This window comes from Cytobacillus sp. IB215316, from assembly GCF_033963865.1.
GTDB classification, from domain to species: Bacteria; Bacillota; Bacilli; order Bacillales; family SM2101; genus Nanhaiella; species Nanhaiella sioensis.
In genome coordinates, this window is sequence record NZ_JAXBMC010000006.1 from 57,672 (window position 1) to 115,342 (window position 57,671).

Consider the following 57,671-nt stretch of genomic DNA (forward strand, 5'->3'; position numbering starts at 1 on the left):
TTATCACTTTCATTTAATTGGTTCAACAAATACGCTGAAGAGCCTGAAACTGCAGCCCCAAATCCATCCATTTCTTGGTATTCAATATTTTCATCAATATGAATATTTGCGGATGAGCTATCTCGTGAAAACGTAATATCTTCTTGTTGCTCAAGTAATTTAGTTTCATCAGGGGTTGTAAGCCAAACTTGAACGGATTCACCTGCTGCTATACCTTTATCTATCCCAATAAAACTTGTAAAAGTTAAACAGAATATAAGAAAAAACACCGCTATTGAACGAAGAGTTTTACTATTTCTTTTAAACATGTGCTATCTCCCCCACCTTATTTATATTTATTTAACAAAATATTGTAAACGTTAACATTATTAAGCCTACAAGTAGAGTTGTCTTATTTGTTTTTTGCTACATTTACTCACCTACCCTTTTATCTCTTTATGTAAACGTTATCATTTTATAATATTATCTTATAACAAACTTTATTTATATTCTATATTTTTTTACTCACAATGTTTTCCAATTCATCTATTAAAATGAGCAATATTAGGTCATTATGTTGACTTAATATTGCTCACATTTAGTTTATTTATACCCTCTAGTAGAATTCAACTCAAAGTATGATAGTATACGACCATTGTAGTCTTTATTTATGAGGAACGTAAATCCAAGTTTTTCTAATACATTCATCGACCTCTCATTCCTTGTTCTAACTCTAGCAAACAATTTTTCAATCCTTAAATACTTAAAAGCAAAACCTATTGCTACATTAGCTGCCTCTGTTGCATAACCATTACCCCAATACTGTTGATTAATGAGGTAGAGTATTTCAACATCTTCTGTATCGTCTATATATCTTAAACCACAATGGCCGATAAGCTTGTCGGTTTCTTTATGTATAACTGCCCATACACCAAAGCCATGTAGATTCCAATGGCTTACTATATTTTCCACGTAGTTTTTTGTCTCTTCACGGGACATCCCCTCTCCCCTGGCTAACCACATTCCAACTTCGTTTTGCTTGACGATTTTATACAGTGATTCAATATCGTTATGAGTTATTTTCCTCAAGTATAGGCGAGAGGTTTCTATGTTATCATTATTTACCTCGTTATCACTTAAGCTTTGCATCATATCATCCCTTACCCTTCGTTTATCAATTTTCTTGCAAGCCTATATTTTTTAGCCAATATGTAAGTTGAAATCTATGAATGGTATATCGTGTTCAATATTGTATTTCATTCTTTTAAGAACCTTGTTTACTTTCTCATTCGAATGATCGATGTTCATATATTTTGAAGTATATACATATGAATAAATTTGTCTGTAATCGAGAAAGTAAGGTATTTTTGCAAGCCAATATTTATCAAGCAAATTTTCATTCGTATACCCTGACATAAACGTATCATAAAAACGCAAAGTAAAATCTCTTCTTCTTATTTGTTCAGATGAAGGAATAGTTTTTACTGCGTGATATAACGAAATTGCGATATCATATGCAAACCAATTTTTCTCAATATCTCCAAAATCAAATAAGATAATCTCACCAGCATGCACATGAAAGTTATGATGATGAAAATCATTATGTATCGTTCCATAGCTATTGATATCTTTATCTAACAATTGTAACTCAGCTATATATGTTTGCCACTTATCCAATACTTTGTTCTCAATTGGTGGGTATTCCGTAAAAATACTGTTATTGTTCCATTCTTTATTAATAACAAGGCTATTTCTAGAGGTAGGATATAATTTAGCAACATGATGCATCCTCCCCATAGCTTCTCCCCATTTCTTTACGGTCAATAAATCAGCTAAATGAAGATCAGCAAGAACTGAACCATGCGCCTTCTCGAAAGCCACGACGATATAATACTCACTTTCCCATTTCATTTCTTCAATGAACTTACCTTTTACAGACCGAACAGGTAATGATATGTTTAATCCATGTTCAGATAAATAATTCATCCATGCTAACTCTTGCTTTACTGAAGAAATATCATATTTAGTTCCTGATAGAATTTTTAATATAAAATTGCTACCTTTAGCCTTACATTCATAAACATTTTGATCAAATCCTCCTAATAACTTCAATGAAGTAGGCTTGACCCCGTATTTTGCTGAAACCTTTTCTAATAGTGAGTTTTGTATTGTTGGTCACCAACCTCTTAACATTGATTTCTTTCCGTTTGTTAACTTTCATTTTATAAAACTACCATACCTTAATTATTCGTATAGCGATTAGATAGTTTCTTTTTATGTTCATGAAAAATTTTTTCCAAAGAGATATCATACTTGTTAGCGATAACAATTAAGTTTCCTAATACGTCACCCAATTCTTCCGTTAACTCTTGTTTATTTTCCTCAAATGTCCCACTTACTTCATCTGGTCTATCTCTTCCTATTTCAAGGGACCTGATCGCTCGTGCAACCTCACCCGTTTCCTCTGCTAGAAAACCAATTCGAATAAATATATCTAACTCTGACCACCCTCTTGTTTTATAATATTCCTTAACCCATTGTTGAAACTCAGTTACATCCATCATCTAGCTCCGCCTTTCATCAACCGTCCTGCCTCTTGGTTTTTTATGCTATTATTTAATTGTTTTGATCGAAATCGCTAAAACACCCCATCGTTCTTCTTGCTCAAGCGTCTATATTTCGTATGTTCCTTCAAGTAAATCTTTCATCGTCCAACCTTCACAGTCGATATCCTTTAAAGGAATATCCTCGTACATGTCTTTAAAAGTATAATAATTTTTTAGTCCTGTTACATTTACCCTTAGTGTTTCATCTGCTTCAGGAACAGTGATAAATTCAATAGTATCTCCAATTTTTATTTTCCTTCTTTTTTGATCATTTAAGCGTACTTCAACAGTTTTTTTGCCATCTTTAATCGCTTGTAGGTACGTTTTATATAACCCCATTCTGTGTAACATAAACTGCACCACCCCCATACACATAAACTATTTATATTATACGTCATTTGAAGAGTTCAGTTTTAAAAAAAGAAGAATTAAATAAGCACCAAATATAAGATAGAAACTATTGTACAAGAATGTTTATATGGTCCCATATAATAGAAAAATAGTATAATATTATCTATACATTTATTTATCAAAATGAACTTTTGGAACGTACTTAACTAAGAGGAGGGTTTGAAAAATGATATTACATATCATTGAAAAAGAAGCCTGGTTCAAGGCACAAAGAGAGGGAATCTATACTCCATCCAGCATAGAAACTGATGGCTTTATTCACTGCTCTACTAGTGAACAAGTTGTAGATGTTGCAAATTTTTTGTATAAGGGTCATACAGATCTAGTACTTTTATGTATAGACCCTAATAAAGTCGAAGCAAAGATTGTATATGAAGACTTGTATGAAGCGGGAAAATTATTCCCACATATTTATGGTTCATTAAACATAGCTGCTGTATTTAAAGTTATACGCTTTATACCAGATCGTAATGAAGGTTTTAGCTTACCTAAAGAATTAACAGATCTTAATAGTTAATGAGCTTTGCTGTTTTTTATCTTCTAATGTTGACCACAAGTTTCTAATAAGAAGGGGATCGAAGTTATGTCTACCCTTCTTACTGATCTATTACTTCGTAAATGCGATTTAAATTTGATTAAACTACCTCTAACACTAATTTTTCTATACCTAATAACTAATTAAAACACTCTTGCTATAATGCACTCATACCACCCTTTACATTTGTCACTTGTTTAAAGCCGTTTTTCTTTAATAGTTTACTCGCTTGATTACTCCTCATTCCACTTTGGCAAATTACAACTACCTCTTTATCCTTTGAAAGCTGACTCATTTTTTTACTCAGTTGCTGCAAAGGTATATTTTTAAACCCTCGAATGTTGTTTGTTTTAAACTCACCAACTGTTCTAACATCGATAAATTGTTTGTTAGGTGCGCTCATTTGATTTTTTAATTCTGTTACTGAAATTTGTCGTACACCTTTAGTCGGAACAAGTTTTTGAAAAAGAACTACAATAAATAAACCAATCATGATATAACCGATAAATTCCACCTATCTAACCTCCATTTTCTGAATTACCCACATGGGTATATTACGAAAATTATATAAGAAAGTCAACTAATAGAATTCTATTATCGTAGCCATCAAATTGTAACAATTTGTTTTTAACTTAAAGCTTCCTTATATGCGTATCTTTATATGAAACATTTCCTGCAACAAAAAATTCTTCCCTCTTGAAAACTAGTTTTTAACTCGTTAGAATAGTGTTCAATTACCCACATGGGTATATAAATGTGCGAAGGAGGATCTATATGCGTAAAAATTTAAAAGAACAATATAACCCAATGTATTTTTTATCATCACTCGGCAATGGAGGCTTAGCTGTAGCATTTTACATGTACCTCATGTTTATGGTCGAACACCCTGGCAAGCCGATGGCAAACTTTGAACATGTACTCAATGGCTTTAAATCAGGTAATTTTTTGCTAATATTAACGATTGCAATTGCTCTACTAGGCATTATTTACTTTGGATTTAAGCATTACAAACTACTATTTTGGAATATTGCAGAATATAGCAAGTTTAAGAAAACAACAGCTTACAATAATTTAAGAGAATCTAACAATGAAGTTACATTAATGGCAATCCCGTTAACACTCGCTATGAGCGTAAACGTTGTTTTTATTATTTTCGGTACTTTTATACCAAATCTCTGGAATTACGTTGAATATTTATTCCCTATCTCGTTAATTTCATTTATCGTGATAGGAGTATATAGCTTATACATTTTTAAGAATTACGTTACTCGACTCATGCTAAATGGAGATTTTGACTTTGTCATGAATAATAATCTCAGTCAAATGCTAATCACTTTTACCTTTAGCATGGTAGCCGTAGGTTTTGCTGCTCCTGCTGCGATGAGTCATACAAAAGTTGTTTCGACGATGGGTCTATTATTATCAATATTTTTCATTAGCATTGCCATAGTCTTCATAACTATCCATTTAGTCCTAGGATTTAAGTCAATCTTCAAACAAGGGATTGACGTACAAGGCAGTCCTAGCTTATGGATGATGATTCCTATACTAACACTTATCGGCATTTCCATCGTGCGTAATTATATGGGCTTTAGTCATCATTTGTTACATGAGCCTAACCCAAGTGAGCTACCGCTTTTAATTATTTTAACTATACTTGTATCGATTCAACTAATATTTGGTTTAATTGGTTTTTCAGTTCTTAAACGTACTAGCTATTTTAATGAATATATTCATGGATCAAAGAAAAGCCCTGGAAGTTTCGCACTTATTTGTCCTGGTGTTGCTTTTATGGTGCTAGGATTTTTCTTTATTCATTGGGGTTTTGTAAAAAACGGGCTAGTTACTCAATTTTCTACCGTTTATTTCTTGTTAATCATCCCTTATATTTATGTCCAAATGAAAACTGTACGTACAGTTTCAATACTTGAGAAAAAATTACTTCGTATATAAAAGTGATATGCCAGTAGAAGGATTTCAAAAATCAGGCTACTGGCTTTATTAACTTAACAAACACCTAACATTTTTTAGCATCTAAAAAGGTTTTGCTTTATAATTAATTGTGAAAAAGTTATAAAGAGTGGTGATTCGGTGTTTAAACTGTTATTGATAGAAGATGATAAGACTCTCTTTCAAGAGATGAAAGATAGGTTGACTCAATGGTCTTATGAAGTATATGGTATTGCAGATTTTAATCATGTCATTCATGAATTTACAACGATTAGACCACACCTAGTCATCATCGATATCCAATTACCTAAATTTGATGGGTTCCATTGGTGTAGAATGATTAGAGACCTTTCAAATGTTCCTATTATATTTCTATCATCACGTGACCATCCTACTGATATTGTTATGTCGATGCAGCTTGGAGCAGATGACTATATACAAAAGCCTTTTCATTTCGATGTACTAATCGCCAAAATTCAAGCTACTCTTCGGCGTGTATATAATTATAACTCTGAACAAGGTAATCTCCAATCATGGTGCGGTGCCACAGTAGATTATGAGAAAAATATAGTAACAAACGATGTAGGAACGATAGAGCTAACAAAGAATGAAATATTTATATTAAAACAATTGATTAAGGACAAGAATAAAATCGTAAGTCGGGATAAACTAATGAATAGTTTATGGGACGATAAACGTTTTGTAAGTGATAATACATTAACTGTTAATGTAAATCGCTTACGACGACGGTTAGATGAACTAACATTAGGACAATTTATAGAAACAAAAGTTGGACAAGGATATATGGCTATCGAACAGGATAAAAACTATGATTAGAAGATTTTTGAAAGAAAGGCGAAGCTGGATATTGCTAGTTTTATCATTACAACTATTATTCATTTTTGTCGCTTATATTGATTCACTGATTCCGTTAAAGCCAACCATTTATATCGTTTTTTTATCAGCCATCATTTTCAGTCTTTTTCTAATCATTCGTTATATTAAAGAAACAGCCTTTTATCATAGTTTGGAAGAACGTGAAAACAACCTTGACTTTGCAAGTATACCTGAGCCTGAGAGTCCTTTTGAAAATATTGTTCAACAACAAATGCTTAACCAGATTGATTGGTTAAAACAAGTGAATTCTGAAAATTTAATTGCATTGGAGCAAGAAAAGGATGATATGTTATCTTGGATTCATGAAGTAAAAACTCCTTTAACGGCAATGCATTTAATGATTGAACGCATTGAAGATAAAGAATTGAAAGCTAGCTTAACTTATGAATGGTTACGCATTCATCTGCTTCTCGATCAACAGCTGCACCAAAAACGAATATCGTCTATTGAAAACGATTTATTTATAGAACAAGTTGATGTCGAATCAATTGTGATCAAAGAGATTAAAACACTACAAACTTGGTGTATTCAACAGAGGATTGGCTTTGATATACATATCGACGAGACAGGAGTACTTTGTGATGCAAAATGGCTTGCATTTATTATAAGGCAACTGTTAACAAATGCAGTGAAGTATAGTAGTCAATCAGATATAAGTATTACAAGCTATCAACAAGATGGGCAAACCTTCCTTGAGGTGAGAGATTTTGGGAGAGGGATTGACCCAAAAGATTTACCTCGAATTTTCGATAAAGGGTTTACATCAACAACAAATCATGACGACCAAAATGCAACTGGCATGGGATTATATTTGGTCAAAAAAGCCGCAAAATCTTTAAAAATTACCATTTCAGTACAATCAATACTCGGAGAGGGTACTACTATTACTTTGACATTTCCAAAACGTAATGACTTCGTCAATATGATAGGCGTGTGACAAAAGTGTCACATGCCTTTATCATTTTGTTCGGACAATCGAAGGAAATGAAATCTCACTATTTTTATAATTAAACTATAAGAGAAAAGGAAGTGATGGTATGTATATTTTAGAAGCTAATAAAATTAACAAAAGCTTTGGTAATAAGTTTCATAGACAAGAAGTTTTAAAAGGAATTGATCTAAACATTGAAGAGGGCGAGTTTGTTAGTATTATGGGACCGTCTGGTTCAGGGAAAACAACATTACTTAATGTGCTATCTTCAATTGATAAAGTAAGTAACGGAACAATCACCATTGAGCAAAATGAACTTACAAAAATGAAGGATAAACAACTTGCTAATTTCAGAAAAAAGCATTTAGGTTTTATCTTTCAAGAATATAATTTGTTAGACACACTAACAGTCAAAGAAAATATACTATTACCGCTATCTATTACAAAAGTATCGAAGAAAGAAGCTAAACAAAAATTTCATGATGTAGCAACCGAACTAGGTATCCTAGACGTAAAAGATAAGTATCCTAATGAAATTTCTGGTGGACAAAAGCAGCGGACTTCAGCAGCTAGAGCATTTATCCATGAGCCTAGCATTATTTTTGCTGATGAACCCACAGGTGCGCTCGATTCAAAATCTGCATCAGATTTATTACACAAGTTAAGCGATTTAAACATAAAACGAAAAGCAACAATCGTTATGGTCACTCACGATCCAGTTGCAGCAGGGTATAGTAATAGAGTTATTTTCATCAAGGATGGATTAGTATATACACAGTTAAATAGAGGTGAACAAAATAGACAGCTCTTTTTTAAAGACATAATGAAAACACAGGGTGTTCTAGGTGGTGTGCAATATGAGCATTAATCAGCTCATCATAAGAAACTTGAGAAAAAATCTAAAAAATTATTATCTATATGTATTCGCATTAATTTTTAGTGTGTCCCTTTATTTTTCATTTGTCACTTTACAATATGACCCTTCAATGGATCCAGTAAAAGGATCAATAAAAGGAGCTGCCTCTATTCGAACGGCATCTATTTTACTCGTAGCTATAGTAGCTATTTTCCTTTTATATGCTAATAAAATATTCATAAGACGTCGGGGTAAGGAAATAGGCTTATTTCAGCTCATAGGAATGACAAAAAGAAGGATTTTCTGCATTCTTTCTGTTGAGAACTTCATACTATATTTTAGTTCATTAATGGTTGGAATATTTCTTGGGTTTTCAGTGTCAAAATTAATTGTGATGATTTTATTTAAGGCGACAAAGGTTGAAACAATCGCAACCCTACATTTCTCATCCGAAGCATTTACCCAAACCATTATAGTTTTTTCTATTATATATCTTTTTATTATGTTCATGAATTTTCTTTTCATCAATAGACAGAGCATTTTATCTTTATTTCAGGTGACTTCAAAGACAGAAGGCAAAATGAAAAAATTATCTATAGTTGAAATCATAATTGGAATACTAGGAATCATTTTAATCGTTATTGGCTATTATGTATCATCTGTACTATTTAATGGTTATTTTACCTCATTTAATGATTTATTTTTTGCGATGATAGGTATTTTAGCATCCGTTATTTTGGGAACATACCTTTTATACAAAGGTTCTGTTAGTGTAATTTCTCAAATCACCAGGAAAAGAAAGGAAGGTTATTTAAACATTAATGAGGTGTTATCACTTTCAACGATTATGTTCCGAATGAAATCTAATGCCTTGCTATTAACAGTCATTACGACCGTATCTGCCCTTGCAATCGGCTTATTATCATTAAGTTATATTTCTTATTACTCAGCAGAAAAATCTGCTAGGAATAGTGTAGCGGCTGATTTTGCTTTCACCAATGTACAAGATGCAAAACAATTCACACAGGCATTGAAGTCACAAAATATTAACTTTTTAGAAAGAAAAGTAGATGTGATTCAAGCACATGCCAATCTGGAGGATATATTAGATGTAAACATAGAGGAAATAAACACTGATCCAAGCTTAACGACTGTAGCAGTTATAGGTGATCATGCCTTGCAAGAAATTGACCTAGATCCAAATGAAATCCTTCTTGCAGGTTATGAGAATTCTAAACAAACAATGATGCCGATTAACAATAGTGGAGAAATTGAATTGATGGGGCAAAATATTGTCTTAAAGCAAAATTATATAGGGATTAATCGTAATGACTTCTACATCTCAAGTTACTTTACCTTTGGAGGATTAGCAGTTGCAATTGTAGATGCCATAACATTCAATAAATTAATGACTGATTTAAATCCAGACATACAAAAAGAATCCTCAGTCTATATCGGAATTGATATTATTAACAACGAAAATATTTTAACAGCAAATGATATATACCAAACACTTGATAGTGAGAATGCTCATTCATCAAGCCTACAAATGAGTAATAGCCATAAAAGAAATATAGGGTTGCTTATGTTTATCGTTGGCTTTTTAGGATTAACCTTTTTGATTACATCAGGATGCATCCTGTATTTTAAGCAATTGGATGAAAGTGAAGAGGAAAAGGGAAGCTTTACAATTTTACGTAAACTCGGCTTCACACAAGAGGACTTATTAAAAGGAATTCAAGTAAAGCAAATGTATAATTTTGGAATACCACTGCTTTTTGGGCTACTTCATAGCTATTTTGCAGTTCAATCAGGATGGTTTTGGTTTGGAACAGAGCTTTGGACACCAATGATTATCGTTATGATATTATATACTGCCCTGTATTCGAGCTTTGGCGTGTTATCTGTTCTTTATTACAAAAAAGTCATAAAAGAAGCATTATAGTAGTTGAAAGGTCAGATTTAAGTTGGTAGAAAAAATAGAGAGCCTGTTATCATGATAGAATTAAACAGGCTCTTATTCTGGTACTTTTATCCTTAGCTTAATAATAAGAATGGTTATACCTTAAGCTCAGAAAAAGTTAATAGAGATTATGATAGTTATATCACACCACTATTTCATATTTACAATGCTCACCATAAATATTCGCAATGCCTTTTAATTCATATTTTCTTTGATAATAAGTATTTAATCCTTTATTACTTCGAAGACAATCAAAACGGATGTATTGTTTTCCTTGACCTTTTACTAATTGTACTGCCCATTCGATTAATTTTTCACCTATTTGTTTACCAGCATATTCTCTGTGAACGACTATTCGATGCAAATAAACAATATTATTGTTGTTTCGTGCTTGTCCCCAAATATCAGTATCCCATTCAGTTGGTTGATCCTCCAATGTAATCGTAGCAATTGCTTTATTTTCTTTCAATAAAATATAAGTATTCCCTTTTAAAATAGAATCTAATATCTCTTGTGTATTTTCCTCTAAATGAGTAAGATAATAATCCCATTGCGTTGTACCTTTTGTTTGTAACCATGTAGCTGCTTGAATTAATAGTTGTAAAACGACTTGTAAGTCTTTTTCTTTTGCACTCTTTAAATGAAATGTTCCGCCATCCGCATAAAGCTCCATTTAATCCCCCTCTTTTCATACGGCTCTTGTCGATCTCGTTAAGCTTCACCAACAGCTAAAATGACATCTCCATATGCTTCACCATCTAAACGAACTTCATATCGCCATAGTCCACTTAAAGGCAGCATAAAGCTCACTGTAAAGCGGTTTAAACTGTCGTAACCAGAGCTAGGTTCTGTAATCGTTTGTGGGGGTATGGCATTTATACGTTTCCCCGTTTCCTTATGGTAGGCTTCTATTTCTATTGTTTTCCCATTAAAGGTTTCAAATGGTGCTGTGAAGCTAATCATATAACCATACGACCTACCAGCAGCAAGCGTAGGATCAGGATAAACAGTAAATAACGTCTTACCATTGTCACTATATTCTTGTCGGACAGTCCAATCATTCTGGATCTTTTCGTTATCACTATCTACCTTTGCAGTTTCAGCTTTGCAACCAGTGAAAACAAGCGATACTAAAAATAAGAAACTTAAACTAAAATAAATCATTCTATTCATCACACCACTCCAGTCAATTAAGGAAATTATTACTAAATATGACGCAAATGACTGGAAATTTGTTTCATGTTTTTAAAGGTTATTTTCAATACTTAGTTGCAGTTGTATTCTTACTAAATAAGCTCAACTTATGAGTTTTTATATAGAGCTGTTTTCACATTAATTGGTCCTTTATGCATAAGAACTAAACACGTTCGGCATCTTTTCACCAATAAAGACTATTAAAGTCATTAATACATCAGTTGCTAACATTTAAGTGAAAAAAGCAATAAAATTTAAGAAAAGGGCTTATATAATAAGCATTTGTTCTAAGGTATAAGCACGTATACATCTACCGTTCGTGGTATCTTTTCTACTTTTACAATTATTGAGCCCCTTCAAAAAGATCACTCTGTCCATTTCTAAGTAAAAATAACATCAAAGTTTATGAACAGAGCCATCCCTTTTTACGAAAACAATAGCATAATCACTGTATATTAACCTCAACTAGTGAAATTGGATTTACTTCGCCTACATCTAAAAGAACTTCATCTTTGTATAACAGTTGAACCCGTTGTAAAAACCATTCTACAGTTGATGGATGATCGATATCTTCGCTATGCATATACATAATTGGGGCAAAGTTTTTTGCATAATACATACCTCGATTATAATCAGCCACGACGACATCGTTTGCTACAGAACTACCTGTTCTATCTTTAAACCATCCACTTCCTATTCCAAAGCTAGGACTCTTCGTACCAATTAAATCATCCTCAAACGTATTTCCCCATAAGCCATCATAGGCTACCCATCTGTACAAATCATTCGTTGTGTAATCACTACCGATCAATGAGAAATTTTCTTGAATATCCCATATTGGACCTCTATTTGTCACATCATTTGGCAGTGGAAATCTAGAATATGTGGCTACCCTTGGATAACTTGCATGAGAAATCTTTGAAGAAAAACCTACAGGTCTATAATCATCTAATAACGTTGTTATTCGAGCATTTATGTGATAACTGCTATGAGACTCACTCACTACAATAACGTCATTCTTAGAGGAGAAATGCACAGAGGGTTTGCTCCCAAAGTCTAGAGGCGTTCCAACTGCTTTAGTTCCATTCCATTTTGACCACTGTATATTTTCACCATTTAATTGGCCGATATTATAGTATAGCCTGTCACCACCTTCATGAATTTCAAATATTTTACCATCTTGTGTGACAGTAACATCAGGAAGATACCCTGTATCATAAAACGTTCCATTAGAAGTCCAGTCAACCTGTTCTCCATTTAAAGAGCCAACATTATAGTATAGATTTCCCGATGATTCATGCATTTCAACAATTGTATTATTTGATACCGTAACAGAAGGGTGACGGCCCGTATCGTATTTATGACCTTTTGTCATCCAGCTTATTTTGTTGCCGTTCAATTTCCCTACACTATAGTACAAATTCCCACCTGTGACCTCATTCTCATGAATTTCGATAATTGTTCCATCCGTAGTAACACTTACAGAAGGATTTTGCCCAGTATCATAATATGTTCCATTCGTTGTCCAATTGATTCTATCCCCTTCAATTGTTCCAATATTATAATATAATTTCCCACCAGTAACTTCATTCTCATGTACTTCAATAATTTTACCGTCATTGGTAACAGTAAGTGCTGGATTTTGCCCAGTATCGTATTTAGTTCCTAAACGAAGCCACTCCACCTTTTGATCAACAATTTTCCCCAAATTATAATAAAGACTTCCACCGGTAACTTCATTTTCATGCACTTCAATAACCATTCCATCAACAGTAACTGCTACTGATGGCTTTTGCCCTGTATCATAATTACTACGTTCATAGCTTTTCATATTTTCACTATATATAAAGCTGTCATCGTACCATTGCCCTTCATTTGAATGGGCTGCATAGTACACTGTTTCAATTTCCTCAGTCTCTTTATCAGCTATCACTCTTACTTTTTCCCAATCTCCTTCATGAGCACCTTGTCCAACTGCTCCATCCATTACGCCATTATATGGATAAAAGAATGAATATTGAACACCAACCTTTGTATCGTTTTCATAAACTTGCGCATAAGCCTTTGCACCTTCAAGGTCTCCTCTTTTTGTTAACTCATCGACAATATTTAAGCGTAAGTCCTCATTCTTCGCATAGGCTGATGTAACGTTAAAACATATTAAACTACTAAATATTAGTATAATGGTGACTAATTTCCTCATACTATTCTCCTCATTTCCAATCTCTTTTTTTGATAAAATTGTACATGAATCGAGATTAGAAAACAAAGTAATTTTCAGAATTTATTGTAAATTAAGATAATAGAACTATGATTTTAGATATCACACTCTCTTATTCTTTAACTTATGCTGTAAAAACGGCACTTCTGACCTATTTCAAAACCATGGGGGACATTTACCTTCTTTGATACTACTCTCTAGGATGAGATGAGGTTTTAAAGTAGAAATTAGTTTATGTACCAAATGCTAATGCTACGAATGTTAGCACTTCATTGTTCAATAAAATGAGAATAAGAAAAATATACGAAAAGAGCTTATAAAATAGAAAAAGGAACTTTCTTATAATGAACTGCATCCTTCATGTCAGTCGTTAATCATCGGATGTGTTCACGTCGAAAGTTCCTTATGTTTCTATATACAATGTTCAACTAGATATCTTTAGCTGTTCACTCACAGCCATTATCATCACAATACGTACCTTTTGCATTTTCTGTATTAAGCGAAGTTAGTTTGCTTGATTGTTTTTCTTCTTCTAGCACTTTCTCTAATGCACCAACAAATACTTCTGTCGGTTGCGCACCAGATATGGCATACTTATCATTAATGACGAAAAATGGCACACCTTGAACCCCAATGCTCCTTGCTTCGGATTCATCACTGCGAACATCATCTTTATATTGCTCACTTTCTAATACTGATTTCGCTTGTTCCCGGTCAAGCCCAACATCTTCAGCAATATCAAGTAATGTGCTATGATCTCCAATATGCTTAGAATCGGTAAAATAAGCTTTTAATAATTTTTCTGTTAGTTCCTCTTCCTTACCAACAACCGAAGCATATTTTGCTAAACGATGAGCTTCAAACGTGTTTGTGGGAAGCATGTTTTCAAAACGAAAGTCCAAGCCAACTTCTTTAGCTCTTTTACGAATCCCCTCATTATTTTGCTTCGCCTGTTCAATGGACACACCGTATTTGTTAGCAATAATTTCATGAATTGATAAGTTCGTATCTCGCGGTGAATTTGGATCAAGTTCAAAACTTTTATAAGATACATCAGCTATATTTTTTAGGGATGTTCTTTCTAATGCATCCTCTAAATGTCTTTTTCCTATATAACAAAATGGACATACAAAATCTGAATATACTTCGATTTTCATCGTTTGCACCTCAATAATAGTATTTATGATGTTAGCATAACATAGTATGAGCAAATATTATTACGATATGCTCATGAGGTATCCATAAATAGGGCTTGTCATTTGACTACTTATCTACTTGATAGTAGATTATTTATATGGATAATAAAACTACATTACAAAAAATTTTAGATGTCGGTCAGCATCTTATTCAGAAAAACGGTTATAACGGCTTTAGCTATGCTGATATCGCTGAGCAGGTCGGTATAAAAAAGGCAAGTATTCATTACTATTTTCCATCAAAAAAAGAATTGGTCCAAGCAGTTCTACAGCAATATCACAAGGATTTTCTTAATGATCTTTTCCAAATAGATCAACAGTTTAATGACCCTGTAAAAAAACTTAAGGCTTTTTTCCAACTGTATCGTAATACTCTAGACAATAACTCAAAAATTTGTTTATGTACGATGATGGCAGCAGAAATTTCCTCCTTCCCAGAGGAAATACGTGGTAATATTAATCAATTTTTTGTTGATAATGCAAAATGGCTTGAAAATGTGTTAGCTGAAAAAAAAGCAACTGAAAATCCTATTCAAGCTGAGGATTTACGAGATCAAGCACGCCTATTCTTAGCGGTTGCACAAGGTGCTCCCCTGTTAGTAAGGACTTCTGGAAATTTTGCACAATATGATTCTATGGTGGACCATTTATTAACAAATCTTTAAAAAGCGTTACAATAAAACCAGCGTTGATTATCCTTATCCACATCAACACTGGTTTTATTTCACCTGCATAGTTATCTTTAGTATAATTTAAAACATACGAGACCCTTAACCCAATTGCTAATAAAAAGGCTAAAACTTCATAGGTTCACTCTTCTTCAGCACTATTAGTAGTCGTAAGTTTCTTTTCAATAGTTTTTCACCAATATCAAATCAAACTACTCCTGTAACCAATAATAATATGATTTTCGTCAACATTCCTTAAACGCATTTCTTTTTAACCTTAATTAACTGAGTAATTGATTCTCAAGTATAGACTTTACAAAATTAGTTTGTTTTTCTGCATATTTATCTTTATTTTTATTTACTAAGCGTTTTTTAAGCTATTCATACTCACTTCTCATTTTTTCGTTACTTCTTAAATAATCTCTAAAAAACAACTGTTCATGCAAAGATAACAATCACAACTAAGTATTAAAAAAATCCTCTACATAACACTTTTTTTACTATTTAATGCCTCATTTAATACTTGTAAAGAAAGTTCATGGTCATTCATTACATATGGTATTTCCTCTGGTTCTACCCAAATACGTGAGGAAGTTTCATTCTCTCTTTGGAAAGGAAAACACTCTTCTATTTCCATTCGATAAAATATTTGATAGCCAACAAGAGGATACTTCCCACCATGCTTAAAGAGTGGATTATGTTCGTGACTTACTTCAATTGCTCCAATATACTCTACCTTACCTTTGACATAACCTTCCTCAAATGCTTCTCTATGAAACGCTTCCTCAGGTGATTCTCCATCCTCAACATGTCCACCTGGTATATTAAATCCTCTACCTTTTACATCCACTAACAGAATTTTACCTTGACTAAAACAATAACCATGTGCGCTTGTAATTTGTTTAACGTCTTGTATATGTGCCATTGGTAACCATGAAAGTTTTACGTGATGTCCATCCCAATTTACAAAAATATGGTTGCTCATATATTATCCTTTCAATAGCAACATATTGAGTTTCCTTATTAACATGCTGTTTTCACATTATTTGTTATTTTTCGTACTAAGAATTATACAACTTGAGTTTTGTAGCATATTGTCTTCTAAAAAAATCACAAAATCACTTTAAGCTTCTTGTTATTTGTAATAATAGCAGCAAAGTTTACAAAAATCCCCTTTTAATAAGCTTAGCATAAATTTATTCTATATAATGTAATTATTTCCAAATTACTTAAGCTATTTCTCATCGATGCTTATGAGCTTCACAGAAATGAAGAACCATATAAAACATTTAATGCTGATAATATTCAGTTTAATTTATATGGCTTTAATAGAGGAAGGTTTACAAGCAAGCAGCTACAACATAATACAAAAAGAGGACAATTGATAACTACGGGGATGTGGAGTTTAGCAATCTTCTTGCCATCACAACTAAACAAGAAGATTAATCACCACTTTTGTAAAATAACTAGAAAAGCTAACAAATTTAGATTTCACAGCTAAGTATCGTTGCTTCATAAGTGATTTCTTTGTAATTAAAGTTATTTAATTATTTACTGTGTTACTATTATCTATATTTCGAAAAAAATAACTGAGCCTCTCATCCTCTCACCCCTCTGTTGAATGAGGGAAAAAGGACAGGCTCTCGATGAATGTGTGGAGTTCCTCACCCGGTTATCGAAGCTATTTTTCTCTCAGATCAATAGACCCTTACTAATTTATTTAATTAAGCAATTCACTAGAAAAGGTTACGTAGTAATTGAGAAGAAAAATCCCCCCTGAATTTTAGTTGAACCCGGGTTTAAGTCTATCTATGAAGAACAACAAACTACGCTTCCTTATCAAGGATAGTTAATAGTTCAGTAGGTTTATTTATAATATAGTCAGGTCTTTCCACTTCCAAGCTTTGTCTTGCGTCGTACCCCCAAGTAACAGCAACAGATGTAACACCTATTTCCTTACAAGGAGGGATATCACGAATTTCATCACATATGTATAAAACTTCACTGTTCTTTAACTCGAGTCGCTTCAAGAGTTTTTTTATTGTTATGTTTTTTTGAAATAATGACCTTGTGCAAATTACGTTATCAAATACATCAATATTGTTTGCTTTTAAAAATGTTCTTATGTTTTCTTCATTATTGGAGGAGATAATGTCTAGTTTATATTTCCGTTCTTTTAGGTTCATTAGAAGATGTTTTATACCTTCTACCACTATTAGTTCATTTATTCTTGTATTGTAGTTTGATTTCATATCATAAACTATTAAAGGCAATTTATACCATGATACCCCTAACATTTTACACCTTTCTTTTATGGATAAGGTGCTCATGTACTCAACCTCATCTTTGCTCATTTTTCGATACCCATATTTTGTTGAAAGTTCATTGAAAAGTGATACTGCTAAATCTCTTGATTTGACAAGTGTTCCATCAAAATCGAATATAACATGTTTAATCAAGGTAACCTTCCTTTCTGAAGTTGTTATTGCTGAATCTCAACTAGATAATCTATTGCAAGTAATTATGATAAGTAGGCTCTTCTGATAAACTTTGTTACCAGATTTAAAGAATTAACTACCGTGGCACAACCTTGACAGTAATAAATTTTAAGAAACCTGCAAAATAAAAAATCTAAAAAAGAGATCATTTAAAAGTAGCATATTTACCGCAACTAATCCGACGATGCTAACTCCATACAATAATCATGCAATTAGTTTGTTATTTTTTAGTAACTACTAAAAACAAATATAGCGTATTATAATTTTGCTCAGCTTTCTACTAGACTTCCATCCAATAAAAAATAGCTTATCCATATTCAATATTAACAATATTAGAGAATTTATCAATTCATAAAAAACAATAATCTATTAACCAACAGCCATTCATTAAGAGTTTTTCTTTGTTTGAGACAAAACAGATACAGATTAAAGAGATATCCAATGTAGGGTTAATAATGAGCTTTATATATGATGAACTTTAATTTTATACCAAATGTCCTTCCAATTCTTTTTAGTTATCCGTTCCTCATATATCGCAGCCCTTTCTTTAGTTTCAGTAAAATAGGGTGTTGGCTTCAGTTCCATATTGATAACATCATCTAGTCCATAAGGAGCAGTAAGAACTAAATTGTTCTCTCTATCCAACTTTACTCCTAGAGCAGTTGCCGTCTCTGGAAACTTTGAAATAGCATCTTCAGCAGATGTGTAGGGTTGAAGATTATTTACCATGTGCATCCTTGCTTCATTCTTAACTGACCATGGGATATTAGGTAACAAACTGCTTAATTTATCTTCTAGCTTCTTTTCAAAGGCTTCGTCAATATGTGTATCATCAAAATAGATTACATCAATATCTGGTGTACTCGTTCTTTCAGTAAATCCGTGCAATGTATCCCAGATTTTTGAACGTACAAAGCCTGCACATATCCACCATTCAGGTAGCTTTAATATACTTGCTGCTTCTATTATTTCCATCATTTCGGTATCGTTTTGGATTAGATTAATTATATCCCCTCTATTTCTTAACAAACCAAAGACCCTCCCAACAGGAACATACATTCTTATTGTAACATAAATACAAATCAATAATATCGTGGATGTACAGAAAGTATCTAAATCTTGTTCGTATTATCAATTAATTGAATGGATCATAAATTTTAGATGAACTAATCTGAGTGGGGAAAACATTCCCACTCTATAAATCGTATATCCCGCTTTCTTTTCATACTTTTCATATTACAAGATTTTTTCAAAAATTTTAACTTATTAGCAAAATGAGTGCATTTAAGTCTTCCTATTTTTTAGAAAACCTTATAGTTTGAACTACTTATCAACCAAATGTTTCATAAATCGTATTTGTTTATATAAGAGAACCATTTAAAAAAGTTAATTTAATAATTCTTTACAGCAAGCTTGATTGAAAGTTGTATTTGTTCTTTAAAAACACCATCATTATTAAATTTATATAATTCTTTTGCCAAATGTTTTTCAAATAAGGGAACATTGTCTCCTAAAAACCGTTTTGTCCCATATGAAGTTGAATACAAGTGACCAATGATTGATTCTATTGTCCATAATTGCTCATAGGCTGGTAAGCTGTATAATTCTAAGTCGAATGTTGAGTTAGCAATAATTTCTTCATGACTAATTGTTGGGTGAGTATATGTTGTATTACCTGCTCTTCTTTCATTTCCATACCAATGTTGAACTACTTCGTTCACTTTTTTTTGCCACGGTAATAGTTCTTTATTTGGAGAATAGTTGTCTATGATGGCAACACCACCTCCATAGGAAACCATTTCATATAAAGTATCAAGCACTTTATGTCTATCCATCCAATGAAATGCTTTTGCGATAGCTACAAATCTAAAATTGTTATTATTATGAACTTGTTTATATGAATCTAGATCTCCATGGAACCATTCAACATTCTCGACCCTACATTCCCTGCTAAGATGCATTGCTTCTTGTAACATTTCAGACTCGGTATCTATCCCAATTAAGCTTTCAAACCAATCGCTGAATCTGCATGTTAATTGCCCAGTTCCACAACCTAAATCCAGCATTTGACCTTTACCGTCGAGAGAAAACCTATCAATTATATACCTTACTAAAGAAGCTGGATATAAAGGTCTAAATCTTGAATAATACTTAGCTGTACCTTTAAATAAGTTTTCACCGAAATCAGTCATAAATCATTCCTCCTTAATTATTTACTTCCCCCTCAAGTCATTCAACAAATTATGTTGTAATGTGGGGGAGAACGTATCATATTCAAACAAACCTATGCATTCTGCACACCAAATGGGAACTTTACTCATTTGGTTGAAAAATCAACTCACAAAGACATATAAAAACTCATCCATCATTTACACCTGGGATGAATGAAACTTTAAACTAGGCTGTTTTCACGTTAATTGTTCCATTCGCAATAAGAGCTAACCACTAACGTTCGGGGCAACTTGTTTCTCTATAGATTTTAATAATCAAAATTACCAATTACTCAAATAGAAGTGAAAAAAATACCATAGTTTTTGAAAAGAGCTTTTAATTAAAAACAGGTAAGTATATATTACATGATGTAATACATACTTACCTTGATTTATTTGACCTTATAATGAATAAAGGTCTATCATTTTTTTGTTGAAATTAAATCTTTTCTACTTTACATGTACAGGGTTATTAGTTCCCTCGTTCTCATTGTTTTGCTCTAGATTGCTAAGAAGTGTAAATTCTAGTAAATGACCTTTAGAGAAAGTGTCTACCAACATATGTCCATAGTCTATGTTAGAGCTTTCTCCTGTTAATATTAATGAGGATATCCAAGGAAACTCTTCAATTAACAAATCATCTTTGAATGGATACAACATCAAAGCTTTCTCATGAATATATCCTGATTTTAGATCTTTCGTTATGTTAAATGTTGTCCAATATTTCTCCAATAGTTTTTCAGAAGTACTGTAATTATTATCAACATATGTTACATTAACATAATCCTTGCCAATGCTATAATTTAAATCATCATAAATAGGGTTCGTGTCAATAGCTCCCCTTAACTGTAACGTTTTATAGTCCGTACGGTCCATCAGTTTCATTACAATTAAAATAGCTTGTTCTCTAGAAATGCTATTAGAGTTATCTTCTTCTCCGATGACCCCATTAAAAGGAAATGAAGATTCATTAGCTTCCTTAAATACATGTTTTCCTGAAACAAAACTTAAGGATGAGTCCACAAGCTGATTAACATAACCTTCTAAACCTTCAGCTTCAGAGTACTTCATCGCTCCTGTTAAATCTTCCTTAATATTTTCCATGCTAAATGTATTCATTAACATGTCAACAACCTGGTCTCTTGTAACTAGATTATTAGGAGAAAATGCTGTTTCTGTTATACCGTTTACACTTCCAATTATATAGGCAAGCTTAACGTGATCTAAATCTGTATCAGAAAATGGAGTATCTATTGTTACTTTATCTAGAACCATCTCTTTCGTCCAAAATAGAGTATAGTCTGTATTTTGTAACTCTATAAATATAGCATTTACTAGAAGCTCTGCAAACTCTTCCCTTGTTATAGAATTAGCATATTGTGACTGCAATCTTTCTGGAACAATGCCTAAATCAATGCCTTTTTGAATCGTGTTTTTTATCCCACCAATAGGAGTATCCCATTCCTCTATACTGGCAGATATAGCTGTTGAAGGCAGGATTAAAACTAACACGAGCATAAATGATAAGAACTTTTTCATAACAAACCCCTCCCTACTTAAAGTACCTTTTATTACAAAATTATCTTTAAGTATAATTATTTTCCATTTTAATTATACTTAAAGAAAAATTAAATGAAAGATTACTTAAAGAAGATTAAATATTAGAATAATTCGATAGATTCAGAAATAAACTAGATCATTCTGATCTTTAATTTTGATATAACACTTAATCAGATTAACAACTAATAATATCATTTTCATAAAGAAAGGCTCTTTTCGTGCTTAGTTTGCGAAAGCAGCGTCTAGTAGACTAAACTTTGTTTCAATAGCTCCTAAACTAGAAGATAAAAATGATGTTTTACAGTGTTTTATGGAAAAAAAGATACCCCAAACATGAACGATATTCATGTTTAGCTATTAAGTTAAGCAAAAAATAATGCGAAAACAGCCATTACATAAAAAAAACACTGGATGGATTAATCCATTCAGTGTTCTATCTTCTTTGAATAAACTATCTATTTTATGCTATACACAGAAAGACTAAATTTTTCTGCGAGGTCGTCAATAGTTTTCCCAGTTTTAAATTCTTCACAGATTTTTTTATTTCTACAGTTTAAATATTCCCTATTCCCTGAATTTTCGCCCCATTTTTTACGAACTCCTTCAGTGTTAGGTATATAAACTACTTGTCCTTGAACATATTTTTGTATTTCTAGTATTAGTTGGTCAGGTAAGACATGATTAGCGTTAATATATTTCATTATAACCCACTCCTTGAATTTTAAATTTAAGGAGTTACAATTATATGAATCTTAATCTTATGTATTGGTTATAAAAGTATATTAAATATTTTTTCTCCTTTGTCGCTATACCTCACTTGGTCAACCTATTATTGAGACTTCTTGAATTAATATTATTAAACGTCATCTGGTATACCTCCATTATTCACGACATTAAGTTAATATTTTTTAAACTAACCTACCTATTATTTTAAAACAGCTAAGCGTCTGTATAAACATAAAGGTTATTTTTCATTATTCAGTAGATTGACGGGTATGGAACAAAATATGCAAATTACTTTACTTTCCTACATACAAAGATCATGCTATAGCTATCATTGGTGATAGGTGTTTCATTCCAATCTTTAAATATATGTAAAATCTCAAATCCACTATCATTTAGTAAGCGTTCCATTTCTTTTGGAAATACATATCGCAAAGTTATTTTTGTACTTGTTTCATCTATTTTGATTCCATGTTCATTCTTAACTTTTCTAATTGTGGTGTAATGCTGAAGTTGATTAAGTGAGTCATATGTACTAATCGTTGACAGATCAATAATTTTCCCATCATTTCTTGTGTAAGTTCTCCAATACTCTTCTGTATTTGGTTGCAACAGTTCTTCAACACTAGGGAACCTTGTATCAAAAATAAAAATCCCATCATGTTCTAAATGTCTGTTAACAGAAGTTAACAAGTGATTTTGCGCTTCATTCGTAAGAAAATGCTGAAAACCATTTCCAACCATGTAAACCATTGAACCAACTTCACTTAAATTTAGCCGGGTACAATCTTGCTCTACCCATTCTATCTGTAGATTTTGATTATTTGCTTTATTTTTTGCTTGTTCCAACATACTTTTATAAATATCCACACCAATTAGTTTATACCCTTTTTTCGCTAAGGGGATCGTTGCTCTACCTGTCCCACAAGCTAAATCTATTATCATACCCTGTTGTTTAGAAGCCCACTTGGTCAGAAAAGGAATATCATTCAAAAATGTGTTTTCCATATCATACAAGTTGGCATCTTCATACTCTTCAAAATTATTTGATGTTAGATGTTTCTCCATTCAATTCTCCTTTAATGTGATCATTTTTTCACTTACAAATTTAGCATATATTTATATATATTCAATAACAATGTTACAGTTTGAAAGTCAAAAACAGGCTAATCACTGAGAATTAGCCTGTTTTTGCATTGATCATTTTTTTTGTAGAACCAATTAAACACGTGTTCAATTAAAGTTCTATCCTCTATAAGAGTTAGCAGTTTTATGTTAAATATCATGATGTTGTATGCTTTGAGTAGCTCGTTGATTAGCACCTAGCCTAACAAGCGATAATTTCTTTTATCATAAATTCTTTTCCGCATAAAATCTCAAAGTCTTTAATGTGGCATTTCGGGCACTTACTATTATTCTCTATTAAATTAAAAACTATATTGCACTTTTTGCAAATCGCATTACCTGGTAAGGTCTCAATTTTTAATTTCGTAGACTGCAAAATTGTACCATCTACCGCAGCTGGGTAACACGCCTCAATATATTTAGGAATTAATGAGGAAAGCTCACCAATTTGAAGTACTAAAGTGTCTATTTTTGTTAATGCATTCGTTTTAGCAAAATCTTCTACAGATTTTATGACATGAATAACTACACTTAACTCGTGCACCTTAACTCCCCCTACTCCTCAAGTAAGAAAAGAGCAAACACCCACAATCCAACTTAAACTACCATGCCCGTACCCGCTCCAAAAGGTACCGACTAAATACCATTTTTGAAAATGCATCGTCTGATTTATTAACGAACACTAGACAAGCAAAATAACAGGGATTGAAACCGATTGTGCTAAAGCTATTCTATTATTATAGCTATCAAATTTCTCGTTCTTTATCATTGGATATATCTCGCTTCCATCTATATCACAAGCTGTTGTCATATTGGCATCTTTTCTATAAAAAGACACCACTATCTGCTAGTTTGGGGAAAACAGCAACATAGTAAAGTTAATGAAAAGAGCCTTTAATTAACGACACAGTTTGCTAATAGAAATCTAGCTGTTTTCTTTCGAGAAAATAGCTTTTAGGGTCTTAGGTACCTTATTTGTTGCTACTTTCACTTTACGTTTCACCATATATTTCTTTATTGTCGGTTTTATTTCATGCAATTCAACACTCGTAGCATCATATTTTCGTACCATTGAAATTGCATCAAATTTACACTTGGTGACGCAGGAACCACATCCCACACATAGAAACTCATCAACAACCGTTGCGCCACATCCTAGACATCGTTCTGTTTCCTTTTTCACCTGGTCTTCAGTAAATGTTGAACGAAGATCCTTGAAAGTTTTTTTAGATTCGGCCACATCAACATGATCTACTGTTTGCCTCGGTATATGATCGTATCCTTTAAGGTCAAGCCCGTCTATATCAAACGCACGGTAATCTCTCTTCGTACGTCCAAGCAATAAGCTTTGACCTGGCTGAACAAAACGGTGAATGGAAATTGCACCTTCTTTGCCCATAGCAATCGCATCGATGGCAAATTTAGGCCCTGTTAATGCATCACCACCAGCAAATACATCTTCTTCGCCTGTCTGATAAGTTACAGGATCTGCTTTAATTGTTTTGTTTGGATGTAGTTGTATATTGCTGTCCGCAATCAAATGACCCCAGTCGATCGCCTGACCTACTGAAATTAAAATATTGTTTACAGCAACGATTTTCGTTTGATTTTCATCAAATTGTGGATCAAACTTGTTGTTTTCATCAAAAACAGAAATACACTTTTTGAATTCTATACCTGTAACACGTCCATGATCAACAAGAATGCGTTTAGGCCCCCATGATGTGTTGATACGAATACCTTCTAATAAGGCTTCGTCAATTTCTTCCATCATTGCCGGTAGTTCTCCCCATTTCTCTAAACAATACATATCTACTTGCGATGCACCAACACGTGCTGCTGTACGAGCAACATCAATCGCAACATTACCACCACCAATGACAGCTACTCTTCCTGCTAATTTCATTTGTTGCTTAGCATTAACTTCGCGTAGGAAATCTACCCCTGTCATCACTCCTTCAGCATCTTCTCCTTCGATACCGATCCTTCTACCAGCTTGAGCACCTATTGCTAAATAAAATGCTTTAAAACCTTGATTTCTTAGCTCCTGCAAACTTACATCTTTTCCAACTTCAACGCCGGTCATAAACTTAACACCTAGGTCCTTTACAATATCAATTTCAGCTTGAACAACATTCTTTTCAAGCCTAAAAGACGGAATTCCGAAAGTTAGCATGCCACCAAGTGCTTGTTGTTTTTCAAACACTGTTACTTTATAACCTTCAATTGCTAGATAATAAGCACAGGAAAGACCTGAAGGACCTGCACCTATGACTGCAATTTTTTTATCGTATTGATGTTTTATTTCAGGGATATAGCGCCGATCCTTATTTAAATCTTGTTCAGCGATAAATTTCTTAATATCATCTATCGCGATAGGGTCATCAATGTCACCTCGTGTACAAGCAGATTCACAATACCTCGGGCAGACACGCCCACATACTGCTGGAAACGGATTTTCTTGCTTGATTAGCTCAAGAGCTTCGGTATACCTTCCTTGTGAAGCTAGCTTAATATAACCTTGAATACCAATATGAGCTGGACAATCTGCTTTACAAGGGCTTGACCCAGAATCAACAACAACTTCTCGATTAAGCCGATAATTAGGGTTCCATTTATCTGGGCCCCACTCTGTATTATATGGAAGCTCCCTTTTCTCCACGATACTAGGTTCACAAATTTTCTGACCAAGCTTCAATGCATTTGATGGACAGTTTTCAACGCATTCACCACATGCAACACATTTATCTTTATCTACTTGTGATACATAATTTGACCTAACGATATCAGGATTATTAAAATGGTTTGCATGACGCAATGCTAGACATGCGCATCCACAACAGTTACAAATAGCATGAGTTTTTCCCGGACCTTCTGTATTTGCGATCTGATGCATAAGACCGTTATCTTCTGCCTTTTTAATAATTTCAAAAGCCTTTTCACGAGTTATCTCTCTACCTCTTCCAGTGCGAATGTAGAATTCCGCAGCATCACCCAACTGAATACAAATATCCTCCTTCAAGTGGCCACAACCTTCTCCCATCGCTTCTCTGACTGCTCGGCAAGCACAATCAGAAACTGAAAAGGTATCATTATCATTGAGATACATAGAAACTTCTTCATAAGAAGCCCTTCTAGTTTCACCATCAATTGCACTTTCTATCGGAATAACCCTCATGACTCCTAAACCTGGGGGAACATTTCCAGCCAAAAATTCACCTTTACTTCTTGAATACTCTTCAAAACATTCGGCTATCTGCGGATATTTTTTGACATTTTCTTTGTTGACGACCATGAATTCCATTACACCAGGAACCCACAATTCCAGTTGAAAATAATCTATATCATCTTCAGAAAAAAAGCTTATAACACCATCATCCGCCAACTGAAACAAGATTTTTTCTACTTCCTCTACTTGTTTTCCTAATATAGCAGCGACTTCCTCCTTAGTCTTTGGTTGTCTCAGCTCAAGGCTAAGTGCGATTTCAGCCATCTCATCGGTAACAACTGGCTCAAGAATTCGATATTCAGGATCCTCAGGCTTTACTTCATGTTTTGAGCCACGTTTTGTTCGACTTATCTTATTTGCGAGATCAAGAACTTTTTCCTTAGTCATAAAGTTCAACTCCCCATCATATTTTCCTTCAATGTATTATTCGTTCCAGCTTTTGATTTGAGTGCGAATCCATTCTACCCACTCACTTATTCCCTCACCGGTTTTAGCTGAGATCGGAATAACTTTAATTTTTGGGTTTAATTTATGTACACGCTCTCTGACTGCTTCTACATCAAAATCAAAAATATCGATGGCATCCATTTTGTTAATTAATAAGACGTCAGCAACTTCAAACATTAAAGGGTATTTCAGAGGTTTGTCATCTCCTTCAGGTACACTTAAAATCATGGCATTTTTTGAAGCACCCGTATCAAATTCAGCAGGACATACTAAATTACCTACATTTTCTAATATAACGAAGTCAATGCCTTCTGTTCCTAACCCTGATAAGCCTTGTTTGGTCATATCAGCATCAAGGTGACACATTCCACCTGTGTGCAATTGGATAACTTTTGTACCTGTTTGTGCAACAGTATGAGCATCGACATCTGAATCAATATCTGCTTCTAACACCCCAATGCTCATTTCATTCTGCAAAGCTTCAATTGTTTTTACAACAGTAGTGGTTTTACCTGAACCAGGTGATGACATTAAATTTAATAAAAAGGTTTTGTCTTTTTTTAAATCGCTTCTAAGCAAAGCTGCCTGTTGATCATTATCTTTGAAAACGCTTTCTTTAATCTCAAGTATTTTATAAGTTTCCATACTATTTCCCCCTCTATTTGATCATTAACGACCAGGTGGATATGAACATAAATGCTCTATTGGAAAACAAATACATTACCTTCAAAATCAGTATAGCACTTAATAATCTTACGAAATTCGAACTTTTTGTGTTCTTTTTTATTTATTTTCAATGACGTTCACGATTCACAGTTTTGTCAAAAAATATCTTGTTATCTCTAAATAAATCTATTTAATTTAAGAAGGCTTACTATGGGAAGAAACTATTTATGAAATTACTATAAGTCATCATCAGCTTAACACACCCTTAAAAATACATAAAAATCCAAATTTTCTAAATATAAAAAATTTGGATTAAGAGTTGTTCTATTATAGGTTATTTTCCTGTTTTATCATTCGTAAAATTTGATCTGCATAATAACAAATACAGAGCATTATTATTTTTTTGAACATCAGATATCTAACTTACCCAAGTTTACATACTTTCCATTTAATTCAATGAGATGTTTGAGGAAATATAAGTACTAAAGTGTCATAGTAGCTCATTTAAAATATTTTATAACCTCTAAGTAAAATCTATGAAGAAAGATTAGTTGGAAATGGTTCAGGTTGTGATTCAGTAGCAGTTTCTTTATTAATATTATCTACACTATTAAACAGTAAACCGATTAATAGTCCTAACATTAGTAAGTTCTTTGAGATATTGTTAGTAAATTTTTTCATTTATTTCATCCCCTGTCGTTTTGTTAACTTAACTATACACGGGACAATAGGTAAAATTACATAAGTAAAATTATCCTATTTTTTTTAAAATTAAACATTATTTTTCACGTAGAATTAAACAAAAAAACTATAACTAAGTGGCAACGTGGAATAATGGTTTAAAGTTTTATTGAATAATTTGACTTCCAGCATAAAATGTGGGGTATAAAAAATAACTGTTGAATTCATCCACAGTCTTAATCATTAATTACTAAATTTATACTTTCGTTAACATTTCCGATGCTAATTGTTTTTCCTCTTCTAGAGCAATCTTAAAATAATCTGCGGATTTTTTATAAGATCTTACATTATAATAATGCTGTGCCAATTCTTTTGCTAGTTGTTTAACTAAAGGTCCTTGTTTTTGTTCTATTCCAGCTACTATGATTTTCTGCATTTCCTTTTCATATGTATATTCGTCCCCTCTTAAGAGCGAACTTCTTGCTTTTATGGATTTGAGCTCAAGCATCATATAATTTAATTGCTTAGCTTCAGCAATTAAAAGTGATTCTTCCAAGAGAGAATGAGCAATATCCCACTGTTTTTTTTCCAGATAAATCTCTGATAAACTACGCAGAGAATAAATATTTTCTTCTTCAAAATCTAGATTTTTATTTATTTTAATACTTTCATTAAAATTTTTTATCGCTTCTTCATAATTTTTCATTCCTTGATAAACTCGACCTAAGTTATACCTTATCATCCCATAAAGCTTTTTATCACCGTTTTGATCTATATACTGATTAGCTTCATTTAGCGTTCTTAGAGATTCGCTAAAATCTTTTATTAAATGGTATTGTACTCCTCTAGTAATTAACACTCTAGTCACTAAATTATGTTCATCTAAATTATTTAATATCTCATGGGCTTTTTTGGAATAATACAAACAGATTGATTTATCTTCTAAAACACGTTGCTTTACTAAACTTATATTGTAATAGAGACTTGCATTTTCAAGATTTTCTTCATGAGTCATTATTTGTTCTGCTTGAGTAAAGTATGTATTTGCTTCATTATATAATTGGGAAGAATAAAAAAAGATGCCACATGAAACAAAGTAATATTGAAAATCCTCACTATATATTGGATCTACGATTTTAGGTATATTCAAGGTAGATAATTGATAGAATTCTTTAGACTTGTCAAGTTGTCCATTTGAAGTATAATATCGAATAAGAATACTAAATAATTTAGTAAGAATATATGTTGGATATGTTTCTTTCGAATTCATGCTTAAAAAAGATAGATTTTCCTCACTCAATGATTGTTTTTCTTTATATAAATTAAATATATCAGTAATTTTTTTTCCTTTCTCTGATAAATCATCAATGAGTAGATCTTTTTCTGAAATCCCTAGTCTTCTAGCTACTTTTTCTAAGAAACCACTTGATGGGTTAATATCGCCATTTTCAATACGACTTAAATAAGTAATAGAGCATATATTTTCTACCAATTCTTTTTGAGTTAGCCTTTTATGTATTCTAAGTTGCCTAATTCTCTCTCCTACCTTCAAGTTCAACACCTCTGACGTAAAATTATGTATATTTTACCATCCGAGACCTATTTATTTCAAGTATCTTAGAAATGATGCCCTATGATAATCATCCTACTATTATTAATTGATTATAAATTAAAACAACCTCAGAATAACGCTATTATTCTATTATTATGAAATCAAGTAGTGTAAACATATCATTAAATTTCGTTGAACATTTTACATTTAAAATGTTACAAAAGTGAGACAAAGAGAATAAGTACAATGATGAGGAGAATATCCTCTATAGCAACATAGTTACTAAATGTTATAGAACTAGTGAGCAGAAGCATATATTAAAGACCTCTTCCGATTGAACACCTAGAAAAGGCCACAGCTTAACTTACTCTTTATTAGTGGCCACTTCAAAAAACAATGTGCATTTAACAAACATTAGCAGAAAAAGACACTTTTTTTAATACTTATACATAAAATTTCCCATTTATTAAGAACTAGCTGCAATCCATTGCGTAAGTAGTTGTATATATCTCTCACCATTTTTTTCTAAAATAATTACGTCATTATTCTTAATGTTAGTTACCGTTCCTATTGTTAAATTCCCATGAATTTCTATCATCAATTCAAATTCTCTTACCAAATTTTCAAGGTGTTGGTAGGATACTTTTTGTTCTACATCACTACGAATATATTTTAAATTCAAAGTGTGTCCTATTGCCAAATCAATTTTATTCTCTTCAGTACGAGATATATACTCATTTATGTTATGAGAGTTATTTAAGTCATGTGCATATAGAAACCCATCGTTTTCAAAGTCAAAATAATAACACCCTTTTCTCTCAATCCCCTTTACCACATTAGAATCAAATATATAGACCAACGGCTCAATTCTTGTATTTAATTTGTGGCAAACCTCATAAATAATCTGCCCTAAATTATTCTTATGAATAAGCGGTAATTTTGATCGATTTAATGTAACATTTTGTTTGTAAATTTTACAAGGTATATAACCTTCATATTGTTCGTATAGTTTCAATACAGGTTCAGCTGATAAAGAGTTTGCATATAAAGAATCAAGAGCTCCCTTTATTGAACTTGAGTAGTTAAGCAATTTGTTACCACCTTTCAATTACCGTTAACTTTATTTCAATAAATATTTAAATTAGTTTAGATTCTACTATGAATATATTATTATTTTATTCTGCTATCCGTTAAAATAATGGAGCAAGAAATAATTACACACAATATCCTATATAATGTTAAAGCCTACTAACTAATTTGTTTATTTTCTCTTAATGTCGAATGGATATTTTCCATCCACCCCTTTTTATATACCCCAATTCCAATTTCTACCCGTGACCGAATTCCCCATTTTTCTTTGATTGAAGCAATAATTACCCCTACTCGTCTTCTACTAATAAATAGACTATAAGCAATTTCAACATCTTTCATTCCTCTTGAAATAAGTATAGCAACTTCTTTTTCTCTTTCAGTTAAGCTTTTTTTCATCAAAATTCCCCCTTATATTTAATAGATTTTTTTTATTAGTTAATAATAATTTACATCCATTCAATGGTTAAATATAAGAAGTAAAATTAACGAAAAAAACAAGAAAAGAATTTATAATTTTATATATCTTTTTTACAAATTAGCAGTATAAATCATAGAGAATATTTAATTTTATATTATGATACTCTTTCTTATATATGAATGCTGTTTTCTTGAATACCAGTGATTAAATCACATGTATTATAACTAGAAATAAAACTAGTTTTTTGCGTAATTGTATCTACCTACGTAAACTTCAAATATTAATAATGTATACAGAATTTGAAGTTTCACAATGAGTCTTTGTTCGGATTATATATATAGAAACAGTCAAAACAAGTGTAAACACTACTTAATTTAAGAAAGATAATCTGGTATAACAATAAAAACAGGAAATGTATCAACTATTTAATAGATTTGTAAAGCGCCTTTGCTAATTCTTCATCAAGTTTACAGTCACAGATTTCCTACCATATGCAACCTCTTCTGATACAATATGTAATAAAGGAAGCCCCCCATTGAGGGGCTTCCTTTATTACATATCATTTATTATTTGGATTTTTGAAACAAATTAAAGTATATTTAGCTGCACAATAATATCAATCCATTTTTTGTTAAAAAAGTACTTGTCACAACCAATAAATTCTGATTTATAAGTCAAATGTTTGCTTTTAACCACAGTCAAATCATCAATTATTTAATAGTAATATTCTGATCTATATACGTTCCTAAAAATGGTGTAAATAAATTAGAGTTTGTATCTTTTCCCTATTTAACATACTGCACTTTATAAGGTATACAATAGCTTTGTATTGCTTTCATTGACAGTTATTTGCATACCTATTTTCGTTGAATGAATTTGCTTTTTATTGTAAGTAAAAAAATCAAGTTGTTAATTTATACTCTAACTTCTTCATATTGCTCTTGAGTAGTATTTGCTTTAGGTAAAATTATTAATGTAATAAGTGATACAACTATTAAGTACGAGGAAATAATAATTCCTGTCATAATTACTCCCATATAATCAATTACAAACCCAATCAGTAAGTAACCTGGTAAGCTAGAACCAGTGTATATTAAAGTATAAAAACTATACACCCGTGCTAAATAACCCTTACTTATATTTGTTTGGAGAAAAGTATTAATAGTAATTAAAAATATGCCTTGGGTTATCCCCCCTATACATAACCCGATTAATAACACAGGTAAGGGAAATTTTAATGCAAACATAAATATAATAATGCTAAATGAAAACGTGGTAGTAAAAATAACATATTTCTTCTCTATTATTTTATATATATGTGGGGCTAACATAGATCCAATGGTTATTCCTATTAAACTAAATGTAGTGATAATATATAAATCTTCAGGCCCTTTGTTTAGAATGTTTGTTAAATATGATAATAAAAAGATATCGATGGAAGAACCTACTACCCAAGATAATCCAAACACCATAAATAAACGATAATATGCTGGGTTTGATCTTATATACTCTATACCTGCTTTAATATCAATCATAATTCTTTGATTCTTAATGGTATCCTGATTCTGTTTTCGGTAGTAAGGTTTAATAAACATGATAAATAAAGCTGATGTTAGATATAATACGCTTATAGCACAAAGCACTAACAGTTTATTCACATTTTGATTTATTAAATACCCTACCACTCCGTAAGATCCTAGTTTTGCCAACATCATCGTTATTTGTATATAACTATTAGCTGTTGCTATCTTTTCCTCATTAACAATTTTAGGAAGTAAAGCTGAATTGGCAGGAATATAAAATAAATTGTTAGTTACTAATATAAAAATAAACACGTATAATATAATAGGGCTTAATACAAAGAATTGTGTAACAAATAGTACGATAATTAATAATACTCTAAAAACATTTGTCACAACCATCACCGTTTGAAGTGTTCTCTTTTCTACGAAAGCTCCAGCAGGCAAAGAGAAAAATAGTGCAGGTAATGTTGAGGAAACATAGAAAATTGACAGCCCTAGACTTCCTACGTTCAGGCTATTCAATTGAGTAAGTAAAAGAACAAATAACATCGCATCTGCAAATACACTGAAAAATCTAGATAAGAACAAAAAGGTAAACGATCTATTATTAAACACTATACATGCTCCTTTCATTGAATATTATTAGTATTTTTATTAACCTAAGTGAGAATAATTATATTTTGTATATGTTCCCTGTTGATAAATCTACACCTAACGTGCCATTCCTATTTCTCCAATGTATTTTATGTTCCGAATGGTTGGAATTTCTGTTCCACTCATTAACATATTTATGGTGTCTAAACCAAAACCTCCATAAGTGAGGGCTCTTCTCAAGGTTCTTTGTGAATATTTCGTAGCTTTGATCAATTCCTTCTTGTAAATTATCTTTGCTAATTGTAATTAAAGGATATGCTGTTAATCTGGCCTCTCCTTGATCATTATGATCAGCTAAAACTACACACAGCGGTTTCTTTAACATTTGAATTAGCCTAAAAATTCCACTTCTAATTTGCACTCTAGACGATATATGATTTACTTCAGCAGGATAAGAATCATCACCAGATCCTGAATTACCATCTAAATATAATAATATAGACCTTCCATTTCTTAACTTCCTAAGCAATTTCAAACCACTCGTCTCACTTTCAGAAACGATAAACTTAATAAATAACTCTTCTTTTAACTCTTTCCATAGCGTTAAGGACATTTCACTATGATATGATTCATTATCAACTACCATATCTATAGAATTATTTTCATTTAAATCTAAAGATTTAACTATTTCAACAGGAACATGTCTATAATCACCATAATGGTATGTAGCAAAAACCCCACCTTGTTCCACACAATCTTTTAAATATTGAAGTCCGTGTATTTCTTTAAACCCTGAGAAAAGTGAAGGGTCAGTCCTATTCAAATTTTGTTTTTCGTTATGTTTTCTATATTTCTTCCATATATCTAACAAATTATTAATATCATATTTACTTGTTGGGTTTAGTTCTTTGGATAAATTTGCTAAAGCCATAAAATCATCATGGTGAGAACCATATTTCTCTTCATCTACTAAAACATCTTCTATATTCAATATTGATCTTGAATTAATCATTCTTCCACCTTCTTCTCTGTTACTATATCTATTAAATGAGCTAATATTTGAATAATGACGTCATATTCATCTAATTCTCCATCACTTTTACCTTCTACGATATCAAATCCAATTAATCTATTTTTATATTTTTTTAAGGATTGAATCATATCTATAATTACTTTTGAATCAACACCGTTGTTTTTAGGAAAATCAACTAAACTAAATTCAGACGGGTCCAAAACATCTACATCAAACGATATATATATAGGTATATCCACGCCTTGTTTTCTTTGTAATTGTTCTAGCTTTTCAATAAGATTCTTGGAATTCGATTGATGAGAAGGGATTACATGTAATTTATCATGAGTAATAAATTGACCAAGAGAACGTAGTCCTCGTACACCCACTTGAATTATTCCTGCAACATTTTCTTCTTCAAGCAAAAAACGGATAAAATTTGCATGATTTATATCATTACTACCTCTTTTTATTAGATCAGATCCGCAATCATGGTGTGCATCAAATTGTATTAATACAATAGGGGTATTAATTAACTGTAATAACTTTTTGACTATAAAATAAGTAATGAAATGATCTCCACCAATAAATCCTATTTTTTCTTTTTGATTCATAAATTTACTCAATATACTAGATATCTCTTCTTCTAGATCCTTTACATCATGATCAATTTCAATGTTTCCATGGTCAAATATAATAGAATCTTTCATTATATGTGTTCCTATCATATAGTCATAAATACCAGAGGTCTTCTGATGGTTATATTCATTGTATACCGGATATTTATAACTGACTTTTCTCAATATATCCGGAAAATCTTTAACTGTTGAATTTTTTATTTGTGTACCTAAATTATAGGGCACACCTACAAGATGAATATTTGCATCTTTATTGTTTTCTAATGAGTACCTAAAATACGAATTTAAATGATTACGGGACCTACTTTTTGTAGACTTCGTCAAAATCTCATAAGTACTTTCCCAAAAGGCTGAACCCTGCTCGTTAGTAAGCAATATATTTTCACCTTTCGAGGCTATAATATATTTTGTTTGTGTCATATACTCACCCTCAATTTATAATATTGCTTATTTTTCCATATCTTCATGATAATCCTTATGAAAATCACCAAAGTAGTAATTGTTAAAACTGGATAATCCTTATATATATATAACAAAGTTTGAAATAATAGCGATGAAAATATTAATAAACATGAATAAAATATAATTAATAATATATGTTCTATCTCATTTTTTTTCGAAGATATTTTTCTAAGGTAATATCCATCTAAGGGATAATAAGGTAAAATATTTATTAATATTGTCGGCAAATGAAGTAATGCTATTATTTTTAATATCAAACTATAATCTTGAAATATCATAATTATAGAAAAAATTATTTGCACAAAGACTCCAGCAGATGTAACAATCGCATCTTCAAACTTATGCATTTCTCTTCCAAAATTTATTATCGTTTTAAATATCGGTTTTTTTCTAAAATCTATATTAATTTTTGTTTGTTTTGCACCTAGCATTAGAGCTGATATATAATGACCAACTTCATGTATATACACACTTACATACGAAAAAATTGTTAAACTAAAAAGAACTACTAAACTAAGAAAAATATCCATTTAATCACCCTTAATTATAGAGACAGAGGTTAGTTCATTATCTAACCTCTGACCTAAAATAGTTAGCAGCGTACTACTGTTACATCTCCATTACGTTCTTCTTCATACTTAACTAACTCATCTTGTGATACTGGCTTTGTGTTATTTTCCATTGTTATCTCCCTTTCTATTTTGAAATTTATTATTCTGTAATTAGCAACGTACTACTGTTACATCTCCATTACGTTCTTCTTCATACTTAACTAACTCATCTTGTGATACTGGCTTTGTGTTATTTTCCATTGTTATCTCCCTTTCTGTTCTTAGTTTATTACTTAAAATCACTACATCTCTATTTCTTTCACCTTCAAATAAGGTCAGTTCATCCATCATGTCCAATGATTCCCTAATTTCACATCCTTTCGAATACAAATTTCATAACATCAACTAAACCTTGTAGAGCCAATAATTCAAACTTTCCATGCTAACCGGTTCTCATTTAATGTTATAGATAATGTTTGCTTTTCTTAATTAAAATAATAGCTTGTTTTTATAAAGTTAGTAAGTTCGCAAAATTGCACACTTTCTAAAAAATTTTAACTAAGGTCATTTATCTTCTTCACTTCTCATAAATTATGAGGTAATTAGACTGAACATCATTAAATATGTCCAAACTAAATTTAAGACTACGATTCTTTCAGACTTAACAAAAATAAAAAATGAAGAATAATAAGATTTACAAGAGAAAATGTGTGGGTATATGGAAGGTAAGTATATTAATGGAAAAAACAAAAGGAAAAAGTAGCAATTCTTGATAAGGATTATGAGATAATTGCTACTTTATTATAAAAGGATTCAAAACAGATATTATACTATCGCCGATTTTCATGCCAATATTTAAGGGTTTCTTACTGTGTGGTACATTAACATTTAAAAAGGTATTTCTAGAGTGCCAGAGTTAGCTCCTTATTATATTGATCATAGAATAATATCCATTTGAAACAAAAGATGAAAAGAGAGTAGAAAGCTTGTCGCAAGTATTAGATTACTCAAGATTTGTATATTTCAACCTAACCCTATCGAAAGCTAAATATACATTGTTATCTTTTCTTAACGGCAGCTTTTGAGAAAATTACCGATGTTCCAGATGATATCATAACCGATAATATTAAAACATTGATATATGAATTACTTTCTGAAAATAGAAATGGAAAGGCAAAAACACAAAAATCAAAGCATTCTGTATAGGGGTTCGGTTTGTATCATTCGATTTTGTGTCGCTGGAAAGCAAAAAAAGAACAAGAAAAAGCAACATTCTTTGAAACAAATTACCAAATTACATTAGATACTTACTTAAATTCCTATCATTCTTTAAAATAATTGAATCATATGTATTTTCATCTAGTTTACAAGATCTTTGGTTTACTTTCCTTTTCAAAAACAGCATTCCAGTGAAACATCATCTTAAAGATTTTTAGTGTTGGATAATAGTTTGCTTTTTCCAATCTTATTTTTTGTAGGATAAATCTCTTTATAATCCTTACTATTCTAGTCGAGTATGGTGTATCCAAAAGAATAATTAGATCAGCGTTCTGAAAGCTTTACTCCACCCATTTATGAGTATGGGCACCCTCTATAATCCAAGTACTCGAACCGACTATTCCTCCTAAATATTTATCTCTTTCGCCTTCCTTTCTACGGATGTCACCGGCATCATGTCTTTTCCACACAACATGATCTAATTCATAATAAGGGATATTCAACGAATTTGATAAAGTCCTTGCTAGAGTTGTTTTTCCACTTCCAACTGAAACTAACAATTTTGCTATTATGAGTTTTCATTCAATAAAAGTAAATTATGTCAATACCGAGGAAATTGCTCTTAATCACATATCCAATCATTCCAGGTGTACACTTTAAACTCCTTCCTCTCATCAACTGGACCCACAAAAAGGCACTTTCCATTTTACAGAAAAGTGCCATCAGTCCTATTTTAACCAATGATTATGTACTTAATATTTAAAGCTGTTAAATAAAAACTCCCTGCTTTTTAATAAAAGGAATTTATTCATAACATGTTGCTACTTCTATCGAGCAATCATCAATAAGGAAAATTCTATATAGTCGTAGTTGTTCAAGTTGCGAAAACTTTATCAATAACTAGTTGATTTTTGTGCCCATCATGAATAAGTGGTAAATCCTCATCTAACTTTTCATAAGTAAGATATTCATAGACCTTTTCTAAAAAGGGCAAGAATGCAGGATAGTAACGATTTGCAATATCCGAAAGTTCCATAGATTTGTTTTTATGTTCATGTAATACTACTTCTTGGATAGGTTGATTTATTTTTTCTATTAATAATTTGTCATCATTTTTTAGAGTAACTGTCCCTAAATTACCGTAAATTTTCAAGCTAGAACCTATGCCGTGATTAACCCCAGTTAAAAGCTGAATAGAAAAAGTCGTGTTATTCGTCATTTTGCCATGAATGAAGAAAGCATCATCAGCGTCTCTTTCCTCCCCACCCCCATATGGGACATGAGTATGTACCAAACCGTTAACTGTATCGACTTCTGCATTAATTAGCCAACGCAAACAATCGATCATATGTGAGCCGAGTGCACCTAGCATACCTCCATATTGTTGTTTCTGTCCTAACCAACCTCTTTTGTTTGTAACAAGATTTTGATACTGTGAGTAACTAACGTGGTATTCAAAATGCAATAGTTCACCAATTTCATTGTTCTGAATAAGAGACTTTACTCGTTGACGACTCGGTAAATACCTCCATTCAAAGTCACTAATAACCTTTTTATTATAATGCTTTGATAGTTGTATAAGTTCAGCAGATTGTTGACTGTTCGTAGTAAAAGGCTTTTCACAAACAACATGAATCCTTCTTTCTAACGCGTACTTTACCATTTCATAATGGTGAACTGGCATAGAACTAACAAATAGAAGATCTAAGCTTTCATTATCTAGCATCTGTCTCCAATCTTGATAATGAACAAAGCTATTCAAATCATTATTTAACTCATCTGGTATTTGGTGACGCTTCATTGTACAAACAGCGACTAAATCCATCTCTTCCTGAGCCTGAATGATTGGAGCTTGAACTCGCAAACCAAACCCACCACCTATAATTCCAACTTTCATAAAACCAACTCCCTCAATATTGTGATAGTCATCATATTAAACCCTCTTCATTCAAGCTGTGGTATTTCACATCATTATTCGTACATTAGCAAAGTCTATGGTAAAACCCATTTATCTTCATACCTTTTTTAAATTATTATTCTAATAATAAATGTACTCCCGAAGTGATGAATAAAGTGATTTCTTATTCATTAATTATACTAGAGTGCAGTTTCCTTTAAAAATACTAAAAACACATGGAAATATATGCTAATATTAACAGTGAAAGGTTATAAAAATCATAGAATACACATCCGCAAATTAGTGAAAAAAACAACACGAAAAGAACCTTATTCAGCCACCTACATCAAGTTAAAGTTGAGAAAGGTAGTTTTTCAAGGAAGGAGGAGAGCAATGAAAAAAAAGTTGAGTGTGTTATCCGCCATATTGTTCATCATTGGACTTATTACGTTTGTATTGATGTTAATCGGTATAGATGATTATTTATATAACTTCGGAATTTTCGTTTCAGTTATTGGGTTATTTCTGGCAATGTTTGCAGAAAAAGGGCTATATAGAAAAATTGGCTTAGTTGGTAATGGCGTCATTGTATTGTTTATAATTATTATACCCCTCATTGTTACGACGTTTTTTTGGAATACGCCTTAATTTTAATTTTAGGATTATAAAAGAATTAATAGCATAATAAAAAGCTCAGGATGAAAACTCTGAGCTTTTATGATGATTATACACTTTAAAACAATTTTTCCTCATCATTTACACATACTTAAACACTTCTATTTCTTTAAATCTATTACTATTTCATCTAGCACCATTTCTTCAGTTTCTATAATTTGATAGCCCGCTTCTTCTTCCTCGATCCAATCTATTAATGACACATGTGGCGTGACGTATAATTTTGTTGCATTTGGATCAAGAAGCTCGAAGGTTTTCACCCGAAGCTTATTATATGCATCAATACTACCTCCATCATTCATTTGGCCTGTATAGCGATTTCCTAAGTCATCTCGAATTTCTATATCAGTATCTATCATATCCCACTTATTTCGATCTACATCCCTCGTCGATTGCTGTTGAATATACACAATCGACGTTAACGGAGTAACTAATAACCTATGAACATTGACTGTTATCGCATCATGTCTAACACTATCATAAACATCATATACTTCTCCATCTAGTGCGCTTACAGGAAAATTAAACTTCCATTCTCCTCTGATTTCTTGTTGTTTACTTGGGATGTTAATACCTTTAATCTCCCATTCTACTGTTGCTGTATCATTACTGTTTTCATCGCCTAAAGCTATGCTTTGCATCCCGACATATGTATTTTCATATATTCTTTTAGTTCCACCACTCCCCCTACGTTCATAAGTGTCTTTACTTTTATCATATTCATAAGTTGATATTCCTGAACCACCACTCGGACTACTTATATCTAGTGAATCAACCAACAGAGGCTCTTCACCTAAATCTTCTTCACTTTCTATAGAATATGTAAAAAATACTGCATAGCCATCAAATACTGCATCTTTAATTGTCACTTTAATGCCGTTACTCTCCTCGGTAATATTCAATTCCCTAGCATATTCTTGGTGCTGATCATATATATCTGATTTACCTACAAACTTAAAGATATCCCCTATCACAGGTATGCTGACAGCTTGAGTTGGAAACGTTAAGCCAAGCGTAGTAAGTGCAAGGCAAGCAATAATTGAAGCTAGTGCAACATTCCTTTTCCAACCTCTCGCTTTGTTTTTATTTATAACAGACTGCTTTAAAGCCTTTTTGACTTTATTTTTTTCAAATTCATCAACTTTCATTTCTTCAAATTCATTTTCATCCATGTCTAAGTCATTCAATAATTCATAGATATCTTTCATATGACATTCCCCCTTAAATAAAGGTTCGTAGCTTGTTTAGACAAATTCTTTTTTCCTCTGTATATTCGATTATCTACGGACGATTTAGTCAGCCCTACTTTTTGGGATATTTCTTCATTGTTTAACCCAAGAAAAAATTTCATAATAAATATATTACGATCTACAGGCTCCAATTCGTTGATAAGCTGTAATATCTCTGCTCTATCCTCTGCCATAATCAGTTCATCTTCCACTGATTTTCCTTCGATAATATCTATTTCGCGAGAAGTAGATTCACGATTCTTAGTAGCTTTTCGGTAATAATCTATGGCTTTGTATTTAGCAATAGCGCAAATCCATTTTTTGAAATCATTCTCGTCACCAGAGAATTTTTTAGCATTGTTCCAAATTGATAGGAAAGTATCGTTTGTACATTCTTCTATTATGCCTTCATTGTTAAGTGGAGAAAGAACTTTATATGTGATTCCTTTTATTAATGGCAAATAGTTATCAACAATAAACTCTAAAGCGTCTTCTTTTTGGCGCTGTAATCTCCGTATAAAATTTTTATTAGTAGACTTCATGTAACTTATTCTCCTTTTTGTAAGACTGCTTTCGCATTAAATATTGAATAATAAGATATATTCACGTTCAATTGCACCTTAATTAAAAAAATGCCAATCAGCTAAAATTATCGTCTAGCACCCAAATCTATATAATTATTAAGTTGCGAAAAAAGTCTCTTGTAAAAGCTTTTACACCTTATACAACGGATGAAAAATGAAATTTTCGCACATATTTGTAAAAAAATTATAAATTTATGTAAAATTAGTCTAATTGGGCAGAGATGTACATATTTGCAGTTAATTATAAGGGTGTTAACTAGTCATTTCAGATTGTTACAAATTAACAATCTGCCTTTAGCCAAAATAAATGATGCAACCCTTTAGGATTGCATCATTTATTTTGTAGCTCGATACACGAGCTTCTTTTAATTAGCTTGTGTGGAATAATTACTCTTTTGATCGGTTCTTCTGGACTTTCAACATGTAAAATGAGATTCTTTGCGGCTTCATAGCCAAGCTGATATATATTAATATCGACTGATGTTAGTGGTGGTCTCGCAATCTCTGATAATAAAACGTTGTTAAAGCTTACAACAGATATATCATCAGGTACAACTTTGCCCATCCTATCTAGCATATTCAGTACACCTAATGCCATGACATCATCTGATACAACTAATGCGGTAGGAGGTTGAGAAAGAGACATCAATTCCAAAACCGCCTCTTGTCCCCCTTCCTTTAAAAATTCTTCATGGATTACATATTCATGTCTATATGTTAGTTTAGCTTCATGAATCGCTTTTTCATAACCACCAAGTCGATCTATCGTTACAATAAGATGGTTATCCCCACCTACAAAGCCAATTCTCTCATGTCCAAGCTGGATTAAATATTCTGTTACTTCTTTTGCTGCTCGAAAATTATTATTATCAATATGAGTAATATCCTCAACATTTGTAAAAGGCTTGCCTATGACAACAAAGGGAAAATCCTTGTCACGCAAATATTGTAATACTTCATCATCCACACGAGAATACAAGAGGATAATGCCATCAACACGTCTTCCCTGTACCATTTGCATGACACCATCAAGCTTTTCGTCATCGGTTCCACCTGTTGATATATGCAATGCATATTGTTTCACATGGGCAGCAGCGCTAATTCCACGAATAACTTCAGGGAAAAAAGGATTTTGTAACGCTTTATCAGCTGTACTAGGCATTACTAACCCGATCGCTCTAGTAGAGTTATTCGCTAAGCTTCGCGCATTAAAATTAGGGTGATAGCCCAATTCCTTCATTGCTGCACGCACTCGTTCCTTCGTTTTATCACTAATTCGAGGGTGGTTGGCAATTACCCTTGAAACTGTTGACGGAGCAACATTTGCATGCTTTGCTACATCTTTAATTGTAACTACCATTTTTCCACTCCTCTTTCTTTTAGTTGGTTACAAATTAACCTTCCATTAACTAAGTTTGTTTTTCGAACTAATAAATAAGCTTCTTTGTATTTTTTCTTCTATATAGATGATAATCACATAAGACACTTTTTAATGTTGTAATTTGAGATAAATAACAACTACGAAAAGGTCCTAAATTAAAGACATAATCATTTTACTACATCCACTTATTAGTTTGTGAGTATTTTTTAATAGCTATATGGAGAAAAGCATTTTTTTCGAAATGTTGTCATATGATTTATTTTTAACAATTTCTCCATTTACCTTCAGCTGAAGCTGGCTATTTGCTCCATGGATTACTACAATTAATTCTTGCCAATCAGGAATATATTGACCTTCATCCTTCACAGCGATATCTATCTTATTAGAGTAACAATGAACCGTAAAGGTCTTATATAAGTATTCGCCCTCTTTGTAAGCAAATGTTGACCCATCATCTTCATAAAGTGAATACGTATAAGTAGTGTTTGTATCTCCAACATACAAATGTAAGGTTCTGTTAACGTCTGTTATGTCTGTAGATTGTTTAATATCACCATGCGCAATCATTGTTCCCTGCTTAATAAAAACTGGCAATGTCTCCAAATCAGCCTCTATAAGCTGATGCTTACCACCAACAACAGGTTCGTCTGTCCAATAATTGACCCAGTTTCCTTTAGGCAAGTAAATGACTCGATGTTGAGTTGTAGGCTGTAAAATAGGTGCGACAATGACATTATCACCTATCATAAACTGATCAGATAAATTGTACGTATTTTCATCTTCTGGATACTCCATTAATAGTGGTCTCATCACTAGCATCCCTGTACGTGAAGCTTCTTCAAATAATGAATATATTTGTGGCAGCCATTGATAGCGTAACTCAATATACTTTTTAATAATTTTTTCATACTTTTCGCCGAAAGACCACGGTTCTTGCCTTACAGTACCAATTGCACTATGGTTTCTGAAATAAGGTGTAAATGCACCAACTTGAGTCCATCTCGTTAATAACTCCCCATTGGAATCGTGTGCAAACCCGCCTACATCTGGTCCTGTAAAAGCAACTCCAGAAAGACCTAAGTTCATACACATCGGTAATGACATTTGTAAATGCTCCCAAAAGCTACGATTATCCCCTGTCCAAACAGCAGCGTATCGTTGAATACCAGCATATCCTGCCCTTGTTAATAAAAACGGACGTTTTCCATTTAGATGATCTTTCATTCCTTCATAGGTTGCTTTACCCATCATAAACCCATATATATTATGAAGCTCACGGTGAGTTCGTGGGTCATTGTCATTATCGTGCATAACTTTTATATCCATTGTCTTTGTTTCATTAAAAACAGCTGGTTCATTCATGTCATTCCAAATACCTTCTATACCTATATCACTATAGTAGGAGTGTTTTGCTCCCCACCATTTCCGAACGCTGCTAGAAGTAAAGTCAGGAAATGCACTATTGCCAGGCCAAACCTCACCAAAGTAGATGTTACCTTCTATATATTTACAAAAATAACCTTCACGTATTCCCTCTTGATAAATTTCATATTCAGCATCCTCTTTCACTCCAGGATCAACAATTGGTACGAGTCGAATCCCTACCTCTTTAAGGTCTTGAATCATTTTTGCTGGTGTTGGAAATTGTAATTTATCAAAAGTAAACACCCGGTATTCATCCATATAGTGTATATCTAAATAAATCACATCAACTGGAATTTTTTTATCGGAAAATGTCTTTGCAATATGACGAACTTCTTGTTCAGATTCGTAGCTGTAACGAGATTGATGATAACCGAGTGCCCACTTAGGAGGAAGTGGCATTCTTCCAGTCAATTCACTATATTGATTAATTACATCCTTAGGTGTTGGCCCAGCCATTACAAAATAATCGATTTGACCTCCCGCAGCTGAAAATGTATAACTATCCGTTTTAGTTTGAAAATCAAAGGTTGTTTCCCACGTACTATCAAAAAATAGCCCATGAGCCTTCCCGTCTCGTAAGGTCATAAAATAAGGAATAGATTGGTATAATGCGTTCGTTTCAGGGTTATGTGGTGCGTATACATCGCTATTCCACATTGTCATTTTTTCACCACGTTTATCTAAAAAGCCTGTTTTTTCACCGAAGCCGTAAAAATGGTCATGTTCACTCATCATTTTATGACAAATGACATCTCCTTTTTCGTTCAAGCCAAGGCCCCTTGCTCCTTCTCCAACAACAAGCTCACCTTGTGTATCAAATATATTGATGCGGAGTGGGGATTTCGTTATTTCTACTTTCAAGGTGTTCGTCCTTAACATAAAACACCCATCAGTCTCTTCCGTCTTGACTTCTATCTCTTCAGGCTTTTTCACCACAGCTACACTCGACTTCATAGATAAGTTGTTATCAACATTCATTACGATTCGAACGATATCCTCGCGAAAAAATTGAAGTGCAACGCTACCTCCTTCGCAAAAATAGCTATACACATTGCCTTCTTTACGCATTCTTACTATTGAACTTATATCACGATAACTCACCTTAGTGTGTTTTTCATTTTGTCCAGGATGTATCGCAAAGCTGCTATCATCTAACATGTTATACCCTCCTATTTGAGAAGTGAATATTCGATATTTATCCTTTTGTTCCACCAGCTGTTAAGCCAGAAACAAAATACTTTTGAAACGATAGAAAGAGAACTGAAATAGGTATCGCAATTAATACTGAACCAGCAGCAAATTTCGTAAATTCATTCCCAAATTGTTTAGCTACCATATTGTATAGCCCCACTGCCAATGTAAATTTTTCTTCACTTCGCAGCAGCACACTAGCCATGATGAAATCAGCAAATGGAGCAATAAATGTAAACAATGCCACTACAGCAATAATTGGTTTAGCTAGCGGCAGAATGATTTGAAAGAAAACTCTTAAATGGCTTGCTCCATCAATTCTTGCCGATTCATCAAGATCCTTAGGAATCGTATCTAAGTAACCTTTCATGAGCCAAGTATTCATTGGAATTTGGCCACCAACATATACGAGAATGAGCCCTAAATGTGTATCTAATAAATTTGTGACAAGTGCTAAAACAAATATAGCGATAAGTGCAGCAAAATTTGGTATCATCTGTAGTATTAAAAATGCTAATAAGCCGTTCTTACGACCTACAAAACGATATCTAGAAAAAGAATACGCAGTTATACTTACCATTATCACTGAAAAAGCCATCGTTAAAGTAGAAACCTTTACTGAATTCCAATACCACTTCAAGTAATCACTTTGTGCTGGATTAAACAAGTAACGATAATGATCTAACGTTGCATTTTCTGGAATGATTGATGAGCCAGATAAGCTCATACCTGGGTTTAATGACGAACCAATGATCCATAATATTGGGTAAAAGATAATGACGGTCATGATTAGTACAATTAGATAGGATAATGTTAGTCTTATTTTTTTTTGATGTTTTATGTTCATATTACATCATATCCTCTTCTTGGAAAGATTTTGTCTTTCTAAATTGCCATAAGGCAACCGTAATAACAATCAAAGATAATATCATCGTTATCGCTGCAGCTTTTGAATATTGTGCAGATGTCATTGTTAATTTATAAATCCAAGAAATTAATATGTCTGTACCACCCGCATTTTGACCCGAAACTGCAGGACCTCCACCGTTAAACAAGAAAATGACGTTAAAATTGTTAAAGTTAAATGTATATTGAGTAATTAATATTGGAGCTGTTGAATAAAGCACTAACGGTAATGTAATCTTGCTGAATTGCCCCCAACTAGAAGCACCATCAACAGTTGCAGCTTCATACAGTTCATTCGAAATTGATTGTAATACGCCAGTAGTCATCGCAAAGATAAATGGAAACCCTAGCCATGTTTGAATAAGGATTAATGCAATTCGCGTCCACAACGGCTCTGTCATCCAAGGAATATGACCTATACCAAAGGCTGCTAAAATATCACGATTAATCGTTCCAAACGATTCATTGAACATCCCAGCAAAGACTAGAATTGAAACGAATGCGGGTACTGCCCACGGTAGTATAAAAACCGTCCGTATGATTGCTTTACCCTTTATATCTTTTTGATTTACAATAATGGCCAAAAAAATACCTAAAGCAACTTGAAATGTTGTAGCACCGAATGTCCAAATAATTGTCCAAGCTAATACAGAGAAAAATGTATTTCTCCAAATAGGAACTTTAAAAATATCAATAAAATTTTGTATACCAATCCAATCTACTAGCTTCGCAGGAGGAGAATGATATAAATCGTAGTTCGTAAAAGACAAAAGAACGACGAATATTATTGGGAAAATGACAACAAATAGTAGTAATAAAAACCCAGGTGAGATCATTAAATACGGAAACCCATTATCTATGAGATTATGGTATTGCTCACGAAGTGTGTTTAATTTTTCACCTATATCCCTTTTGAGTCCAGTCTTATAAGCATCAACAAGATTAAATATAAAAAAACCTGCCCCTAATATAATAATTATTACTGCTAAAATGCCTTCAACTAACAGGAAAATAGAGTGATCTCGTGGTAGTTTTTCACCTAACGTAACGATTCCCCATAGGCCCATATTCAGTAGATCTTTAAATACGATAAAGAAAGATACAGTTAAAACAAGAAATAAAACACCTTTCAAAAATTGCCGATTATACAATTGGCCAACACCAGGGATCAATGATAAGACAACTGCAACTTTCCTATGATTCGATTGATATGGAGTAGATTCCATCACATACTCTAGCTCCTTCCCAAATTCCTTATGTAAGAAATCTTAATTGATGCCCTTTATTCACATGAGCAGTCTCCCCTTGAAGGGAGACTACTTCCAATTATTTATTCATCTGGATGATTTGTTTCAATGTTTGTTGTTATCGTATTTACCGCTTCATCTAGTGCTGATTTCGGATCTACTTTTTGGTTTGCAACCAACTGTAATGCAGTTGCCATCGGTCCCCAAACCTCAGCCATTTCTGGAATATTAGGCATTGGAATAGCATATTGAGATTGAATAGCCACTGCATTTGCAGCTTCATTTTCCGCAATAATAGGGTCCTCTATTAAGGACTTAACAGGAGGTATTTCTTGTGTTAATTCAAAACGAATTTTTGCATTCTCTTCATTCGTTAAATGTTCAACCAATTTTGTTGACCATTCAGGGTGCTTTGTAAATGAAGTTATTTGCCACCCCTTAACACCCATAAATGTTCTAACTTGTTCACCATTCGGTAAAGTTGGTAATGGTGCTACACCAAAATCAATTCCTGCATCAGTCATACCTTGAAATGCCCAAGGCCCATTCATAACAGATGCAACGTTTCCTTCATTAAACAGTCCATCCATCGTTGAGCCACCCGACTCACCTATGATCCCTTTAGGAAAAATGTCTTTATACCATTGTTGAATATATTGTCCTCCCGCTACTGAACCTTCATTACTTAAGCCAATATCATTTCGATCTAGCCTACCTTCATTATTTTGAAATACGTAACCACCGTACCCTCCTAATACACCGTGGGCAAAATAAAAGTTGTCCCATAGTGCTAAAAAGCCAAATTCATCTTTATTATCAAAGTCATTTGCAATTTCAAATAGCTTTTCAAATGATTGAGGCGCTTCTTCCATTAGTGCTTTGTTATAAATAAAAACAGGTGTTTCAGTTGCTTTCGGTAAACCGTACAACTTGCCGTTAAACATTTGAGCTGTAACTGAAGACTCTGTAAAGGTGTCTAATATACTTTGTTCTACCTTTATTTCTTGAATTAAACCTTCAGTAACTAATTGACCAATTTGATCATGTGGCACTGTGATAACGTCTGGACCAGTCCCAGCAGGACCATCTAAACGTAATTGATCTCTTTGACTAGTAGCCATCTCCACTTCTTTATACTCTACTTTAATACCATATTCTGCTTCGAAGCTTTTAATGGCTTCTTCCATTGCTGGGCCTTTCTCTTTATCCTCCCATACGATGAGCTTTTCTGGTTTTGCTGGCATTTCACCATTTGTTTCGGTATCCCTATTATTTTCACTAGATGATTGGTCTACCGCTTCTTGGGGTCCACAAGCTGCTAACATAATAATAAGGAAAATTACCATCACACTAAGAAAGAATACCTTCTTCATTGCTTGTACCTCCTCTTAAATGATCATATTATGCAAACGTTTGCGCAAATAAGTATAAAAATAAACCATCTTCATAAAATAAGAAAACGGTTCCATACTATCTGTCATCTCTATTATATATTTATTATTCTTCTTTTCAATACTTTTTTTACATATTTTCAAAGATTCGCACTTTCGAATATTGACTTCTAATTACACTTCAACTACCATATTGATAAAATAGTGCAAACGGTTCCTCATTTCAGGGAGGTATTACTATGATCATAGAAGCTATTTACCATAGACCAAAAGACAATTACGCTTATGCATACGATGAAAAAACAATACATATACGCTTACGTACAAAGAAAAATAATATCGATAACATCAAGCTCATCCATGGAGATCCATATGATTGGAAGGATAACAATTGGCAAACAAGCCAAACTTCCATGAAAAAAGAAGGAAGTGATTCCTTATTTGACTACTGGTTTGTTGTCATTCAACCACAGTTTCGTCGATTACGCTATGGGTTTGAACTAACTTCAGGAGATGAAACGATCGTTTATACCGAAAAGGGATTTTTCAATCATATACTTGAAGATGATATTACATATTATTTTTGTTTCCCTTTTCTACATCACAATGATGTATTTAAAGCTCCAGCATGGGTGAAGAAAACCGTGTGGTATCAAATATTCCCAGAAAGATTTGCTAATGGAAATGCTGAGACCAACCCTCCAAACACATTACCTTGGGGAAGTGAAGAGGCTACTTCAACAAATTTCTTCGGAGGTGATTTCGAGGGAATTATTAACCACATTCCTCATTTAGTTGATTTAGGTATAACTGGTTTATACTTCACACCAATATTTAAGGCATTTTCAAACCATAAATATGACACAATCGATTACATGGAAATTGACCCTCACTTTGGTGATAAAGAAACATTCAAGAAACTAGTGAACACATGTCATCAACATGGGATTAAAATCATGCTTGACGCTGTGTTCAATCATAGTGGCTACTATTTCCCACAATTTCAAGACGTCATAAAGCATGGTGAAAAATCACGGTATAAAAATTGGTTTCATATAAAAGAGTTCCCTGTACAAACTTCTCCTGCACCAAATTATGATACATTTGGGTTTGTCGAAACAATGCCTAAGCTAAACACTCAAAATCAGGAAGTAAAAAAATATTTACTAGATGTTGGCCGTTACTGGGTACGTGAATTCGGTATTGATGGGTGGCGTTTAGATGTGGCTAATGAGATTGATCATCAGTTTTGGAAAGAGTTTCGTTCCGCTGTTAAATCAATCAACCCTGAGGTTTATATTCTTGGTGAGATATGGCATGATTCAATGCCTTGGCTAGAAGGTGATCAATTCGATGCAGTTATGAACTATCCGTTCACACATACAGCTTTACAATTTTTCGCAAAGAAGACTGTAACAGCAACACAGTTTGCGAATGCGATTTCTCAAGTATATCACTCGTATCCACTAAATGTATCAGAGGTACAATTCAATTTACTAGGAAGTCACGATACACCAAGAATATTGACAGAATGCGAAAATGATATAGAACGTTTAAAGCTCCTATACTTGTTTCAACTTTCATTTCCAGGGTCACCTTGCATTTATTATGGAGATGAAATAGGAATGACAGGTGGACAAGATCCAGGATGTCGTAACTGTATGATTTGGGAAAAAGAAGAACAAAATACAGATTTATTTGATTTCCTAAAAAAACTAATTCATATATATAAGACTGAAGCTATCTTTAGTAAAAATAGTACCTTTCATTTTGTCGACACAAATGATGAAACGAACCATATCATTTATAAAAGAACGTCTCATAAAGAAGAAATATTCTTCGTTATTAATAATTCAGAGAATAACATTGACGTGGAGCTACCAATTGATATAAAAAATAAAAAACTCATTAATTTATGGACAGAAGAGGAGTTTGCGGCTGAAGCAAGCCATGCCATCCTACCTCTAGCACCACATCACTTCTCAATTTTGAAGGTTGTAGAGGTTACAAACTAAAATCATCAGGTGGAGGAAGTTTCCACCTGATGATTTTACCTCTAGATTTCCAATTAAGCTTTACATATTAATTGCAAAATATCTAAAATTAAAGTTATATAATATAATCTTTTGCTATTTCTGTGGAGCTATAAGCATTCCTTCTTTACTTATGCCGTCTTCAAAAGGACCAACACTACCAGAACCACCTGTGTAATATTCAACCTTATCTTCATTCAAAAAGGTAAAGTACGGTCTTACATGAACGATTGTTTTATTAATATTTGTCCGTATCTCATCTGTAATAGGAAAATAAACGAGCAAGTTATTAGACATAATGGTTAACGGTAAGGACAACGGTTCTCCATCAAATTGATCAAGATCATATCGATCCCAATTTTCATCAAGTGAATATAACACATGATTACTATAATATTCATTCGTCATCCCCGGAAGCCAAAATAAAATATCCTTGAGTGTGGAACCTTTTGGCCCTTGTAATTTGACTATATATCCCTTAGTTATATTAGAACCTGCATCTTGATGCACCTTGATACCCTCCACATGCCAAGCACTTGGTCTATAATCTGTCATCGTTTCTATAATCGGAAAAATCTTATAGCTCCCCTTCATAGGGAAAATCATTTGTTCTCCATTAAATGATAACCTCAACTCATATGGAATATAAGAAGCTTGCATCGTACTAGACAAAGGTGTTAATAAAGATCCTGTATTACCAACAATTCGTTCTCCATTAATATTTAATTCTATTTCTCCACTTATTAATCGCTCAGTTAACAAATTATCTTTATTAACCTCTACCTTTAAAGGGGTCTTTCCTCGTACCGATGCTATGATATCCCCGTACGAATTCAACAAAGTAATTTCATCTAAAATAGGTATATCCTCCCAAGGGGATGCTTTTTTCCACTGAACAGGTAAGGAAAACTCTAACCCCCATTCATGTTCACCCATTTCTACTCCAACGGAACCCACTTGTTTTTCTACATACAAGCCACTTGGTAATGATGATCGCATATTCCACCATAAAAGTGGTATGACTATTATTACTAACATTAGCAAAACAAAGGTTGATAGGAGCCATTTTTTCGTGAAAGGCTGCAGTTTCATATAATCTTCCCCTTTCATTTGATAAACAAAGGGCTTCATACACCAAGCTTATCCTCATTCAGCTACAAAGTTTGTATAAAATGTATGACAATAGAACAGCTTTAAGAATAAGAGATCTAAAAGTAAATAAATACCAACATGTTATTTTCTACCTCTTAACAAGAGGCTACTCAACACGGCTATTAATATCGATATAAGTAATTTGTACACGAAGCCATAAACTAAGCCTTCTCGTATGTATGTAATGATTTTTGTTATTGTAGAGGCTTCTGGCACCCAATCAATTACATAACCAAAACCTAATATATGCGGTACACTTAAAATAACATAAGAAAGAATAATTGCCACAACAAATCTTTTCATCAAATCATACATACTCCCTTCCGAGTCTTAAAGAAATTCCAGCCATGTATGTTCCGGACTATGAATTTGAATTGCATGACGAAGCCATTCTTTTTGATTTTCATTAAGGTTTGGTAAAGCTGCAAAAAAATCTTGATGATCTTTCTCTCTCGTATTTTTCACTTTATATAGAAGCACAATCTGAGGATTTAGGAAAGGAATACGTGAAGCAGAATAGCTCCAAATACTCTCGACTGGATGTGTAATTAGCGCATCTCTTCTAAATAGCCATTTGTCATTATCAGCCTCATTCAAAAGAATCTCTAATTGCTGCTGGTCATTGTATTTATGTTCAGCATGAATTTCGTGTATTGGTAGCTGCAACAATTCTTTTTCCCATCTGTATAATGTACCGTTGCTAACTTTGTTAAATTCCCAGTCTTGGAAATAATCTTTTAAGTGAAGTTGGTCCTTTCGAAAGATGGCTATTTCTAAGTCATCATGGGGTCTTGTTTGCTTTCCAATAAATAAATCTATTGCCCAGCCACCAGCAATAAACCATGGTTTATTGTACGAGGACATTAATACGTTAACCCTATTACATTGCTCAAATTTCATTAATCTCACCTCCTTGCCATACCCTCTCTACACTAGTTACCCTATCTTTACTAGTTAATAAATATACATCAGGGTTACTCAAACTCTTCCATTCGTCAAAACCAAAATGATGATTATACTTTTTCAGCAATAATGACATGATATTTCCATGAGTAACGATGATAGTACTTTCAAAATGACTATTAAAGATTTCATTTACAACACATGAAATACGATTCATCGCTTCTCGACTCGATTCTCCCCCTTTATATTTTGCATCTAAATCATCATAAGTTCGTTTTAATTTCTCAAGCCAATCAGCTAAATTTTCTTCACTTAATATTCTTTCTGTTAGCCGTTGGTCGACTTCAACTGTTACGTTTTTATGCACACTTAACGGTTCTATTGATTGAATCGCTCGAATAAATGAGCTTGATATGATTCGATCTATTTTCTTGTCAGAAAAAAAATCTGACAAAAGTCTCGCTTGTTCAAATCCTTTGTTAGTTAATTGTGCTTCTGAAGGCTGCCCTTGTGCTTCACAATGTCTAACAATATATATTTTTTTGACCATCCTACTGCTTCCTTTCTATATCATCATTAAGGATCACTAAGCTTCGATTATTATTCGATAGTAACTTTATTCTAGAATATGGCCCAAAATCAGGACGCTTATTTTTTTGCGCCAGCCTTTTAAACCTCATTTTCAAAATAAATATATAGAAATTAACTACGCAAGCTTCATTGACATATTATGAATTATCAATTCGTCTTTGTTCCTTGATGAAAAAACATCTGCCAGCTACCATTACTATATTTCCAGATTGAACTACGCAACGTATGTTGTTTGCTTTCTTCGTTATATATTCGGTAAGTTGTTAACACTACATCCTGAGACAATGGATGTATATCAAAGTCACTCAACGTCATCTTAACTGCCCCTATCCCATCGTCACTAATATCCTCATTTTTATACAAGACTCTTCCTGAACTTCCAAATTCAAAAAAATTCTCAGATAGCAATTTTTTTAATTCATTTTTAGATGCACGAATTTCTGGCTTTAATAACTTCTCTTCAAGTACAAGTAATTGTTCTTTTAGTCTATTATCTCTTTCCATTTCATACCTCATATATTTTTGCTTTTTCTATACAACGAGAATAAACATTTATATGGTACACTCAAAAACTTGAAACGAACTTCCTTTCCCATATCCATCTTTTATGTCATGAATAACAATATTTTGAAAGCCATTAGATATAAGTGTGTTTCTAAATTCTTCTAACTCATAGAGTCGCATTGAGAAATCCATTATTTCTGTTTTTTAATTTGCCCACCTTGGATTGATTGATATTTCAATTTAATACTCAGCAGTTTATTTCCCTCGTCATAATAAACTTTTCGATTATTTGAACTTTTAATCACCTTTATGCAATTAATTCCCTAGATCGTTTTTTAGAATGGTAGACTGCTAGTTTCTTGGATTGTAAGTAAATATTGTATCCGCATAAATTATAATTAGAGCTTGCGGAATAAATAGCCAAAAACCAGACACAGGAGATATGAATACTCCTAAAATCCCAATGATAAGAAAATACCAGCCAATGAAACGAGGTATTGGCTGTTGTCTTTCCTTCACATATAAATGCATAAATTGACCAATTAGAACCCAAAATATCCCACATAATAAAAACCATACTGCAGCATTACGATCATATTGTGTCCCCACAGTATTGAAAATACCTTCTTTAACAATTTCCCCCAGCACACCCCACCCTATAATTAGACCCACAATGGTGTGTAAGATTCCTGTTCCAATCAGCAATATTCCGCTCAGTTTCCAAAGTTTCATTATAATTCCCCCAATAATGTTAGTTTGTGCATATTTTAGATGCTGGAGGAGTTTTTGTATTGTAAAAATACGACATAAATTCTTTTGATAAGACTGAGAGTGGGCTTAGTCCAGAAAATTGTTTAAAAACATTAATGAAATGAGATTGATCGTAGTATCCACCTTCATATATGATGTCTAGATACTTTTGTTTTTCGTATAAGCAAATCTTTTGAGAAGTTTCAGCAAATGTAGAGAGTTTCCGATAAAATGTAGGACTTACCCCAACCAATTCGCGGAAGATTCTTTGTAGCTGCCTCTGGCTAACATTTATTTCATTACATAGGTTTTGAATCGTTGTAAAACTGCTAGAATAAGTTAATTTATCGATTACATATGCTTGGATTTTTTGATAATCAGTATTCTTGTGATAATGCTTTAATAACAATAATAAATACTTTTCTATAATTTCGACCTTCTGCTTTAACGTCGAAGAATCTTTAATTTGATACTGTAATTCGTCTCCTAATTTACCCCAAATTTCTGTAATACCCCTTAAATCATTTGTGAAATTTGCCATATTTTCATTACAAAAATGATGAAATGATCCTGGTAGAAAACGAACAGCTATCATACCTATTTTTCCTGTTGCATGTAAATCTATATAACTTTTTTGTATGCCAACTACATGGGCATCAGAAAGCTTAGATGGAATTTTTTTATCGTTAATAAATATAATAGGGGACTGATAGTGGAAGACCATCTCGATATTTATACTAGGTAAAACTCTAGGTAACTTGATTTGTTGATTGTCATTGCTAGATTCCCATATCCAATAACAATCTATAAATTCTCTCAAGTGTTTTGAAGGAGGTATGTATAAAATATCCAATACCCTCACCCTTTCATTTATGAGTTTACACTTATAATCGAATACTTTTTTTGCTATAGAAAGTTTTACCACATCACGTTTACTCTCTCCACATTATTTTTTTATTATAGTTTTATATTTAACTAAACCTTCTTGTCTTTAAAGTACTTTTTAGCTAAATATATCGTGATTTCTACCACACCATACATATATTAGGTAGTAGTGAGCTTTTAAAATTAACTTACAAAAAAAGAATTACATTGATTAATTTACCAACCTAAATAAATTATACCGAAAGGGTTTAATAGTAGTAAATATTTAACTTATAGACAAAGGTTCTCCAGCGAAATATTCCTAAAACGAAAGAAGATTATCTTTATTTCAGATTGTCACCTTAGAGTGAATGCTAATACTACTAGGCTGTTTTAGCATAGATTGAGGTTTTTTGTACACAACTAGATTTCGTAGCAACTTTTCTTCTATAAAATGATGGGTGTTGTGTAATACAACACCTTTATCTTCTAATTTAAGAATTATTGCAATAAAGTTTACGAAGTTAGCGTACTATTATCTCTATTAACATTTGATCAGCATTACACCTATAATAAGAACTTTTCTCCTTGTAAGAATTTAACACAGTTTTTTATTAAGAATGGGATAATATTGGCAAACTCTTTATGTTCTTTTGGATTTTTAGCAAGAAATGCTAAATTCTTTATTATTGCCCATAAGAAAAATGCCTCCAATACTTGAATGTAGTCATCTTGAAGATTTCTTCCTTTTTGATAATAAGAGATAAAATCTTTTCTCCCTTGTGGATTGAGATGCAGAAAAGTTATTGCTATATCATATAAATAAAAACCAAAACCACATGATGAAAAATCAATTGGGGCAGGTTGACCTTGATAAAGCACATAATTACTCTCATGAAGATCCGCATGAATTAGACCCCATGTATCTTTAGTTTTGTCCTGCGCTTTAATTATTAAGGATATTTTTTTAGTAGCTTTTTCAATTATTTCAAAATCGTTAGATGTCATTTTCCTGATTGACATCATTTTTTTTAATTGTTGAAGTGAATATATAAGATCTTCAGTTTCATAGATAGGTCTTTCAAATCCATCCGGTATGTTCCAATTAATCGAATGTTCATGTAGGGTAACCATCAATTGTGCTAGATTTTCTATTTCACTTTCAGAGGGTTGACCTTTTAATGTTTCACCTACAATATAAACTTGAAGTGTCCAATAAAAACTTGTGCCTGTGACTTTATCAAACACTAAAGTAGTTAATTCATCATATGTATTTTTTATCGTTCTTTGGACATTTAAATTTGTATCCTTTGCTATCGCTTTAAGCCATAGCAACTCTGAT

Annotated in this window: 55 protein-coding genes and 1 pseudogene (2 of these 56 cut by a window edge); 9 read left to right on the forward strand and 47 right to left on the reverse strand. The window is 32.6% G+C overall.

Annotated elements, in window-relative coordinates:
- The 5 genes from SLH48_RS11720 to SLH48_RS11740 all read right to left on the reverse strand — a co-directional run.
- Nucleotides 1-308, reverse strand: partial view of a carbohydrate-binding protein gene (locus SLH48_RS11720; protein WP_320258308.1) — the 5' end (the start) only. The gene continues 2,695 nt to the left of window position 1, outside the view; only the first 308 of its 3,003 coding nucleotides appear in the window; the start codon lies at nt 306-308; its stop codon lies beyond the left edge, outside the window.
- A gap of 274 nt (nt 309-582) precedes the next feature.
- Nucleotides 583-1,131 (reverse strand): GNAT family N-acetyltransferase, encoded by a 549-nt coding sequence (locus SLH48_RS11725; protein ID WP_320258309.1) that lies wholly within the window; start codon nt 1,129-1,131, stop codon nt 583-585.
- A gap of 48 nt (nt 1,132-1,179) precedes the next feature.
- Nucleotides 1,180-2,091, reverse strand: coding sequence for a phosphotransferase enzyme family protein (locus SLH48_RS11730; protein WP_320258310.1), 912 nt, complete (start codon nt 2,089-2,091; stop codon nt 1,180-1,182).
- 128 nt (nt 2,092-2,219) lie between these two features.
- Complete coding sequence (locus SLH48_RS11735) at nt 2,220-2,540, reverse strand: MazG nucleotide pyrophosphohydrolase domain-containing protein (protein WP_214480604.1); 321 nt, start codon at nt 2,538-2,540, stop codon at nt 2,220-2,222.
- Nucleotides 2,541-2,651: 111 nt separating this feature from the next.
- On the reverse strand, nt 2,652-2,936 hold the full coding sequence (locus SLH48_RS11740) for an ASCH domain-containing protein (protein WP_320258311.1): 285 nt from the start codon (nt 2,934-2,936) through the stop codon (nt 2,652-2,654).
- Nucleotides 2,937-3,162: 226 nt separating this feature from the next.
- Between SLH48_RS11740 and SLH48_RS11745 the strand changes: the two genes are divergently transcribed.
- Nucleotides 3,163-3,513: a DUF952 domain-containing protein gene (locus tag SLH48_RS11745; protein ID WP_320258312.1), complete on the forward strand. Its 351-nt coding sequence runs from the start codon at nt 3,163-3,165 to the stop codon at nt 3,511-3,513.
- A gap of 175 nt (nt 3,514-3,688) precedes the next feature.
- Here SLH48_RS11745 and SLH48_RS11750 read toward each other — a convergent pair whose 3' ends face one another.
- Complete coding sequence (locus tag SLH48_RS11750) at nt 3,689-4,045, reverse strand: rhodanese-like domain-containing protein (protein ID WP_320258313.1); 357 nt, start codon at nt 4,043-4,045, stop codon at nt 3,689-3,691.
- Between the two features lie 260 nt (nt 4,046-4,305).
- Between SLH48_RS11750 and SLH48_RS11755 the strand changes: the two genes are divergently transcribed.
- The 5 genes from SLH48_RS11755 to SLH48_RS11775 all read left to right on the forward strand — a co-directional run bounded on the left by SLH48_RS11755 (nt 4,306) and on the right by SLH48_RS11775 (nt 10,110).
- Nucleotides 4,306-5,484 (forward strand): TsoY family (seleno)protein, encoded by a 1,179-nt coding sequence (locus SLH48_RS11755; RefSeq protein WP_320258314.1) that lies wholly within the window; start codon nt 4,306-4,308, stop codon nt 5,482-5,484.
- Nucleotides 5,485-5,622: 138 nt separating this feature from the next.
- Nucleotides 5,623-6,318 carry a response regulator transcription factor gene (locus SLH48_RS11760; protein ID WP_320258315.1) on the forward strand — a complete coding sequence of 232 codons (696 nt, stop codon included), beginning with the start codon at nt 5,623-5,625 and terminating at the stop codon, nt 6,316-6,318.
- A complete protein-coding gene (locus tag SLH48_RS11765) occupies nt 6,311-7,315 on the forward strand; it encodes a sensor histidine kinase (RefSeq protein ID WP_320258316.1) in 1,005 nt (334 codons plus the stop codon). The genes SLH48_RS11760 and SLH48_RS11765 overlap by 8 nt, the downstream gene beginning before the upstream one ends.
- Nucleotides 7,316-7,415: 100 nt before the next feature.
- Nucleotides 7,416-8,177 carry an ABC transporter ATP-binding protein gene (locus tag SLH48_RS11770; RefSeq protein ID WP_214480611.1) on the forward strand — a complete coding sequence of 254 codons (762 nt, stop codon included), beginning with the start codon at nt 7,416-7,418 and terminating at the stop codon, nt 8,175-8,177.
- Complete coding sequence (locus SLH48_RS11775) at nt 8,167-10,110, forward strand: ABC transporter permease (RefSeq protein WP_320258317.1); 1,944 nt, start codon at nt 8,167-8,169, stop codon at nt 10,108-10,110. The genes SLH48_RS11770 and SLH48_RS11775 overlap by 11 nt, the downstream gene beginning before the upstream one ends.
- A 160-nt stretch (nt 10,111-10,270) precedes the next feature.
- On the opposite strand, the gene SLH48_RS11780 is transcribed toward SLH48_RS11775, so the two are convergent.
- From SLH48_RS11780 to SLH48_RS11795, 4 genes are all read right to left on the reverse strand, one after another.
- Nucleotides 10,271-10,801, reverse strand: coding sequence for a GNAT family N-acetyltransferase (locus tag SLH48_RS11780; protein WP_320258318.1), 531 nt, complete (start codon nt 10,799-10,801; stop codon nt 10,271-10,273).
- A 38-nt stretch (nt 10,802-10,839) separates the two neighbouring features.
- Nucleotides 10,840-11,301 carry a hypothetical protein gene (locus SLH48_RS11785; RefSeq protein ID WP_320258319.1) on the reverse strand — a complete coding sequence of 154 codons (462 nt, stop codon included), beginning with the start codon at nt 11,299-11,301 and terminating at the stop codon, nt 10,840-10,842.
- A gap of 466 nt (nt 11,302-11,767) precedes the next feature.
- Nucleotides 11,768-13,525, reverse strand: coding sequence for a hypothetical protein (locus SLH48_RS11790; RefSeq protein ID WP_320258320.1), 1,758 nt, complete (start codon nt 13,523-13,525; stop codon nt 11,768-11,770).
- 464 nt (nt 13,526-13,989) lie between these two features.
- Nucleotides 13,990-14,700: a DsbA family oxidoreductase gene (locus tag SLH48_RS11795; protein WP_320258321.1), complete on the reverse strand. Its 711-nt coding sequence runs from the start codon at nt 14,698-14,700 to the stop codon at nt 13,990-13,992.
- Nucleotides 14,701-14,837: 137 nt separating this feature from the next.
- Between SLH48_RS11795 and SLH48_RS11800 the strand changes: the two genes are divergently transcribed.
- The gene (locus tag SLH48_RS11800) at nt 14,838-15,404 is read left to right on the forward strand and encodes a TetR/AcrR family transcriptional regulator (protein WP_320258322.1); all 567 of its coding nucleotides are present in this window, start codon (nt 14,838-14,840) and stop codon (nt 15,402-15,404) included.
- A 484-nt stretch (nt 15,405-15,888) separates the two neighbouring features.
- On the opposite strand, the gene SLH48_RS11805 is transcribed toward SLH48_RS11800, so the two are convergent.
- From SLH48_RS11805 to SLH48_RS11905, 21 genes are all read right to left on the reverse strand, one after another.
- Entirely contained in the window at nt 15,889-16,392 is a 504-nt protein-coding gene (locus SLH48_RS11805; protein WP_320258323.1) for an NUDIX hydrolase, read from the reverse strand.
- 841 nt (nt 16,393-17,233) lie between these two features.
- On the reverse strand, nt 17,234-17,866 hold the full coding sequence (locus SLH48_RS11810; protein ID WP_214480618.1) for an HAD hydrolase-like protein: 633 nt from the start codon (nt 17,864-17,866) through the stop codon (nt 17,234-17,236).
- A 501-nt stretch (nt 17,867-18,367) separates the two neighbouring features.
- Nucleotides 18,368-18,883 carry a nucleotidyltransferase family protein gene (locus tag SLH48_RS11815; RefSeq protein ID WP_413785416.1) on the reverse strand — a complete coding sequence of 172 codons (516 nt, stop codon included), beginning with the start codon at nt 18,881-18,883 and terminating at the stop codon, nt 18,368-18,370.
- A 413-nt stretch (nt 18,884-19,296) separates the two neighbouring features.
- Nucleotides 19,297-20,097 carry a class I SAM-dependent methyltransferase gene (locus SLH48_RS11820; RefSeq protein WP_320258325.1) on the reverse strand — a complete coding sequence of 267 codons (801 nt, stop codon included), beginning with the start codon at nt 20,095-20,097 and terminating at the stop codon, nt 19,297-19,299.
- Between the two features lie 468 nt (nt 20,098-20,565).
- On the reverse strand, nt 20,566-21,654 hold the full coding sequence (locus tag SLH48_RS11825) for a hypothetical protein (protein WP_320258326.1): 1,089 nt from the start codon (nt 21,652-21,654) through the stop codon (nt 20,566-20,568).
- 476 nt (nt 21,655-22,130) lie between these two features.
- Entirely contained in the window at nt 22,131-22,376 is a 246-nt protein-coding gene (locus SLH48_RS11830) for a CD3324 family protein (RefSeq protein WP_320258327.1), read from the reverse strand.
- Nucleotides 22,377-22,689: 313 nt separating this feature from the next.
- Nucleotides 22,690-23,466: a class I SAM-dependent methyltransferase gene (locus SLH48_RS11835; RefSeq protein ID WP_320258328.1), complete on the reverse strand. Its 777-nt coding sequence runs from the start codon at nt 23,464-23,466 to the stop codon at nt 22,690-22,692.
- Nucleotides 23,467-23,725: 259 nt separating this feature from the next.
- A complete protein-coding gene (locus SLH48_RS11840) occupies nt 23,726-24,067 on the reverse strand; it encodes a hydrogenase maturation nickel metallochaperone HypA (protein WP_320258329.1) in 342 nt (113 codons plus the stop codon).
- 381 nt (nt 24,068-24,448) lie between these two features.
- Nucleotides 24,449-27,139 carry an FAD-dependent oxidoreductase gene (locus SLH48_RS11845; protein WP_320258330.1) on the reverse strand — a complete coding sequence of 897 codons (2,691 nt, stop codon included), beginning with the start codon at nt 27,137-27,139 and terminating at the stop codon, nt 24,449-24,451.
- A 36-nt stretch (nt 27,140-27,175) separates the two neighbouring features.
- Nucleotides 27,176-27,844, reverse strand: coding sequence for a hydrogenase nickel incorporation protein HypB (hypB, locus tag SLH48_RS11850; RefSeq protein ID WP_320258331.1), 669 nt, complete (start codon nt 27,842-27,844; stop codon nt 27,176-27,178).
- Nucleotides 27,845-28,399: 555 nt separating this feature from the next.
- Nucleotides 28,400-28,546, reverse strand: coding sequence for a hypothetical protein (locus SLH48_RS11855; RefSeq protein ID WP_320258332.1), 147 nt, complete (start codon nt 28,544-28,546; stop codon nt 28,400-28,402).
- Nucleotides 28,547-28,802: 256 nt separating this feature from the next.
- Entirely contained in the window at nt 28,803-30,098 is a 1,296-nt protein-coding gene (locus tag SLH48_RS11860; protein ID WP_320258333.1) for a helix-turn-helix transcriptional regulator, read from the reverse strand.
- Between the two features lie 466 nt (nt 30,099-30,564).
- A complete protein-coding gene (locus SLH48_RS11865; protein WP_320258334.1) occupies nt 30,565-31,188 on the reverse strand; it encodes a hypothetical protein in 624 nt (207 codons plus the stop codon).
- Between the two features lie 158 nt (nt 31,189-31,346).
- A complete protein-coding gene (locus tag SLH48_RS11870; RefSeq protein ID WP_320258335.1) occupies nt 31,347-31,586 on the reverse strand; it encodes a helix-turn-helix transcriptional regulator in 240 nt (79 codons plus the stop codon).
- Nucleotides 31,587-32,522: 936 nt separating this feature from the next.
- Nucleotides 32,523-33,746 carry an MFS transporter gene (locus SLH48_RS11875; RefSeq protein WP_320258336.1) on the reverse strand — a complete coding sequence of 408 codons (1,224 nt, stop codon included), beginning with the start codon at nt 33,744-33,746 and terminating at the stop codon, nt 32,523-32,525.
- Nucleotides 33,747-33,804: 58 nt separating this feature from the next.
- Nucleotides 33,805-34,737, reverse strand: a complete 933-nt coding sequence (locus SLH48_RS11880) for a hypothetical protein (protein ID WP_320258337.1) — start codon at nt 34,735-34,737, stop codon at nt 33,805-33,807.
- Entirely contained in the window at nt 34,734-35,795 is a 1,062-nt protein-coding gene (locus SLH48_RS11885; RefSeq protein WP_320258338.1) for an arginase family protein, read from the reverse strand. The genes SLH48_RS11880 and SLH48_RS11885 overlap by 4 nt, the downstream gene beginning before the upstream one ends.
- Nucleotides 35,792-36,367 carry a M50 family metallopeptidase gene (locus SLH48_RS11890; RefSeq protein ID WP_320258339.1) on the reverse strand — a complete coding sequence of 192 codons (576 nt, stop codon included), beginning with the start codon at nt 36,365-36,367 and terminating at the stop codon, nt 35,792-35,794. Before SLH48_RS11890 ends, SLH48_RS11885 begins: the two co-directional genes overlap by 4 nt.
- A gap of 192 nt (nt 36,368-36,559) precedes the next feature.
- Nucleotides 36,560-36,778, reverse strand: coding sequence for a hypothetical protein (locus SLH48_RS11895; RefSeq protein ID WP_320258340.1), 219 nt, complete (start codon nt 36,776-36,778; stop codon nt 36,560-36,562).
- A gap of 1,169 nt (nt 36,779-37,947) precedes the next feature.
- Nucleotides 37,948-38,109, reverse strand: coding sequence for a hypothetical protein (locus tag SLH48_RS22490; protein ID WP_413785412.1), 162 nt, complete (start codon nt 38,107-38,109; stop codon nt 37,948-37,950).
- A 371-nt stretch (nt 38,110-38,480) separates the two neighbouring features.
- Nucleotides 38,481-39,503 carry a Gfo/Idh/MocA family oxidoreductase gene (locus tag SLH48_RS11905; protein ID WP_320258341.1) on the reverse strand — a complete coding sequence of 341 codons (1,023 nt, stop codon included), beginning with the start codon at nt 39,501-39,503 and terminating at the stop codon, nt 38,481-38,483.
- A 393-nt stretch (nt 39,504-39,896) separates the two neighbouring features.
- Here SLH48_RS11905 and SLH48_RS11910 point away from each other — a divergent pair, with 393 nt between their 5' ends.
- A complete protein-coding gene (locus SLH48_RS11910; RefSeq protein ID WP_320258342.1) occupies nt 39,897-40,151 on the forward strand; it encodes a hypothetical protein in 255 nt (84 codons plus the stop codon).
- A gap of 128 nt (nt 40,152-40,279) precedes the next feature.
- Here SLH48_RS11910 and SLH48_RS11915 read toward each other — a convergent pair whose 3' ends face one another.
- From SLH48_RS11915 to SLH48_RS11945, 7 genes are all read right to left on the reverse strand, one after another.
- Nucleotides 40,280-41,386, reverse strand: coding sequence for a DUF4179 domain-containing protein (locus SLH48_RS11915; RefSeq protein ID WP_320258343.1), 1,107 nt, complete (start codon nt 41,384-41,386; stop codon nt 40,280-40,282).
- Nucleotides 41,383-41,949, reverse strand: a complete 567-nt coding sequence (locus tag SLH48_RS11920; RefSeq protein ID WP_320258344.1) for a sigma-70 family RNA polymerase sigma factor — start codon at nt 41,947-41,949, stop codon at nt 41,383-41,385. The genes SLH48_RS11915 and SLH48_RS11920 overlap by 4 nt, the downstream gene beginning before the upstream one ends.
- 373 nt (nt 41,950-42,322) lie before the next feature.
- A complete protein-coding gene (locus tag SLH48_RS11925) occupies nt 42,323-43,351 on the reverse strand; it encodes a LacI family DNA-binding transcriptional regulator (protein WP_320258345.1) in 1,029 nt (342 codons plus the stop codon).
- Nucleotides 43,352-43,585: 234 nt separating this feature from the next.
- Nucleotides 43,586-45,955, reverse strand: a complete 2,370-nt coding sequence (locus tag SLH48_RS11930) for a glycoside hydrolase family 31 protein (RefSeq protein WP_320258346.1) — start codon at nt 45,953-45,955, stop codon at nt 43,586-43,588.
- Nucleotides 45,956-45,992: 37 nt separating this feature from the next.
- Nucleotides 45,993-46,835, reverse strand: a complete 843-nt coding sequence (locus SLH48_RS11935; protein ID WP_320258347.1) for a sugar ABC transporter permease — start codon at nt 46,833-46,835, stop codon at nt 45,993-45,995.
- Nucleotide 46,836: 1 nt separating this feature from the next.
- Complete coding sequence (locus SLH48_RS11940) at nt 46,837-48,120, reverse strand: sugar ABC transporter permease (RefSeq protein WP_320258455.1); 1,284 nt, start codon at nt 48,118-48,120, stop codon at nt 46,837-46,839.
- 104 nt (nt 48,121-48,224) lie between these two features.
- Nucleotides 48,225-49,514, reverse strand: a complete 1,290-nt coding sequence (locus SLH48_RS11945; RefSeq protein WP_320258348.1) for an extracellular solute-binding protein — start codon at nt 49,512-49,514, stop codon at nt 48,225-48,227.
- A 257-nt stretch (nt 49,515-49,771) separates the two neighbouring features.
- Here SLH48_RS11945 and SLH48_RS11950 point away from each other — a divergent pair, with 257 nt between their 5' ends.
- A complete protein-coding gene (locus tag SLH48_RS11950; RefSeq protein ID WP_320258349.1) occupies nt 49,772-51,547 on the forward strand; it encodes an alpha-glycosidase in 1,776 nt (591 codons plus the stop codon).
- A gap of 114 nt (nt 51,548-51,661) precedes the next feature.
- Here SLH48_RS11950 and SLH48_RS11955 read toward each other — a convergent pair whose 3' ends face one another.
- The 9 genes and pseudogenes from SLH48_RS11955 to SLH48_RS11995 form a co-directional block, all read right to left on the reverse strand.
- Nucleotides 51,662-52,657, reverse strand: a complete 996-nt coding sequence (locus SLH48_RS11955; protein ID WP_320258350.1) for a hypothetical protein — start codon at nt 52,655-52,657, stop codon at nt 51,662-51,664.
- Between the two features lie 141 nt (nt 52,658-52,798).
- Entirely contained in the window at nt 52,799-53,023 is a 225-nt protein-coding gene (locus SLH48_RS11960) for a hypothetical protein (protein WP_413785413.1), read from the reverse strand.
- Nucleotides 53,024-53,047: 24 nt separating this feature from the next.
- Nucleotides 53,048-53,617, reverse strand: coding sequence for a nucleotidyltransferase domain-containing protein (locus tag SLH48_RS11965; RefSeq protein WP_320258351.1), 570 nt, complete (start codon nt 53,615-53,617; stop codon nt 53,048-53,050).
- The gene (locus SLH48_RS11970) at nt 53,607-54,170 is read right to left on the reverse strand and encodes a histidine phosphatase family protein (protein WP_320258352.1); all 564 of its coding nucleotides are present in this window, start codon (nt 54,168-54,170) and stop codon (nt 53,607-53,609) included. Before SLH48_RS11970 ends, SLH48_RS11965 begins: the two co-directional genes overlap by 11 nt.
- A gap of 188 nt (nt 54,171-54,358) precedes the next feature.
- On the reverse strand, nt 54,359-54,715 hold the full coding sequence (locus tag SLH48_RS11975) for a DUF4440 domain-containing protein (protein WP_214480642.1): 357 nt from the start codon (nt 54,713-54,715) through the stop codon (nt 54,359-54,361).
- A 48-nt stretch (nt 54,716-54,763) separates the two neighbouring features.
- A pseudogene (locus SLH48_RS11980) lies at nt 54,764-54,999 on the reverse strand (SAM-dependent methyltransferase); the annotation flags it as partial.
- Between the two features lie 67 nt (nt 55,000-55,066).
- Nucleotides 55,067-55,447, reverse strand: a complete 381-nt coding sequence (locus SLH48_RS11985; RefSeq protein ID WP_320258353.1) for a DUF6463 family protein — start codon at nt 55,445-55,447, stop codon at nt 55,067-55,069.
- A gap of 19 nt (nt 55,448-55,466) precedes the next feature.
- Complete coding sequence (locus SLH48_RS11990; RefSeq protein ID WP_320258354.1) at nt 55,467-56,318, reverse strand: helix-turn-helix domain-containing protein; 852 nt, start codon at nt 56,316-56,318, stop codon at nt 55,467-55,469.
- A gap of 578 nt (nt 56,319-56,896) precedes the next feature.
- Nucleotides 56,897-57,671, reverse strand: partial view of a phosphotransferase enzyme family protein gene (locus SLH48_RS11995; protein ID WP_320258355.1) — the 3' portion only. It continues 83 nt past the right edge of the window; 775 of the gene's 858 nt are visible here — the last part of the coding sequence; its start codon lies beyond the right edge, outside the window — the gene reads right to left on this strand; its stop codon occupies nt 56,897-56,899.

Bases quoted from the DNA above. Each gene is read 5' to 3' on its own strand.
- SLH48_RS11845 (WP_320258330.1), bottom strand. From the start codon at position 27,139: ATGACTAAGGAAAAAGTTCTTGATCTCGCAAATAAGATAAGTCGAACA.
- SLH48_RS11910 (WP_320258342.1), top strand. From the start codon at position 39,897: ATGAAAAAAAAGTTGAGTGTGTTATCCGCCATATTGTTCATCATTGGA.
- SLH48_RS11815 (WP_413785416.1), bottom strand. From the start codon at position 18,883: ATGATGGAAATAATAGAAGCAGCAAGTATATTAAAGCTACCTGAATGG.
- hypB (WP_320258331.1), bottom strand. From the start codon at position 27,844: ATGGAAACTTATAAAATACTTGAGATTAAAGAAAGCGTTTTCAAAGAT.
- SLH48_RS11880 (WP_320258337.1), bottom strand. From the start codon at position 34,737: ATGATTAATTCAAGATCAATATTGAATATAGAAGATGTTTTAGTAGAT.
- SLH48_RS11790 (WP_320258320.1), bottom strand. From the start codon at position 13,525: ATGAGGAAATTAGTCACCATTATACTAATATTTAGTAGTTTAATATGT.
- SLH48_RS11970 (WP_320258352.1), bottom strand. From the start codon at position 54,170: ATGGTCAAAAAAATATATATTGTTAGACATTGTGAAGCACAAGGGCAG.
- SLH48_RS11925 (WP_320258345.1), bottom strand. From the start codon at position 43,351: ATGGTAGTTACAATTAAAGATGTAGCAAAGCATGCAAATGTTGCTCCG.
- SLH48_RS11955 (WP_320258350.1), bottom strand. From the start codon at position 52,657: ATGAAACTGCAGCCTTTCACGAAAAAATGGCTCCTATCAACCTTTGTT.
- SLH48_RS11920 (WP_320258344.1), bottom strand. From the start codon at position 41,949: ATGAAGTCTACTAATAAAAATTTTATACGGAGATTACAGCGCCAAAAA.
- SLH48_RS11745 (WP_320258312.1), top strand. From the start codon at position 3,163: ATGATATTACATATCATTGAAAAAGAAGCCTGGTTCAAGGCACAAAGA.
- SLH48_RS11945 (WP_320258348.1), bottom strand. From the start codon at position 49,514: ATGAAGAAGGTATTCTTTCTTAGTGTGATGGTAATTTTCCTTATTATT.
- SLH48_RS11935 (WP_320258347.1), bottom strand. From the start codon at position 46,835: ATGAACATAAAACATCAAAAAAAAATAAGACTAACATTATCCTATCTA.
- SLH48_RS11830 (WP_320258327.1), bottom strand. From the start codon at position 22,376: ATGAAATATATTAACGCTAATCATGTCTTACCTGACCAACTAATACTA.
- SLH48_RS11985 (WP_320258353.1), bottom strand. From the start codon at position 55,447: ATGAAACTTTGGAAACTGAGCGGAATATTGCTGATTGGAACAGGAATC.
- SLH48_RS11765 (WP_320258316.1), top strand. From the start codon at position 6,311: ATGATTAGAAGATTTTTGAAAGAAAGGCGAAGCTGGATATTGCTAGTT.
- SLH48_RS11755 (WP_320258314.1), top strand. From the start codon at position 4,306: ATGCGTAAAAATTTAAAAGAACAATATAACCCAATGTATTTTTTATCA.
- SLH48_RS11785 (WP_320258319.1), bottom strand. From the start codon at position 11,301: ATGAATAGAATGATTTATTTTAGTTTAAGTTTCTTATTTTTAGTATCG.
- SLH48_RS11930 (WP_320258346.1), bottom strand. From the start codon at position 45,955: ATGTTAGATGATAGCAGCTTTGCGATACATCCTGGACAAAATGAAAAA.
- SLH48_RS11855 (WP_320258332.1), bottom strand. From the start codon at position 28,546: ATGAAAAAATTTACTAACAATATCTCAAAGAACTTACTAATGTTAGGA.
- SLH48_RS11940 (WP_320258455.1), bottom strand. From the start codon at position 48,120: ATGGAATCTACTCCATATCAATCGAATCATAGGAAAGTTGCAGTTGTC.
- SLH48_RS11950 (WP_320258349.1), top strand. From the start codon at position 49,772: ATGATCATAGAAGCTATTTACCATAGACCAAAAGACAATTACGCTTAT.
- SLH48_RS11795 (WP_320258321.1), bottom strand. From the start codon at position 14,700: ATGAAAATCGAAGTATATTCAGATTTTGTATGTCCATTTTGTTATATA.
- SLH48_RS11770 (WP_214480611.1), top strand. From the start codon at position 7,416: ATGTATATTTTAGAAGCTAATAAAATTAACAAAAGCTTTGGTAATAAG.
- SLH48_RS11780 (WP_320258318.1), bottom strand. From the start codon at position 10,801: ATGGAGCTTTATGCGGATGGCGGAACATTTCATTTAAAGAGTGCAAAA.
- SLH48_RS11820 (WP_320258325.1), bottom strand. From the start codon at position 20,097: ATGACTGATTTCGGTGAAAACTTATTTAAAGGTACAGCTAAGTATTAT.
- SLH48_RS11800 (WP_320258322.1), top strand. From the start codon at position 14,838: ATGGATAATAAAACTACATTACAAAAAATTTTAGATGTCGGTCAGCAT.
- SLH48_RS11825 (WP_320258326.1), bottom strand. From the start codon at position 21,654: ATGAAAAAGTTCTTATCATTTATGCTCGTGTTAGTTTTAATCCTGCCT.
- SLH48_RS11915 (WP_320258343.1), bottom strand. From the start codon at position 41,386: ATGAAAGATATCTATGAATTATTGAATGACTTAGACATGGATGAAAAT.
- SLH48_RS11775 (WP_320258317.1), top strand. From the start codon at position 8,167: ATGAGCATTAATCAGCTCATCATAAGAAACTTGAGAAAAAATCTAAAA.
- SLH48_RS11740 (WP_320258311.1), bottom strand. From the start codon at position 2,936: ATGTTACACAGAATGGGGTTATATAAAACGTACCTACAAGCGATTAAA.
- SLH48_RS11975 (WP_214480642.1), bottom strand. From the start codon at position 54,715: ATGGAAAGAGATAATAGACTAAAAGAACAATTACTTGTACTTGAAGAG.
- SLH48_RS11890 (WP_320258339.1), bottom strand. From the start codon at position 36,367: ATGGATATTTTTCTTAGTTTAGTAGTTCTTTTTAGTTTAACAATTTTT.
- SLH48_RS11870 (WP_320258335.1), bottom strand. From the start codon at position 31,586: ATGAAAAAAAGCTTAACTGAAAGAGAAAAAGAAGTTGCTATACTTATT.
- SLH48_RS11735 (WP_214480604.1), bottom strand. From the start codon at position 2,540: ATGGATGTAACTGAGTTTCAACAATGGGTTAAGGAATATTATAAAACA.
- SLH48_RS11725 (WP_320258309.1), bottom strand. From the start codon at position 1,131: ATGATGCAAAGCTTAAGTGATAACGAGGTAAATAATGATAACATAGAA.
- SLH48_RS11965 (WP_320258351.1), bottom strand. From the start codon at position 53,617: ATGAAATTTGAGCAATGTAATAGGGTTAACGTATTAATGTCCTCGTAC.
- SLH48_RS11905 (WP_320258341.1), bottom strand. From the start codon at position 39,503: ATGAAAGTTGGAATTATAGGTGGTGGGTTTGGTTTGCGAGTTCAAGCT.
- SLH48_RS11885 (WP_320258338.1), bottom strand. From the start codon at position 35,795: ATGACACAAACAAAATATATTATAGCCTCGAAAGGTGAAAATATATTG.
- SLH48_RS11835 (WP_320258328.1), bottom strand. From the start codon at position 23,466: ATGGAGAAACATCTAACATCAAATAATTTTGAAGAGTATGAAGATGCC.
- SLH48_RS11805 (WP_320258323.1), bottom strand. From the start codon at position 16,392: ATGAGCAACCATATTTTTGTAAATTGGGATGGACATCACGTAAAACTT.